We start from the raw sequence: 54,641 nt of genomic DNA on the forward strand, positions 1-54,641 counted from the left end.
GCCCGTAGCTCAGCTGGATAGAGCATCAGACTACGAATCTGAGGGTCGGACGTTCGAATCGTTCCGGGCGCGCCACTTTTGCTTGGCAAATCAGCAGGATCCTAAGGTGGCTGGAGCCGCCCTCTTTCTTGCGGGTTGGAATTCTAGCGGATTTCTAGCAACCATTGCCAGTGTAGCTGTTGGCTGACTCTGTTGGGCTTGGGCTTAGCCAGCGGCAGCGGGCAAGGGCTAAGCGTTCTAACCTTGTTCTATCCGACTTAATCATAACTCGTAAAAACGGGGCGGAGATTATCCCGCCTTCCCACCACGGTGGTGAAATTGTCGTACATGTAGCATCATGACGCTTCTCGTGCTGGCCTCTAGGTCGCTGCTCTCGCGAGCGATCTGCATTAGCTTGTCCACCATCTGCTGGCGGTCGGTTGCGTTGAGCGGCTCGGGGGAGTCAGAGGGCTTGATGCCGAGCAGGTTGCGGCACTCCGGACCTGACAGCGGCAGCACCTTGATCTGGCACTTGGGATGGTCGCGGTGGAACGACCGCGCCTTGGCCAGTGCTTCATCATACTCCATGATCGGCACCACAGTAGCCGGCTTGCCGTCGATGAGGGTTACCACGAAAAGGTCGATCCTGCTGGGGCTTATGGTCGTAACGCGGTAAGGCGGGTCCCAGGTGGCGTAGCTCACGGCTTATTCTCCTCTTTACGGTGCCGGTCTTTGCCCCGGCAGATGCGGATGGCGGCGGAGACCACGCCGCCGGGATCGTTAATCACGGCGGCGGCGTGAGGTCCTTTTCGGTGCACCAGCATTACGTCGCCGAACTCCGGACGGAGGACGCTCAGGCCATCGCGGGTGCGGAAGGTGGTCATACCGGCCGCGCCTCAAGCAGCACCACGCGCTGCTCCAGCTCCTCAACTGCGCGCACCTCGGCGAGCGCCTTGATGGACTCGATAACCAGCTTGGCCACATCGGGAGCTACCGTTCCGCTCGCGCACGCGTCCAGAACCTGCTTAACCTGACGCGCTACGGGAGCACTGGCGTCGAACGGGAAAGCGACCTTCTCCGCTTGGCTGCGTAGCGGAGGGAGGACTCGCGACAGGATGATGCTGGCCGCTCCGGAGTCCCCGTCCAAGGCCCTTTCCGCCAACGCCGCCACGATACCGTCCGCGTCGGCCAGCATCCGCTGTGCCAGCTTGGACTTACGATCAGTGATCCCGGGCGGACGCCCCGCTTTGTTGGGTGAGGGCATTCCTTTGTACCAGCGACCGGCAGGTGCCGGTGTGGACAAACCCGGAACGGTGGGCTCACCCTGCCCTTCCAGCCACGGTTGTGGGATAGATGCGCCGGTACGCTCACCTGTTATATCAGTCATGGATCAGGCTGCCGGCTCAATCTTGAGCGCTTCTTCCGCGAGACGATTCGCCGTCTTGATGGCGCTCACCTGTTTCGGCGGCGCGGCGACTGCTTTCTCAAAGGCGCGATGAAAGACGGTGCCGTTGGCGCCGTTCTTGTCCATTAAATCGCGCACACGGGTCATTAGCTCCAGCCTGGCCACAAGGTGCGGCGCCTTCTTGGCATGGTAAAGGATGGTGAAATAATCACGATCAATCGCCGACATGCCGGACAGGAAGGATTGCGCTCCCAGCACAGCCTGCAAGGTTGCCTCGTCGTCAGCCGCCAGCGCCTCGCGGATAAGCTTCAACCGCGCAGGACTGTTCAACGACTTAAAATGTGAACGCACCTCCGATGCTAACGGACCTGCCATTGCGCCTTGCTGGACAGGCCGTGCCAATTCGCCTTGCACCTGCTCAATACGAGCATCCAGGTCGCGCATCGTTCGGTCGAGGCGTCCAGCCAGCCGCTGCTCCTCCGTCCACGCCGGATTGCTATCGGCCAGCTTTCGAGCACCGACAAGCTTTCCCAAAGTCGCATATGTGTCATTGAAGAGGGAAATAATGTCATCGACGTAGCCTCGCGTGCTGTCATCGTATCCCTCGACGCTCTGGTAGGTCATCGGATCCAGCGCCGGAGATATGGCAGTGTTTATCTGAGGCACGCTCATGATTTTTCGACTCCTGAGCCTGATTTTGTTAGGCAGTTGTGAGAAACTACCTTGTTGGTTTTGCATCAAGCAACTGTTTTGTTTGTGTATCAGCGTGTTACACCTAGCCGTTCCCTGTGACTGTCCAGATGCTGTATTTGGAGGTTGGCCACGTGGCGGCTGAACGGCGATGACCACAGGTTGGCCCAAGCGCCGCAACCGTGCGCTGCGGCGGCCTGTGAAACGGCTACGCTGGTGCCGGGAACGGGGCGTCTGGCGCGCTCGGCCTTGGGCTGGCCGCAATGTGCCAGCACCGGCCGAGCAGCGGCTGGAGGCCTGCACAGCGGCGGAACGGGGATGATGGCCACAGTTGCCGGAAGCGTTGCGGTCGGAGCTGCCACCGTCGCAACCGTAGCGGCCCGTCGCAGGCAGCTGCGACGGCGAAAGTGGCGGTTTCCTGCTAGGTTACGCCTTATCGTCGCAATCGTCGCGGTTTCGGGGTACGTGGCCTCGCCGGGCTTCCCAATCGCGCCAAGAGGAGGAGGAGTATTATGTTTTATCGGTTGAGCTGCGACGCTCCCATTGCGACCATGGCCAACCCCGCCCCAATTGCGACCGCGACTATTGCGACGATGGCGCTTAAGCCGTTGTGATCGCGTGGTTATTAGCTGCGACGATCGTAGCGACGACGCATATTTGGGTTGCGACGATCTGCGACGATAGCTGCCCCGACGCGGTGTCACGCCTGGTATTCCTTCCAGACCTCCGCCCGAAGAGCAACGTCTGCGCCCTTTTTGCCCGGCCTCGACGCTATCATGATCCTGTGGTGATCTGCGAGTAGTTCGAGGGCGTCGTCTAGTCGTCTGCTCTTCGCTTGGCGCAACTTGTTCGGGCCTCTGCGGCGTATGTCGTTCTTCGACATGCTCAGGCTGGTCCCAGCCCTGCCGCGCGCGGTCATTTCCCGCACCAACCACTCTTGGAGCAGCTGCGCGTCAGCGAGTTCTGGGGCCGCGCTCGCCGCATGGCCGAAGCGCACCGCCTCGTCCAAGTACCAGCGCATCAGCTTGCAAGCGGCTAGCATGGGCTCGATGCCAATCGGCGTAGCAGGTCCGTTCTGGAAGACATGGAGGCAACAGGCGAGCCGCGCGGCATTGTCGGCTGCCTTGCTCGCCACGTCTTTGATGCCGGCGTATTGCTCGTCGGCCTGTAGCTGCTCCTCCACCTCGTTGTGGAAGCCGATCCACGTCTTTTGAGCCATAGCGTCGAAGCCGATGTACTGCGTCTCCAGGCGGTCATATTCGTCGAACACGGCCTCTTCGCGGAGCAGCGTGGTCAGTCGTTCACGGAAGGCGGCGGCGGCAGGCTGGGCAGCAGGCGGTTCCACGTAGAAGCGGGCACCTTGCGTGGACTCCGGCTGGGAGAACAGGAAGCGGGCGAAGTAGCCGATGCCCCTCGCCAAGCCGCCAGTCTTCTCCACGAAATTGCTGAGGACGGCGGGCTGCACCTGCAAGCCCATCGTGACCCGCATTCCCTCGACCTGTACCTCGCCGCTGCCGATCCGGTCACGCTGGATCACGCCACCGTCCCACATGACGTTGACCTGCGCTAGATTCGCCGTGACGCTCTCCGCCTTCATGCTGTGCGATCCGAAGATCACGCCCGCCTCCGCGCTCATTATGGACGCCACGGGATGGTCTTGTAGCGCCATGGCGAGCGCCTCCTGGGTGTCGTCGCTGCGTAGCACCCGCACCCGCTTGGGCATTTGCGGCATGGCAAGAGCATGGGCGACGCGGGGATCTTGGGCGGTGTCGAGCAGGGTCGTCAGGAAGCCGCCAGCGATGTTCCGGTCGAGTTCCTCGCCTTGGCGCTCCCAATCCTTCTTCGCGGCTTCGTATTTAGCAAGGCGTTCCCGCAGCAGCTTCCGCTGCTCGGCCTCCCAATTCCGGATCGGCCCGGTGAAGACCTTATCCACGGTCGATTTGCGCTCGCCGCTTTCGGCCACGGTCAGAAAGAACAGCGATGCCGGGCCGCAGACGGCGGCATCGGGGCGAACGCTGTAGCGCGTTTGGACGGCAGTGGAGACAGCGGCCAGAGCACTGGCTGCGATCATCGCGACTGGTGCCTGTACGTAGCTGGCGACTTCCTCGACCGCTTCCCCGATTATCGGTGGAAGCAAATTGACCGGGTATGGCTCGGCGCGCTGAGCTTCGACGAGGGGCCGAGGCTTGGGCAAGTCAACTGGCGCATTGAAGTCAGCAAAATTGGCCATGGCGCGAGCCTCCCCCATGTACTTGCAGCGCTTGTGGCCACAGGCCTGCTTGCGGCTGCTCGCCGCCCTGTAGTATAGCGTACATTGCTTGGTAGCACCTTTGACTACTCGGCGGAGTGTGATTGGCGTCCACTCCGTCGCTTTTCTTTGGCTGATGTGAGTAATACGGTCGAACGGCTGCCGCGAGCAGACCTAAGTCGCTCATCGCACTTGCCTTTTGTGCCGCGTCCCGCACGTATCGGATTTGTGGGGCGGCTAAGCCGCCACCTGCTCGCTGGTGCTCCGCTTGGCGCCGGAGGCGATCCATGCCAGCACGTCACGCTCCGCGTACCAGACCCGGCGGGTGCCAGGCGGGCTGAAATGCCTTGGACCAATCCCGCGCAGGCGATATTGCGCCATCGTGCCGGGGTGGACGCATAGCAGCGCCGCCACCTCCTCGCTGTCGAGGGGACGCCCCTTCGGCGTGTAGGCGAACAGCTCGCACAGTTGATCAAAGGATGAATCGGTCACGTCAAGGCCTCCGTCTGAAAGGTGGCCCCGACAATTCCGCCGAGGTATTCGCCCGCGACCGGCTTGACCGATGTGTTACCAGCCCACGCCTTCAACGGCGAGGAGACAACGGGTGGCACGGCGCTTTCAATTTAGCTGGCCCCCAATATATGTAACGTAATTGCAGGTTACACAAGTAATAATTTTTACATACTCGGTTATTCATTAAGTTAGTCTAACCGCATGCAAGTATTTCTTAGTCGACAGTGAATGATTCCGAACAGATTTCGCGATCGATCAAGCTTTAGGATGCTCGCCAAGGGGGCGTCTACCTCGCTGAGGGGGCCTACTCGACCCTAGGTGCCTCCCACCCCTTTTCGGCGCTGGACGCCCCCTTGGCGCCAGCGTTGCTTCGCTACGCCCGCAGCGCCACCACGTTGCCGCCGGTAGCCTTAGCCTCTGCGACGCGGCCCTGCTCCTCCATCCAGTCGCCGATGCGCTGCACTTCCGGCTCTAGGTACTGAAGCCGTGAGGTCTGGAGGTAATGCTTCGCCGTGACGCCCTTCGGCACGTGATTGGTGAGCAGCTCCACCTTGTGCAGGTCAATGCCGCATGTGGCCACGCCCACCGAAACAAACGTACGTCTCAAATCATGGGCCGACAGCGTGGCACCCACCAGCTTGCTTATGCGGTCCAGCGGCGCACGGGTGTCCATAACGTGCCCTGCCCTGCTCCGAGAGGCGAACACGTGCGGGTTGCCATCGGCGCGTGGACGGCCCGCCAGCAAGGCCCTAGCCTGGGAGGAAAGCGGTATCCATACGGGGTTGGCGTTCTTGGGGTCGGGTAGGTGGAACCAGCCCTCGTCGAGGTTGACGTTCCGCCATTGGAGCTTGGCCCCCTCGTTGCGCCGGGCGCCGGTGAGCAGGAGGAACAGCACCAAGTCCACGCCGGCCTGCTTGTCGGCGTCCTGAGGGTTCACGCGGCCGTCCTCACGCTGCTGCGCGGCGATGAGGTCGGCGCGGGCTGTGGTCAGCCTGTGCCAGACTTCGCCCACCTTCTTCGTGTCAATGTCGCGGGTCCGCGGCTTCAGCTGCACCCAGTCATCCCGCAGCGCGTCCACGGGGTTGTGTGTAATCAGCGGTGAGCCGTCCGCGCGCTTATACTGCCGTGCCGCGAAGTTGATGAGCGCCCGGAGCGTGGTCATCGAGATGTTGGCCTGCCCCGGCGCCGGCTTGCCCGTCAGCCCCTTGGTTGCCATCCCCCTATAGCGTTTACGCACCTGCTCTTCCGTTATCTCGGCGATAGGCTTGTGCTGCCAGGCGGCGAACACCTTGGCCACATGCCGCTCGATCTCGGCCTTGCTGCTGTCCTTCAGCTTGCCGGGGCGGCCCACATAGGCGTCGCACACCTGCTGTAGCGTCACCTTGGCAGCCTCGTCGGCCTTCTTCACGTCCCGGGGATCGATGCCGTCGCGCATCTGCTGCAAGATCGTGCGCGCCTTTGACCGAGCTTCGTCCTCGGTGAACTGGCCGAACGGCCCGATCGTGTACTGGACCTGCTTGCCGTGCACCCGCCCCATTGCAATGAAGACCCGCTTGCCCTGCGACGATACCCGCAGGCCGTAGCCCTTCACGGCCCGATCGTGCCCGCCGTCCCAGTGCACCACGTGGCCACTAGCGGGCGGCTGCACCTTCTCCACGAACGTCTTTGTCAGCTTGGCCATAGCCGCTTCCTCTAGCAAATTTGTAACAACCAGGGAGCAGCTTCAATAACGTGCAACAAACTATCAAGAGGCTAAATGGCTGATTTCTCGTTCAGGATTGTGCTAGAATAACGTCGCGTAACGTACCCGAGTAGGCGCTTTCGCAAACTACGAATCTGAGGGTCGGACGTTCGAATCGTTCCGGGCGCGCCACTTGCAAGATTACAGAGCATGAGATCGGGTGAGGTTGCCGCCCCTGATCCCTCGCCGTCTTGCTAGAACTAGACCGATTAGCGTCAGCTCTGCTTGATCGATGCGCCACGGCCCTGACCTGGCTTAGCGTCTTATCCGCCGTAGACCATCCCGCCTTTGTAGGCCGACCGCGGCATCGCATCGCCGATGGCGAATCGGCCCGGGTCCGCCGCCACCAGCATGGTTGCAGCGATATGCTCGCGGATAGCGGCGATCATGGCATTGGCGTCGGCGGCATAATCATGCTTGCACGACGCATCGATCCGGTGCTTGCCGACGAAGGCGCGGAAGCGCGAATCCAGCATGATCCAGCGCCATGCCAAACCCCGCATCAGCGATGCCCGTGCCGGATCATCCTCCCCGATCAGGTCGGCCTGATTGTGCAGGGTCAGCCGGCAGCCGGCGATTGCGGCAAAGGTCTTCAGCCGCACATGCCGCATTTCGGGATGGGACAGGCCGTTGCTGACGCCCACCAACGCTTCGGCTTTAGCCACGGCTGAAGCCAGGCGATGGAGATCAAGGGACAACGTTGTGATCATCTGGACCCGACCGGCAAATAAAATTCCGCATCAGAATGCAGGAAGATGACAAGATCAGGTTGGCGGAATTATCCCGAAATGGACCATGATGTAACGAACGAAGTGCGACATCTTGTTACCCGAAGATCGACCGGATCTCGACACGGTCAATCTGCTCAGCCGCTTTACCTGCGTTCAGTCTCAGCCGCCGATCACCTCGATCAGCGTCTCCCGGAACAATGCGGGGATCCGGACCTGCGAGGCATGGCCGAGTGCGTCCAGCCGCATCACCCCGGCGCCCGGCACACGCCGCCGCCTGTTCTCCTCCGCCTGCGGCACGGTCTGCCTGCGGGCGCATAGCGATTGCGGCCCAGCCGCGCACGGAACGTGGTTGCATCGCGCCGACCCACGATCAGGTGGAGCGGCATGGCCAGGCGCGGCAGTTCGGCGCTGAGTGACCTCACCCCGCACTGTGGCGACTAGGGGCGTCATCAGGCAAAGGGCGCCGGCCGGCCGTATCGGTGCCGGTCAGGCGTGTCCGCTGGTGGAGGCGAGCAGGCGGACGTCGATCCCGGCGGCCGCATAAGCGCGCGACCAGCGTTCGCCGGGCGCGGTCTCGAACATCAGTTCGTCGATCACCGGCACGGTCATCCAGCCGTGGCGGAGTAATTCTTCGTCCAGCTGCCCCTCGCCCCAGCCGGCATAGCCCAGGGCCACCAGCCAGTGATCGGGGCCCTCACCCGCCGCAATCGCGCGCAGTACGTCGAGCGTGGTGGTCAGGGACAGCGTCTTGCCGATCGGCACCGTGTCCTCGCCCCGCCAATCCGGCGTGTGCAGAACAAAGCCGCGCTGAGGCTCGACCGGACCGCCCACATAGATCGGTGCGTCCGGCGCCTGCCCCGGCCCGATCTCCAACTGCTTCAACAACGCATGCAGGCCGAGGCGCGGCACCACGCTGCCGAGGCCGATCCCCATCGCGCCATCGGGCTTGTGCAGGCAGACGGCGATCACCGCCTGCTCGAACCGCGGATCGCCGATGCCGGGCAAGGCGAGCAGGAACTGGCCAACCAGCGAGCTGAAATCGTCCTGTGACACAGGGCCAATATAGGTGCAGGCGTGGCCGGGTCCAGTCGTCAGGCACCCCTTTCGACCAGGCTGGTGCACTGGTAAGGCGATGTCCGCACAGATGGGGAGACGAACATGACGATCAAGGTCGGTGATACGATGCCCGCCGCGACATTGGCGCGGATGACGGCAGACGGCCCGGAAAAGCTGGATATGCAGAGCTTCTTTACGGGCAAGCGCACGGCCCTGTTCTCGGTGCCCGGCGCCTTCACCCCGACCTGCTCGGCACGCCATCTGCCAGGCTTCATCGACAAGGCGGGTGAACTGAAGGCGAAGGGTATCGACCAGATCGCGGCCGTGTCGGTCAACGACGTGTTCGTGATGGACGCCTGGGGCAAGAGCGCGGGCGCGGGCGACGCGGTGGTGATGCTGGCCGACGGCAATGGCGATTTCATCCGCGCGCTTGGCCTTGAACTGGACGCCACCGGGTTCGGCATGGGCATGCGCGGTCAGCGTTTCGCGATGATCGTGAACGACAACATCGTTGAGCAGTTGTTTGTCGAGGAACCCGGCCAGTTCAACGTCAGCTCTGCCGACTATATGCTGGCGGCCATTTGATCCTGATGCCGAGTTCCGCCAGCCTGGCGCATGTGGATGCGCTGGAAAGCCTGTATGGCGATGCCGTGCGCGCCCTGCGCGGCGCCTTGTCGCATTATATCGCCACGGGGGAACGCCCGGATCCCGCCGTGCGCGCGGCAGGGGCGTTCTGCTACCCGGAAATCCGGGTTCGGTATGACGGACAGCGTGCCGCGTCCACGCCCGGCCGAGCCTATGGCCGCCTGCACATACCCGGCGATTATGCGGTCAGCGTCACCCAGCCGCGCCTGTTCCGCGACTATCTGGCGGAACAACTCGACCTGCTGATCGAGGATTTCGGGGCGGAGGTGAGCATCGGGCGATCCGCCCAGGAAATCGCCTACCCTTATGTACTGGATGCCGAGCTCGACCTGACCGGGGCGGCGGCGGTGGAACTCGCGCGGATTTTCCCCGCGACCGACCTGCAGCATATCGGGGACGAGATTGCCGACGGGCTGGACGTCAGCGGCCCTGACCATCCGCGACCGCTCGCCTTGTTCGAGGCGGGACGGGTGGACTTCAGCCTCGCCCGCTTGCGCCATTATACCGGCACCCCGCCCGCGCACCTCCAGAAATATATCCTGTTCACCAACTACCACCGCTACGTGGATGAATTCGTCCACTGGGCCCATGCCGAGCTGAATGCCGGCAAGGGGTATAGCTTGCTCAGCGGCGCGGGCGGGCTGGAGATGCGGCCCGGCGATGCCGATCCCGCCGCCGCTATCGCGGACAGCGCGTGGCGGCGGCACCAGATGCCGGCCTATCATCTGGTGGGCCCCGATCGATCGGGCATCAGCCTGGTCAATATCGGGGTCGGCCCGTCCAACGCCAAGACCATCACCGACCACCTCGCCGTGATGCGGCCGGAGGCGTGGCTGATGATCGGCCATTGCGGCGGCCTGCGGCCCAGCCAGCGTATCGGCGACTATGTCCTCGCCCATGCCTATCTGCGCGACGATCATGTGCTGGACGACGTGCTGCCGCCCGAAATCCCGGTGCCCGCCATTGCAGAGGTGCAGGTGGCGCTCGGCCGCGCGGCGGAGCGCGTGTCGGGCCAAAGCGGCGACCAGTTGAAGGCGCGGCTGCGCACGGGCACGGTGGTGACCACCGACGATCGCAACTGGGAACTGCGCTATGCCAGTTCCGCCCTGCGCTTCAGCCAGAGCCGCGCGGTGGCGATCGACATGGAGTCCGCAACCCTGGCCGCGCAGGGCTTCCGCTTCCGCGTACCCTACGGCACCCTGCTGTGCGTGTCCGACAAGCCGATCCATGGAGAGATCAAGCTGCCGGGCCAGGCGAACCGCTTCTACGAGCGGGCGATTGCCGAACATCTCCAGATCGGCATCACCGCCCTGGACGAGCTACGCCATGTCGGCGACCAGTTGCACAGTCGCAAGCTGCGTGCCTTCAACGAACCGCCGTTCCGATAGGCACTAGCGCGGCCCCTCCTCGCGGGGGCGGGGCCGGCCTTCCACATCACGGCCGCCCCTTGGTCACCCCCGGAGGCGCGAAGTCGAAGGTCTCGACCGGGATCCAGCCGTTCACGTAATTGGCGTAGTAGAGACCGAACAGCACCGCCGCGACCAGGGTGGTCCACTTGGCGGTGCGCGCCAGGCTGAACACAGACGGGGCGCTGTCCGCCTGTCCCGTGATCCGCCGGTCCTCCCCCTTGCCCCCCAGCCGGAAGGGCAGGACGAAAAAGAAGCTGAGCGCCCAGAACAGCGCGTAGATGGCGAGGATGGAGGTCCAGCGCATGCCCTGCTCCCCCACCCCGCCTGCTGTCAGATGCGGATGATGCCAACCTCGACCACCGGCTTCTTGCCGGTCCAGTTGTTCGCGGTGCGGCGGACCGCCAGGCGCACGGCCTCACGCAGCGCGCCCTCGTCCCGCTTGGCGCCGCGCACCGCCTCCGCCGCGGCATCGGCGGCTTCGTCGATGAAGTCGGCCTTGTCCTCCTCGACCGGCACGCCCTGCAAGGCGATCGCCGGTTGCCCCTTCAGGCGGTTGTTGTTGTCCAGCGCGACCGTGACCGCGATCACGCCGTAATTGGAGATGCGGCGACGCTCGTTCATGGTGGAGCCGTCCGCCGGCAGGATGATGTCACCATCCAGCACCAGCCGGCCAGCGCGCTCATTGCCGATCTTCCTGGGACCATTTGGCGCCAGGCGGACCAGATCGCCATTCTGCTGGACGATACCCCTCGGCACGCCCAGCGACCGGGCGAAGCGGTCCTGCTCCGTCATGTGCCGCAACTCGCCATGGACCGGCAGGATGATCTCCGGCCGGATCCACTTGTACATCAACTCCAGCTCGGGACGGCCGGGGTGGCCGGAGACGTGGACGTGCGCCTGGCGGTCGGTGATCATGATCACGCCCGCCTTCGCCAGCGCATTCTGGATGCGGCCGATCGCCATTTCGTTGCCGGGAATCTGCTTGGACGAAAAGACCACGGTGTCGCCGGCCGACAGCTTCAGCACGTGGCTGTCCATCGCGATGCGGCTCAAGGCGGCGCGCGGCTCGCCCTGGCCGCCCGTGGCGACGATCATCACCTCCGATGGGGGCAGCTTCATCGCCGCGTCGAAGTCGATCGTCGGCGGGAAATCCTGCAAATAGCCCACGCTCTTGGCGACACGCACGATCCGGTCGAGCGAACGGCCCGCGACGCACAGCTGGCGCCCGCAATCCCGCGCCACCTGACCCAGGGTCTGCACCCGCGCCGCGTTGGAGGCGAAGGTGGTCACCAGCACCCGGCCCTTGGCGGCCCGGATCACCGCGTCCAGCCCCTCGCGTACCGCGCCCTCAGAACCCGACGCGCTGTCGTTGAACACGTTGGTGCTGTCGCACACCAGAGCGAGCACGCCCTGATCCCCGATCTCGGTCAGTTCCTCGGCGGTCGACGGCGTGCCGAGCAAAGGCTCCTCGTCCAGCTTCCAGTCGCCGGTGTGGAAGATGTTGCCGTAGGGCGTCTCGATCAGCAGCGCATTGCCCTCTGGGATCGAGTGTGCCAGCGGCACGTAGCGGAAGCCGAACGGACCCAGCTGGAACGACCCCTCGCTCTCAATCACGTTCAGCTCGACCTGATCGGAAATGCCCTCCTCGTCCAGCTTGCCCTTGATCAGGCCGGCGGTGAACGGGGTGGCGAAGATCGGCACGTCCAGGTCGGCCGCGAGATAGGGGATCGCGCCGATATGATCCTCATGTCCGTGCGTCACCACGATGCCGAGCAGGTTGTCGCGCTGCCGCTCGATGAACTCCAGATCGGGCAGCACCAGGTCCACGCCCGGGTAGGCCGCGTCGGCAAAGGTCAGGCCCAGGTCGACCATCACCCACTTGCCGTCACAGCCATACAGATTGACGTTCATGCCGATCTCCCCCGATCCGCCGAGGGCGAGGAAGAGCAGTTCGTTGCGCGGTGTGGTCATGCCTGTCCGATATCGAAGAGGGCGACCATCCCGTCACCCCCGAAAAGCTGCACCGCGACGGTCGCCACGGCTAAGGTCCATGTAAGGCCGGGGCCGGATGCCGCAAGGGCGGATCACCCGATCCTGCCGCGCACAATCGGAGGGCGGGCGCGGTTGCCCCCGGTTTCGGACGTGCCAGGCGCACCCATCAGCCTTCGTCATCGCGCGGCTGCGGGCAGCGCGGTGCACGCGGCGTCTTGCGCACACGCGCGTGGTCGCAAACTCGGCCGGGACGAGGACGCCGGACTTGTCGGCATCGGCAACCTTGAACTTGCCCAATGTCTTGGCGGCATATTCGTCGAAGCTGAGCGTGCCGTCGCCGTTCAGGTCGAGCTTGGCGAAGGCCTTGCGGCGGGCGGCAAGATATTCGTCGCGATCGACCTGCCCGTCCTTGTCGCGATCATAGCGGCCGAACCGGCGCTCTTCGCGCGTCTTCTCGGTGGCGACGGGCGGTTCGGGCGGTGTCTCACTGGAGTCCGTCGTCGCGACGGAGGCGGCAGGTGCAGGCGGCAATGCCCGCTCCGCCACGGCCGTGTTCCGCCACCACAACACGCCGCCCGCGACCAGCAGCACGCCCGCCGCCAGTCCCACCAGATACCGCCACATCGTCATTGCCCCCGTTTCGGAAGGAGTTACCGCCCCGTCAGGCGGAGCGCCAGCCCGCGCAGCAATCGCCGGGGATGCCCTTGCCGGCGCACGGCAGTGTCGGCATCCGCCTGGGCCAGCATGGTCAGCATGCCCAGCGGGCGCAGCCGGCGCGGCCATGACCCGCCTGGCAGGCTTGATGCAAGTTCGCGCGCTCGCCGCCGCGCCGCCTCGCGCACCGCCGGATCGGCATGATGGTGCCCGAGGTCGGCCAGCGCCCAGATCGCGCCCGCGTCGGTCAACCTGGCGTCCGCTTGGCCGAGAAGGATGCCCGCCACTTGAAAGAGGGTGCCGCCCCGTTGCTCGCCGTGACGGAGGAGCGCACCCGCATCCACCTCTCCGTCGATCAGCGCGGCCCAGCCGTCTTCGATCGCGGACAGGGTTGCACCGCTCAACCCGCGCGGCAGCAGTTCCCGGCTGACCGCCCCCAGCAATGGTTCCGCTGGCGGGGTCGCGCGGTCCAGTTTCTCCAGCGACTCGCGCCACCATGCTAGGCGCATCATGCCGATCATCGGCTCGTTGGTGGAAGCGACGATCGACCGGAAACGCTGATCGACGGCAAACAGCAGACGCAATGCCGTTCGTGCGTCGGCGGGCGCATACATGATCGCCAGCGAAACTTCCGGATCCTCCAGTTCGTCCATCGCGTCGCACTCCCGTCCGGGGAGCCGCCCCGATGGAGATAGCGAAAGGGCGGCGGTTCAGCCGAACCGCCGCCCTTCCCCAAAAACATCCGTTCATCCTCAAACGGAAGACGGCACCGCCTTAGCGATAACAGACCTTCTTCGCCGCCTCGACCACACGGTCGGGCGTGACGAGGGCGAGCTTTTCGAGGTTGGCGGCGTAGGGCAGCGGCACATCCTCGTTGGTGACGCGGATCACCGGCGCATCGAGATCATCGAAGCCCTCTTCCATCGCAACCGCCACAATCTCGCTGGCGATCGAGCAGACCGGCCAGCCTTCTTCGACCACCACCATGCGGTTGGTCTTCTTCAGGCTGGCGAGCACCGTGCCCGTGTCGAGCGGGCGCAGCGTGCGAAGGTCGATCACCTCGGCATCGATGCCCTCTTCCGCCAGCCGCTTGGCCGCTTCCAGCGCCACGCCCACGCCAATTGTGTAGCTGACCAGGGTCACGTCCTTGCCTGGCCTGGCGACACGCGCCTTGCCGATCGGCAGCACATAATCGTCCATCTTCGGCACGTCGAACGACTGGCCGTAGAGCAGCTCGTTTTCCAGGAACACGACCGGATCGTTGGAACGGATCGCGGCCTTCAGCAGGCCCTTCGCATCGGCCGCCGAATAAGGCGCGACCACGATCAGGCCCGGCACGCTGGCATACCAAGGTCCGTAATTCTGCGAATGCTGCGCGCCGACACGGGCGGCGGCACCGTTGGGACCGCGGAACACGATCGGGCAGCGCATCTGCCCGCCCGACATATAGTTGGTCTTGGCGGCCGAGTTGATGATGTGGTCGATCGCCTGCATGGCGAAGTTGAACGTCATGAACTCCACGATCGGCCGCAAGCCGGCCATGGCCGCCCCCGCACCGATGCCGGCAAAGCCATATTCGGTGATCGGCGTGTCGATCACGCGCTTGTCGCCGAACTCGTCGAGCAGGCCCTGGGTAACCTTGTAGGCACCCTGATATTCCGCGACCTCCTCGCCCATCACGAACACGCGGTCGTCGGAGCGCATCTCCTCCGCCATCGCGTCGCGCAACGCCTCGCGCACGGTCATGCGGACCATCTCGGTGCCTTCCGGCACTTCGGGATCGACATGGGTGTCGACCACGGTGGCGACCAGATCGCGCGCGCCCGTTTCCATCTGCCTGGGCGCCTCCTCCACCCGGGCATTGCCCTCGGGCTCGGTCTTCTGGTCGCTCGGCTGTTCGACGGGCGGACCCTTGGGCGCGGGCGCGGCGGACGCATCCTCGTCCTCGCCGGCGATCAGCGCGATCACCGTGCCGACCTTCACGCCGTCGGTTCCCTCGGGCACGACGATGCTGGCGACGGTGCCTTCATCGACCGCCTCGAACTCCATGGTGGCCTTGTCGGTCTCGATCTCGGCGATCACGTCGCCGGATTTCACCTGGTCGCCTTCCTTGACGAGCCACTTGGACAAAGTGCCCTCCTCCATCGTCGGGGAGAGCGCGGGCATCTTCAGTTCAATCGGCATCTTCTCTCGCGCTCAATAAGTGTCGACGAGGACGTCGGTGTAGAGTTCGGACAGCTCCGGCTCGGGGCTCTCCTCGGCGAAGGCGGCGCTGTCGGCGACGATCTTGCGGATGTCCTTGTCGAGCGCCTTCAGCTGGTCCTCTCCCACGCCCTGCTCGGCCAGGATGCGGGCGAGATGGTCGATCGGGTCGGACTTGTCGCGGACCGACTGCACTTCCTCGCGCGAGCGGTATTTGGCCGGATCGGACATGGAGTGGCCGCGATAGCGATAGGTCTTGAGTTCGAGCAGGACCGGGCCCTTGCCGGACTGCACCCACTCCACCGCCGTCTCGGCCGCGCCGCGCACCGCCAAGACATCCATGCCGTCGACCTGGATACCGGGTATGCGGAAGCTTTCGCCGCGCTTGTACAGCTGGTCCTCGGCCGACGCGCGATTGACGCTGGTGCCCATGGCATATTGGTTGTTTTCGATCACGAAGATCACGGGCAGCTTCCACAGCTGCGCCATGTTGAAGCTTTCGTAGACCTGGCCCTGATTGGCCGCGCCGTCGCCGAAATAGACGAGCGCCACGCCGCCGTCGCCAGCATATTTGTGCTTGAAGCCCAGGCCGGCGCCGATCGACACCTGCGCGCCGACGATGCCGTGGCCGCCGTAGAAGCCATGTTCGACCGAGAACATGTGCATCGAGCCGCCCTTGCCCTTGGAAATGCCGGCGGCGCGGCCGGTCAGTTCGGCCATGATGACGTTCGGGTCAATGCCGTAGGCCAGCATATGGCCGTGGTCGCGATAGCCGGTGACGACGGAGTCACGCCCGACCTTGAGCGCGGACTGCAGGCCCACGGCCACCGCCTCCTGACCAATATAAAGGTGGCAGAAGCCGCCGATCAGGCCGAGGCCGTAGAGCTGGCCGGCCTTTTCCTCGAACCGGCGGATCAGCAGCATCTGGCGGTAAAATTCCAGCAGCTCTTCCGTGGTGCCTTCATAGGGCGTCGGTTCAGGCGGCCGTTCGCGGTTCGGCGTTGCCGGGGGCAAGGCCGCCTCGGCTGGGGACGGGGTCGTTTTAGCTGCTCGGGCCAAAGGAATCTCTCTCCTGAGGGCGCCACAAGGCGCTGCGGAACGCGTCCCTATAGGCGTGACCTGCCCGCCGCCGCAACGGCCAGTAACTGTAAGAAAGATTAGTCGAGCGGAATGATGCGGTCATTCGGGGCCACCTGCCCCGTCTGACGCCGTACCAGTTCGTCCGCATAATCGGGATCGACCCGGCCGGGCGCGAGCAGGCGGGCATGATGACGGAGGAGATCGCGCTGCGAATCAAGCCGCGCCAGAACTGCCTCACGCTCCCGCGCCTGGGTCTTGTAGCCGGCGAGCGACATGATCCCGTTCGGCCCTACGATCGCCGCGCCCGCGAAATAGGCGATCACCACCAGGGCGATGGCGGGCCCGATGGCGGACTTGAACAGGGGAAGAGTGGGACGCCGACTGATCATGGTATCCCGCAGGAGAATCATGTTTGAAGATCGGCTTCAAGCAAATTCTAGTTAACATTTGAAGAAACCGGACGAACGCCCGGCTCCGATACGGATCTTCAATGAAAACAGGGCGATCAGCGACCCGGCGGCAGAGCCCTGTTCGTCTGAACGGTGCCGGCCCGTGCCGCCAACTGCGGCAGCACAAACGGCGCGCGGACGCTGCCGTCGAGCAGTCTTTCCAGCATGCCTTGCCCCGCCTCCCAAGCACCCAGCCCCGAATCGGCATTGATATGACCCGTGCGATCAAGCAGCACGAACTCCGCCGCCCATCCGGCCGCAAGCTCGCGCGCCTTGTCCGCCTCGCACCAGGGATCGTCGGTGCTGCCGACCACCAGCGCGGGAAAGGGCAGCACCGCACGCGGCGCGGGCGCGAAACGGCGAAGGCGCGCATCCACGCCGGGCCGGTCCACGTCAGGCGGCGCCACCAAAAGGGCACCGACGACGTTGCCGCTCAACACCTGCCCCAACAAGGACGCCCACCAGACCACCGCATGACAGCCGAGGCTGTGCGCCACCAGCACAACGGGGCCTTGTGCCGCCGCCACCGCCTGGTCGATGCGGCTGATCCAGACATTGCGTTGCGGATCGTCCCATAGGCCCAGCTGGATGCGCAGGCAGTCATGCCGCTCGCGCTCCCACCGGCTCTGCCAGTGCGTCAGGCCCGAATTGCCCAGGCCTGGCACCAGCAGCGCCAAGGGAGACAGTTTCTGCTCTCCACCGAACATGCGCATCCTCCTTCAAGACCGCTTCTTTGTATTTCCTACTTTGACAGTAGGAAATACAATCCGGCTTGGGAGGTGCGTAGCTGGGCTTGTCCGCTTGGGTTTCAGCGCTTCAGCGCGGAACGCCCCGCATAACGGCCGATCGATCCCAGCTCCTCCTCGATCCGGATGAGCTGGTTATATTTGGCGAGCCGATCGGAACGTGCCAGCGAGCCGGTCTTGATCTGCCCACAGTTGGTCGCAACCGCCAGATCGGCGATGGTCGCATCCTCGGTCTCGCCCGAACGGTGCGACATGACGGCGGTGTAGCCGGCCCGCTGCGCCAGGCTGACGGCCTCCAGCGTTTCGGACAGGGTGCCGATCTGGTTCACTTTCACCAGCAGCGAGTTGGCCAGGCCCTTTTCGATGCCCTCGGCCAGGATCTTCGGGTTGGTGACGAACAGGTCGTCTCCGACGATCTGGATCTTGCCGCCCAGGCGATCGGTCAGCAGCTTCCAGCCGTCCCAATCCTGCTCGGCCATGCCGTCCTCGATCGACAGGATCGGATAGGCGCCGGCCAGTTCCGCCAGATAGTCGACCATCTCCGCCGGCGACAGCTTGCGCCCCTCACCTTCCAGGTCATAGACGCCGTTCTTGAAGAACTCGCTGGCGGCGCAATCGAGCGCGATCGCGACCTCCTCGCCCGGGCGGTAGCCGGCGGCCTCGATCGAGCTCATGATGAAATCGAGCGCTTCCTTGGGGCTTGCCAGGTTCGGCGCAAAGCCGCCCTCGTCGCCCACGGCCGTCGCCAGGCCCTTGTCGTGCAGCTTCTTCTTGAGCGTGTGGAACACCTCCGTGCCGCAGCGGACCGCTTCCAGCATGCTGTCGCTGCCGACCGGCACGATCATGAATTCCTGGAAGTCGATGGGATTGTCGGCATGGGCGCCCCCGTTGATGATGTTCATCATCGGCACGGGCAGCACATGGGCCGACACGCCGCCGACGTAGCGATAGAGCGGCAGGCCGCGCGCCTCCGCCGCCGCCTTGGCCACCGCCAGGCTGACGCCCAGGATGCCGTTCGCGCCCAGACGCTCCTTGTTCTCCGTACCGTCCAGCTCGATCATGACGCCGTCGACTTCGGCCTGGTCCTCGGCCTCCAGCCCCTCGACCGCTTCCGCGATCTCGCCATTGACCGCGTCCACCGCATCATCGACGCCCTTGCCGCCCCAGCGGCTCTTGTCGCCGTCGCGGCGCTCCACGGCTTCGCGGGTGCCGGTGGATGCACCGGAGGGCACGGCGGCGCGGCCGAAGCTGCCATCCTCCAGCGTGACATCCACCTCCACCGTGGGATTGCCGCGGCTGTCGATCACAGTGCGAGCGTGGACGTCGACAATCGCTGTCATGGGTCTTCCTTCCGGGTCTGAACGTATGGTGCGCGCTCTATCGGTGCGGGCAGCGGCTGGCAATAATATCGGATGTGACATGAAAACTGTGGGGCGGCGATGGAACGTGCCGTGCCACGCATGGTTGAACACCCGAAATTCAGGTCTTTGGAGAACCGGCATGGCCGCTGACAATCAGACGCTGCCCGAGGGCACCGACACCATCATCGCGGGCGCGGGCGTCGGCGATGATGATAGCGCATTCGACACGGGCACCGCCGCCGCCGACTTCACCTCCGCCTCCGCCACGAGCGGCGCGGCTGACGGAAACCGGTCCTCATCCACGGGATCGGACGGCGCCGACGCGCAGGGCGCCAGCGCGGATGGCGTGCGCGACCAGCTGTTCGGCCGTTACGAGGCCTTGCGCGGCCAGGCGGGCGACAAGGCGCGCGATTTGGTGCAGACCGGCAAGGACCGCGCAACTTCCGCGATCGACGATGTGGTCCGCATGATCGAAGATGCAGCGGCCGAGGTCGATGACAAGATCGGCAGCCAGTATGGCGATTACGCCCGCCGTGCCGCCGACGGCCTCAGCGGCTTTTCCGATAGCTTCAAGGACAAGGATGTCGACGAGCTGTTCGACCAGGCGCGCGCCCTGATCGCCAAGTCGCCAGCCGCCGCCGCCGGCATCGCCGCCGTGCTGGGCTTTGTCGCCGCCCGGATGGTCCGGTCCGGCCTGCCCGAAAATCCGGGCGCTTCCGCATCCCCCGCCGGCGATGCGTCGCAGGCGTGATCCGGCATCCCGCCCCCGCCGGAGAGGAGTCGCTGCGCGACCTGTTTGCGCGCGTCATCGACAACGGCAAGGCTTATGCCAAGGCCGAGGTGAACCTCGTCAAGGTCACGGTGTCCACCAAGACCAAGCTGGCGGTTCCGGCGATCGGCTTCTTCATCGCCGCCCTGCTGCTCGTGCAGGCGGCGCTGACGGTGCTTACCGCCGCTTTGGGCGCCTTGATCGCCTTGTGGCTGGGGTGGCCCGCCGGCTTGGCGATCGCGGCCTTGCTGGTGTTCGGCACCGCCGGTCTGCTGGCGTGGCTGGGCATCAAGCGATTGACGAGGGCGTTCCAATGAGTGCGCAGGATATTGCCAATGCCCGGCTGGAGGCCGCAGCCGCGCGCGAGCGGCTGCTGGGCTCCGCGCATGACCTGCAGGGGCGGCTAAATCCCTCGGTCCTCGCCAACCATGCCTGGGACGGCGCGCGCGACCGCGGCGAACAGGTGGCGGGTGAGGTAGGCCTGGTGATCGTGGAACGGCCGGTTGCGGCCGGTGCAGTCGCCGCCGGCGTGCTGGCGTTCCTGGCGCGCAGACCGATCTTCCGCATGCTCGGCCGCCTGACCGGCAGACGCAAGACATTCGACGGAGACAGAAAATGACCACGCAGGATCAACAGTCGAACACGGGCACGGGCAGCACCGATACGGTGGGCGACCGCGTGTCGGCCGCTTACGCCTCCGCCAAGGACCGGGCCGGCGAAACCGTGTCCGGCGCCGCGTCGCGGCTTGAGGCCAATCCGTTTGCCGCTCTGCTCGGCGGGATCGCGGTGGGTGCCGCTATCGGTGCCCTGCTGCCCCGCAGCGAACGCGAGCGCGCATTGCTGAACCCGCTCGGCTCGCGCCTGGGCGATGCGGCCCGTGCGGCGATCGATGCGGCACGCGACAGCGGCAAGCAGTCCTTTGCGGATTCGGGCTTCACCGGCGACCAGTTGCGCCAGCAGGTCAGCAAGCTCGTGGAACAGGCGCTGGCCGCCGCCGGCCAGGCCGGCACTGCCGCCGTGTCCGCCGCACGCGACACCGGCACGCAAGACACCGGCACGCAATAAGCCAGTTCAAGGCGCGTTCAGCGGGCGTACCCCAGGGTGCGCCCGCTTTCATTGGAGTATCAACATGACCTTTGTTCGCGGCGCCCTGGCGGCGCTGTCGCTGGCGGTGGCCACCGCCCTTCCGTTGATCACCGCGCCCGCGATGGCGGCGGTGGATACGTCCAACCCGCAGGGCTTCATTCAGACGCTAACCACCGACGGCTTTGCCGCGATGAAGGGCGACAAGGCGACGGCCAAGTCCAAGTTCCGTGCCCTGCTGGCACAGCATGTCGCCGTAGACCAGATCGGCGACCGCCTGATCCGCCGCTGGCTGCCGACCATCACGGCCCAGCAGAAGGCCGCCTACAAGGCCGCTCTGCCCGGCTATGTCGTGGGCACCTATGCCGATCGTCTGTTTGAATATGCCAGCGCCACGATCCGCGTCGTCCGCACGCAGCCGACCGCTGGCGGCGGGGCGGACGTATTCACGCAGGTGACCAAGCCCGGCAGCCAGCCGATCCCGGCGGTCTGGTCCGTCACCAATGTCGGTGGCCAGTGGAAGGTGCTCAACCTGCGCGTGGCCGGCATCAACGTCGCCATGGCGCAGGCCGCGGACTTCGACGCGGTGGTTCAGCGCCAAGGCTTCGACGCGCTGATTCGCATGATGAAGACGCGCGGCTGACGTTCAGCCCTTGAAACCCTCGCCCGCGGGCGGCAGGAGCAATGTCCATGAGCAAGATGCACCTGGTGTTCGGCGGGCGGGTCAAGGATCCGCGCACGCTTGAGTTCGAAGACCTCTCCACGATCGAGGTGGTCGGTTTCTATGCCGATTACGAAAGCGCGGAGAAGGCGTGGCGCGCGGCCGCGCAGCGCACGGTGGACGATGCGGAAATGCGCTTTGTGGTGGCGCACCTGCACAAGCTGCTCGATCCCGACCTGGGCGAGTAAAGATCGTTTTCGGTGCATCCGCCCGCACGGGCGGATGCACGTCTCTTGTCAGTCCGGATTTGCGCGGCCAGCGTCGAACCGCTCCATTTCATAGGCGATCGACGCTTCGACCAGATCCTCCCACATCGTGGCGACGATCGGCGTGGGCACGTCCATCCGTTCGGCCGCGGCCACGGCATTGGCGATCACCTGCGCCTTGCGCCCCTCGTCCCGTACCATGCCGCGCTCCGGCTTGATCCGGGCGGCGGCGCGCATGTAGCCGAACCGGCGTGCGAGCAGCGCCACCAGATCGCGATCCAGGGCATCCACCCCGGCGCGGACCTCCACCATGGTGGTGCAGGCGTCGGGATCGCGTATCTCTGTCATGGACAGCGCCATAGAGGGGCGCCGATCCCCGGCGCAACCGCCACGTGGCCACGACCTTGACTTGGAAGCGTCACATCGTCATAGGCGCGCCTTCGCAATTGGCCCCGCACATCCGGTGAAGCGGCGGCCCTGCTCTGTCCATCCTTGGAGAGGCGCAGCGCGGTTCCGGTATCCTGCATGGGGTTCGCCCCGGCACAACGCAATTGAAAGGACGACATCATGTCGAAGCGCTCCAGCGCCAAGTACAAGCTCGATCGCCGCATGGGCGAGAATATCTGGGGCCGTCCCAAGTCCCCGGTGAACAAGCGTGAATATGGCCCCGGCCAGCACGGTCAGCGCCGCAAGGGCAAGGTGTCGGACTTCGGCATCCAGCTCAAGGCGAAGCAGAAGCTGAAGGGCTATTACGGCGACGTCACCGAGAAGCAGTTCAAGAAGGCCTATACCGAAGCGTCGCGCATGAAGGGCGACACCGGTCAGAACCTGATCGGCCTGCTGGAGCGCCGCCTGGACGCACTGGTCTATCGCGCCAAGTTCGCGCCAACCATCTGGTCCGCGCGTCAGCTGGTCAGCCACGGCCACATCCGCGTCAACGGCGTGAAGTGCAACATCGCCAGCCGTCTGGTAAAGCCGGGTGACGAGATCACGCTGGGTTCCAAGGCACAGGAAATGGCGCTGGTGCTTGAGGCCCAGGGCCTGTCCGAGCGCGAGATCCCGGACTACGTGGCCGCCGACGGCACCGCCAAGGTCACCTTCATCCGCGTTCCCACGCTGGACGAAGTGCCCTATCCGGTGAAGATGGAACCGAACCTGGTGGTCGAGTTCTACTCGCGCTGATCGGCTTGCCGCTTCGGCGAACGACAAGGGGGCGGTCCTGCGGGGCCGCCCTTTTCGTATCTGCGCGCCATACCCCCGTGTTTTCACAACCGCGACCGCTTGCGCGCGCGGTGCCGACCCGCCATCTGGCGCGTCTGCCTATCAGGAGAGATGATCAGCGATGACCGTCCGCATGCCCGCCGAATGGACCCACCACGATGCCGTGTGGATCGGGTTCCCGAGCCACGCCGAATTGTGGGAGGACGATCTGTCCCCGGCGCAGCAGGAAGTGGCGGCATTCGCCCGCGCGGTTCATGCCGGCGGCAAGGGTGAAAAGGTCATCCTGGTCGCCAATGACGACGAAACCGCCAAGACCGCCATCGACCTTGCCGGCGACGTGGCCGAGGTGACGGTGCAGCCGTTCGGAGACATCTGGCTGCGCGACACCGGCGCGATCGTCACGACCGGATCGGACGGACGCCGCGCGGCGCGGTTCGGCTTCAACTGGTGGGGCGGCAAATATCACCTGCCCGGCGACGAAGCAGTCGGCGCGCGGCTGGCCGAGGCGGCCGGGCTGGCGGTGGACACGCATGACTGGGTGCTGGAAGGTGGCGCGATCGACGTGGACGGCACCGGCCTGGCCGTCACGACCGAGCAATGCCTGCTCAATCCCAACCGCAATCCGGACCTGACGCGTGCGGAGATCGAGCGCGGGCTGCGGGATGGGCTGGGCATCGACCGGCTGCTCTGGCTGGGTGACGGCCTGGCGAACGATCATACCGATGGCCATGTCGACAATCTCGCCCGCTTCGTCGGTCCGAACCGATTGGCCCTGCCTGAACCCGCCGAGCATGACCCCAATGGTGACGTCTATCGCGACGCCGTCCAACGCGCGGAGGCGTTCGGGGTGGAGGTGGTCCGCCTCCCCTCGCCTGGCCTGGTCGAGGTGGACGGCGAGGCGATCCCCGCCTCCTACATGAACTTCTACATCGGCAACGCGGCCGTCGTGGTGCCGATCTATGGCGCCCCCAACGACGATGTTGCGGTGGAGGCGGTGCAGGCCTTGTTCCCGGACCGGATTGCGGTGGGCTTGCGCGCCGACCACATCCTGACCGGTGGCGGCAGCTTCCACTGCATCAGCCAGCAGGTGCCGAGCGCCTGACCCCCTCGCCTGCCACGGAGCCACAGCTTTGACCCAGATCACCGTCGCCGCGATCCAGCTCGCCTTTTCGAGCGACATCGACACCAACATCGCCAAGGTATCGGAGCGCGTCCGCGAGGCGGCGGCGCAAGGCGCGCAGGTGATCCTGCCCCCCGAATTGTTCGAGGGCGAATATTTCTGCCGCGTCGAGGATGAAGGCCTGTTCGCCAACGCCAAGCCGACCACCGAGCACAAAGCTGTCACGGCGATGCAGGCGCTGGCGGCCGAGTTGAACGTGTCGATCCCGACCAGCTTCTTCGAGGCGGACGGCCCGCATCATTACAATTCGCTGGCGATGATCGGCCCCGACGGCACAATCCAGGGCGTGTATCGCAAGAGCCACATTCCCGATGGCCCCGGCTATGAGGAGAAATTCTATTTCCGGCCGGGCAATACGGGGTTCAAGGTGTGGGACGGTCCGGCCAAGCTGGGTGTCGGCATCTGCTGGGACCAATGGTATCCCGAAACGGCGCGCGCTTTGATGTTGATGGGCGCGGAAGTCCTGTTCTACCCCACCGCGATCGGCAGCGAGCCGCACGACACCAGCCTCGACACGGCACGGTTGTGGCGGCGGGCGATGGTGGGCCATGCGGTTTCCAACGTGGTGCCCGTGGTGGCCGCCAATCGCGTCGGCACGGAGCATGGCCAGACTTTCTACGGCACCAGCTTCATCACCGACGAACGCGGCGACATATTGGCCGAGCTGGACCGCGACGAGGAAGGCGTGATCGTCGCCACGCTCGACCTCGATCGGGTGAAGCGCCACCGCGCCGCCTTCGGCTTTTTCCGCGATCGCCGGCCGGAATTGTACGGCCGCCTGACGCAGGACGTCTGATGGCGCGCATCGCCTGGCTGAACGGCGACTATCTGCCGCTGGCCGACGCGCGCATCTCGCCGCTGGATCGCGGTTTTCTGTTCGCGGACGGCATCTATGAGGTCACGGCGGTGCTGGACGGACGGCTGGTGGATTCGGCGGCGCATCTGGCGCGGCTGCAACGCTCCGCCGGTGAAATCGGCCTGTGCCTGCCTGTAACCTTTGACGAGCTGGAGGCGATCGAGCGTGAGCTGATCCGCCGCAACGGCCTGGATCAGGGCACCACCTATCTTCAACTCACGCGCGGCACGGCGGCGGAGCGGGATTTCCACGCGGACGACGATCTCGCCCCGACCCTGTTCCTCTACACGCAGGCCAAGGACATTATCGGCAATCCGGCGGCGCGGACCGGTGTCGCGGTGGTGACCACGCCCGATCTGCGCTGGGCTCGGCGGGACATCAAGAGCGTCTCGCTGCTGGCGCAGGTCCTTGCCAAGCAGGTGGCGCATGATGCCGGCGCGTTTGAAGCGTGGCTGGTCGAGGACGGCCATGTGACGGAGGGCTCCTCCTCCTCCGCCCTGATCCTGACCGCCGATGGCGCGCTCGTCACCCGCCCGAACAGCCACGCCATCTTGCCCGGCTGCACCCGCGCCGCCGTACAGGTGCTGGCCGAACAACATGGCCTGCGATGGGAAGAACGGCTCTTTACCGTGGAGGAAGCATTGATGGCGCGCGAGGCGATGCTGACCAGCGCCTCCAACTTCGTGCTACCCATCATCAGCATCGATGGCCACGCCATCGGCGACGGTCGTCCTGGTCCCGTCGCGGAGCGGTTGCGGGGCGTGTATATCGAGACGGCGCGGGCGCAGAACTGACCGGGTGACGGCTGGAGGCCGGCGCATAACCGCCGCGCCGCTACCCCCTGCGGCCCCGTCACGCTACAGCGCAAGGGTGCATGTCTACGCGCTCGCCCTCGGTTCCAACCGGCCGCATGGTCGGCACGGCCCGCCGGCTCGCGTGCTGGCGGCCGCGCTCGCCACGCTGGAGGCGGAGGGGGTCGGCATCCGCGCCGCCGCTCCGGTCATCCACACCGCCCCCCACGGCCCCTCTTCGCGCCGCTTCGCCAACAGTGCAGCCTTGGTGCGGAGCAACCTTGCCCCGCTGGACCTGCTGCGCCTGCTGAAACGGATCGAGCGGCTGTTCGGGCGGCGTCCCGGCCGGCGCTGGGGCGCGCGCGTGCTCGATCTCGACATCCTGTTGTGGAGCGGCGGCGAGTGGCGGACGCGGACGCTCGTCATTCCCCACCGCTCGCTCGCCACGCGCCGCTTCGTGCTGGACCCGCTGGTCCGGATCGCGCCGGGCTGGCGAATCGACGGCCACACCGTCGCCCACGCGCACGCACGGTTGACCCGGCCGCGTCCGAGCCATAGGAGCCGTGGCGGATCGGGTCCGTAGCTCAGTCGGTAGAGCAAGCGACTTTTAATCGAGAGGTCCCGGGTTCGAGCCCCGGCGGACCCACCACTCGACAGCCGGTATTGCTTGGCGGCGCTGCTCCGGGCCATGTAGCGGCATGGCACAGGACATCACGACGGATCAGGTTACGCCGCCCACCCGCTGGTGGACCCACATCTATGTTCAGGTCCTGATCGCGATTGTCGCAGGGATCATCGTCGGACAGGTCTGGCCGAATGCCGGCGTCGCGTTGAAGCCGCTGGGCGACGGCTTCGTGAAGCTGGTGCGGATGATCATCGCGCCGGTCATTTTCCTGACCATCGTCGGTGGGATCGCGCATCTCCGCCAATTGGGTGCGTTGGGGCGCATCGCCGGCAAGGCCTTCGCCTATTTCCTGACCCTTTCCACCCTGGCGCTGATCCTGGGCCTGGTGATCGCCAACCTGGTGCAACCCGGGGCAGGCCTGAACGTCGATCCGGCCAGCCTGGACGCGAGCCGCATTGCCACCTACGCGGCCAAGGCGCATGACGAAAGCCTGGTGAGCTTCCTGCTCGCCATCATCCCCGATACCATCCTGTCGCCGCTTGCGGGCGGTGAGATCCTGCAGGTTCTGTTCGTCGCCATCCTCAGCGGCATTGCCATCGCGCTCGTGGGCGAGCCGGCCGAACCTCTGCTGCGCGTCATCGCCGCGGCAGAGGCGGTGGTGTTCCGGCTGGTGTCGATCCTGATGCGGGCGGCGCCGGTGGGGGCATTCGGGGCGATGGCCTTCACCATCGGCGAATATGGCGTCGGCGTGCTCGCCAACCTGGCGGGACTGGTCGCCACCTTCTACCTGACGTCCCTGCTGTTCGTGCTGATAGTGTTGGGGCTGGTGGCGCGGGCGGCAGGTTTCTCCATCCTGCGGCTGCTGCGCTACCTGGCGCCAGAACTGCTGCTGGTGCTTGGCACATCGTCGTCGGAGGCAGCTCTGCCCAACCTTATCAAAAAGATGGAGCAGGCCGGGTGCGCGCCCGGCATCGTCGGGCTGGTGGTGCCGACCGGCTACAGCTTCAACCTGGACGGCACCAACATCTACATGACGCTGGCGGCCTTGTTCATCGCGCAGGCGTGCAACGTCCACCTCTCGATCGGACAGCAATTGCTGCTGCTGGGCGTGGCCATGCTGTCGTCCAAGGGCGCGGCGGGGGTGACCGGCGCGGGCTTCATCACCTTGGCGGCGACCTTGGCGGTGGTGCCGGCGGTACCGGTCGCGGGCATGGCGCTGATCCTGGGGGTGGACCGCTTCATGAGCGAGTGCCGCAGCCTGACCAACTTCGTCGGCAATGCCGTCGCCACGGTGGTGGTTGCGCGCTGGGAAGGCGCACTTGATCGCGAGAAGCTGGATGCGGCGCTAGGACGCAGGCGCCCCGTTGCCGCCTGATCCGTCCGAGAAACGGGCGGCTTCGGCCGCCTTCCATTGTTGGTGCAGGGCGTCGCGTGGCAGGGCGAGGCCGATCGTGCGCATCAGGGTCAGCCATCCGTCCGCAAGCACCGCCGCCTGCGCCTGCACTGGCGACGGCGGCTGATCGTCGATCCAGTCCTTCAGCGACACGGAATTGGTCGCGAGCAGGACCACAGCAGCCAGCGCGATCACGATGCTGGTCCAGCCGAGCCCGCCGACATCCTCGATCAGCGGTTCCGGCAGGTCGACCGGCGATGGCGTCTCCTTCGGCATCTCCGCTCCTCAGAACTGGTAGTAGATGAAGGGCGCAACCCCTTCAAAGCGCATGGCGTCGATCAGCATGATGGCGATGCCGGCCAGCACGCCCAAGGCCGGCGCCGGCGCCTCCCGTAACACCATGGCGACGCGCTGTCCCAGCTGCGGCGGGGTGAAGTGGATCGCCATGCCGAACAGGATCAGCACGAGCGCGAGCGGCGTCAGCACGGCGCTGTCCATGCCCCCGCCCGCCAGCCCGCCGAGAAAAGCGAGCGCGCCGTCGAAGCTGTCCGAGCGGAAGAAGATCCAGCCGATCACCACGATGTGGAAGGTCATCAGCCAGCCGAGCAGGCGCGGCGCATGCGGCAACCATTCCGGCCGATGGCGATCCCATACACGTTCCAGCGCCAGTACGCCGCCATGCAGACCGCCCCAGATCACGAACGTCCACTTGGCGCCGTGCCAGAAGCCGCCCAGCAGCATGGTCAGCATCAGATTGGCGCATTGCCGCGCAAAGCCCCGCCGATTGCCGCCGAGCGCACCGATATACAGGTAATCGCGCAGCCAGCTGGACAGGCTGATATGCCAGCGCCGCCAGAAATCCTGGAGCGACACCGCCCGATAGGGCTGGTTGAAGTTGAGCGGGAAGCGGTAGCCGAGCAAAGCGGCCAAACCGATCGCCATGTCGCTATAGGCCGAAAAGTCGCAATAGATCTGCACCGCATAGCCATAGGCGGCGGCGATCAGGTCCAGCCGCGAATGGGCGGCGGGATCGAAGAATACCGGATCGACCAGCCCGGTCGACAGCTCCGACGCGATCACCGCTTTCTTGAACAGGCCCCACACGATCAGGACGAGGCCCATCGACGCCATGTCGCGGGTCAGGCGCGGGCTCTGCGCGAATTGCGGCAGCAGGTCGGACCCGCGCACGATCGGCCCCGCCACCAGATGCGGGAAGAAGGACATGAGCAGGGTCACGTCCAGCAGCTTGGCCGGCTCCAGCCGCTCGGCATGGACGTCCGCCAGATAGGACATGCCCTGGAAGGTGAAGAAGGAGATGCCGACCGGCAGCACCACCTCCATCAGCGGCAGGTCGCGCGTAAAGCCCGCCGCGGCCAATATGTCGCCCAACTGCTCCAGGAAGAAGCCGTAATATTTGAAGAAGCCCAGCATCACCAGGTTCAGCACCACGCCGGCTATCAGGATCGCCTTGCGCCGCGCCGGATCCCAATCGGGCGTGGCGACGATCAACCGCGCCGTGCCCCAGTTGAGGAAGGCCGATGCGATCAGCAGGGCGACAAAGCGCCAGTCCCACGCGCCGTAAAAGACCCAGCTTGCCAGCAGCAGCAGGATCTTGCGCCATTCGTTGGAGCGGTTGACGCTCCACACCAGGGTGTAGACGACGAGAAAGAACAGCCCGAAGCTGAGGGTCGGGAACAGCATGTGCTAGCGCCGCGCCGCCGCATCGAGATCGCCCTGTAGCCGCTTGGCCAGTTCATGCCCGCCGGCGCTGGTATAATGGACGTAATCGCCCCGCATCAGCGCCGGGCTGGCATGGACCCATTGGTCGGCCGAGCAGCGCCCGCCCATCGCGCGTTCCCAATCCCAATAGCCGACGTTGAGTTGCGCCGCGACACGGCGCTGCACGTCGCGCACGCCCTGCAGGGCGGCGGGTGGGAACAAGGGCCCACGGCTGGCTCCGCTCTCGCCGGTGGAGGCCGGAGGACGCGGCGCGGCCGGCGCGGCTTCCGCCGGGGCATCGCCCGCCCCTACGGAATTGCGCAGCCGGTCCATGATCGACCCGATCACACTCGGCTGCGGGGCGGATACGGGCGCGGACACCGTGCCGCAATACGCGGCGGGCTGGCCGGCCATGTTGCCGCGCACCGCGTCACGCCGGCTCAGCGCGTCCGGCGCGCCTAGCAGCAGGATCGGCACGTTGCCGGCGATGCGGCGCAGGCGACCGATCTGGGTGCGCAAGGTAACTTCATACTCGAACGTGTTGAAACGCGGGGCGAAGCCCTCGTTGGTGCCGAACGCGACCACGATCAGGTCGGGGCGGTAGGCACGCAGTTCCTCCGTGATGACGGCGTCATCGGTGCGCGCGAAATGCACCAGTTGCGATCCCACCACGCCCAGATTGGACACGGTCACGCCCTTGTCGGAGCGGAACGTGCCCCACGACGTGATCGTCACCGGTCCGCCCTGAACGGTCAGGTCGGCGCCGGTCGTGGGTGCGTCCAGCGACACCGTGCGGCATTCGGGACGGATCGTGACGGACGACAGGTCGAACGTGATGCTGGCCGTTGCCGCGCGCAGCAGCAGGTTGCCCGACCCCGGCCGCGCGATCGCGCACACGGTGAAACGGTCGAACGCCTGATAGGGGTCCGCCTGGACCGACATGGTCGCGCCATCCTGCTGGCTGGTCAGGCTGAACGCGCTGAGACCGAGCGGGGGATTACCCGTGGACCAGTTCGCGCCGAAGTCGGACGCGATCCGCCAGCCAGGCGACATCGCCACCTGCACCCCGCGCGTGATGTAGCCGTCATAGGGCCGGCCGGGAGGCAGCACGCCGCGCCCCCCGCCGCCATAGCGGCCCTGCAGCATTTCCCGCCACGCGCCGGTGATCGCATCGCCCGCGCTGTGGCTGTCGCCGACCTGGAGGATGTGGACCGGCCGGCCGGTGCCCGCCTGCAACCGCGCCAGCTTGTCGAAATAGGGATGCAGCGCCCCCGGCTGGCACAAGGATCCAATGCAGGCGCTGGCGCCCAGGGCCGCGGCGGCGACGATGCTCACGCCCCCTCCCCCTTGGCTGCGGCGGCGGTGGCGCGAATGCGGCCGGCCAGCCCCTTGGTCACGCGGATATAGCCGTTCATCGACATGTGAACGCCGTCCCCTGCCCGGAACAGCTTGGGCGATCCGTCCGCATCGCGATAATAAGCCTGATATTTGCCGTCCGCGTCGGTCGTCAGCGGGCGAATGTCGATATAGGGCACGCCCAGCTGCCCCATCAGCCTCTTGTAGAAGCTGTCCATCGCCTGCGTCTGTCCGTCGAACGCGGGATCGCGCATCACGGGCAGGCCGACCCAATAGACCGCGGCACCATGCCGCCGCAGCATGGTGACGTAGTTGGTCACGCGCTGGCCGATCACCTGCTGCCAATATGTGCTCATCAACGCGCCGCAATGGCCGCCGTCGCACACGCCCTGCGCGTCATTGGCACCGAAGGAGATCACCGCGACATCCACGTCGTCGCCGGCGATCTGCTGCTCGTCATGCTCTTCCAGGTTGAGCCGGCGATAGCGGGTGAAGCCGGTCGACTGCTGCGAATATTTGGTTACGCGAAAGCCGTCCTTGGCGGGCAGCAGCCGGTACAGCGCCGACCAGACACCGTCGCCGAAACTGTCGCCGAACACGCCGACGCGCACCGCGCCACCCTGCCGCACGCTGTCCGCCAGCTGCGCCGAAGGGCGATCAACCGTCGCCGGGGCGTTGGCCGGTTCCGCGACTGTCGCCGTTTCGGCCGGTGTCTCCGGCTCCGGCTTCCGATCGGCAGGGGTTTCGGGGGCCGCCGGCGCCGTGGGCGGAGGGGGGGCTATCGCTGCCGGTGCATCCACGATCGGCGCGGCCTCCGGGCTGGCCATCTGCACCGGCTCCTGCGCCTTGTCCGCGAAGGCATAGCCTATCGCCGTCCCGGCAGCGACGCCGAGGAACAGAACGAGGGTACGGTCGGCTAGGAACTGAACAGGCTTCATCGGTGACCATCGAATTGCAGAGGCAGGATCGGATTGGCAAGGGGCATGGCCGGGCTTTGCGACCAGACGGTCAGCCTCCTCCGCGAGTGCGCGCCTGGGGATAGGTGCCGAGCACGCGCAGCCACTTGGTGTGGAAGCGAAGCTCCTCCAGCGCGCGGCCGAGCGTGGCGTCCTCCGGCCCGCCCTCCACATCGCAATAGAATTGGGTGGCGGCGAAGCTGGCGCCCCGCTGATAGCTTTCCAGCTTGGTCAGGTTGACCCCGTTGGTCGCAAAGCCGCCCAGCGCCTTGTACAAGGCAGCCGGCACGTTGCGCACCTCGAACACGAAGCTGGTCATCAGCCGGTCGCCGGTTGCCGCCCTGGCCTCCCGCGCCAGCATGACGAAGCGGGTGGTGTTGTCGGCGCTGTCCTCCAGCCCTTCGGCCAGCACGGACAGACCGTAGAGGTCGGCGGCCAGGCGCGGCGCGATCGCGGCCAGGTGCGGATCGCCCAACTCCGCCACCACCGCCGCCGCGCCTGCCGTGTCCGCATAAGCGACCGGCCTGATCCCGCGCGCGCGCAGCCAGTGGCGGCACTGCCCCAGCGCCTGGGGATGGCTCATCGCCTCCCGCACCTCCGCCCCGCTTGCCTCTGCTCCGCCCTGGCCCATCAGGCAGTAGCGGATCGGCATGAAATGTTCGGCGGTGATCGACAGGCCGGACTCCGGCAGCAGGAAGTGGATGTCGGCCACCCGGCCATGCAGGCTGTTCTCGATCGGGATCAGCGCCTGCCCGGCCCGGCCCTCCTTCACCGCGTCCAGCGCGTCTTCGAAGCTGAAGCACGGCAAGGGCAGCGCGCCCGCCATCGCCTCCAGCGCGGCGATGTGGCTGTTGCAGCCGGGTGCGCCCTGGAACGCGACGGCGCGCGCGGGGTCTGCGGTGGCGGCTTCGGTCAGCGCGGCGACCAGCGCGCGCGCGGGGGCGGGATAAGTCTCCATGATAGGGCGTGGCGCTTAGTGGCCGATCCGTACTGTCGCAAGCCGTGCAAGGGACACGGTGGATCGTCCGCTTGCGGGCTTGCACAACCCCCTTTAAGAAAATGCATTCCGCGAGTGTCGGCGGGCTTGCAGATCCACAAGGTCAGGAAACGGCATGAACGATCGCGCGAACACCATTGCAGGCTGGGCGCTTGGAGCCGGCATTGCGGCATTGGGTCTGACGATCGTCACCGGAGAATATTTCAGGGCCGAGCGTCCCGAAAAGATGGGCTACACCGTCGAGGGCGTCGAGCAGGAAGCCGGCGAGGCCGCCGCCGAGGAAAAGCCGTTCGCCTTCTACATGTCGCAGGCCGACGCGCAGAAGGGCGCGGACGTGTTCAAGAAGTGCACCGCCTGCCACAATGCCGACCAGGGCGGGCCGAACGCGCTTGGCCCCAATCTGTGGAACGTCGTGGGCGATCCGGTGGCGCAGGGGCGCGGCGGCTTCGCCTTTTCGGATGCCTTGAAGAGCAAGGGCGGCACCTGGACCTTTGGCACGCTGGACCCCTGGCTGAAAAGCCCCAAGGCGTTCGCGCCGGGCACGAAGATGACCTTCGCCGGCCTGTCCAATCCGCAGGACCGCGCCAACGTCATCGCCTACCTCAACCAACAGGGCGACCATCACCTGCCGCTCCCGCCCGCCCCGTCCGCCGGCGCCGACAGCCCGGACAAGGCCGCGGCCGAGGGCAAGGATGCCGCCCAGAAAGCGGCGAACGAACCCGTCCAGACGGAGGCGCAGGCCGCCAAACAGCCCAAGGGCAATGTCGCCGGAGAGGCCGCGCCCGCCACGTCCGGCCGGCAGAAGGATCGCCGCGAATAGCCGACCCGCCTGAACCGGCCTTATCCAGCCGCCAGACCCACCCAGACACCAGCAAGCCGGCGCGTGCCGGTACGAGCAAGCGAGTTCATGTCCGATCCCAACGTAACCGGCCCCGCCACATCCGCCGCCCCCCTGTCCGACCCGACGACGATCCGCCGCCTGTACGGCCGCCGCACCGGCCATAAATTGCGTGCCGGCCAGGCCGCTCTGGTGGAGCAATTGCTGCCGAAGCTGGCGGTGCCGGAGAACAGCCCACTCGACAGCCGGACGCTGTTCGGGGATGACCGGCCGCTGGAACTGGAAATCGGCTTCGGTCGCGGCGAGCATCTCGCGGTACAGGCGGCAGCCCGGCCGGACCATGGCTTTATCGGCTGCGAACCCTTCCTCGACGGTGTCGTCGGCCTGCTGATGCAGATCGAGGAGCGCGGGCTCACCAACGTGCGCATCCACATGGGCGACGCGCTGGACGTGATAGAGCGGCTGCCGGCCGCCAGCCTGTCGCGCGCCTACCTGCTGCACCCCGATCCCTGGCCCAAGGCGCGCCATGCCAAGCGCCGGTTCATGAACAAGGGCCCGATCGACCTGGTGGCCGAGCGGCTGATCCCCGGCTGCGAGTTCCGCTTCGGCACCGACCATCCGGTCTATTGCCGCTGGGCGATGATGGTGATGGGCCAGAACCCGCATTTCGGCTGGCTGGCGGAAACGCCCGCCGACTTCCTCCACCGCCCCGCCGACTGGCCGGAAACCCGCTACGAAGCCAAGGCTCGCCGGCTCGGCCATGAGGTGTGGTACTTCCGCTACCTGCGGGGGTGACGCGGCAAAGGGATCGCGTTGGCGGCTGACGTTCAGTGTGCCGCGGGGAGACGGAGCCGCACCAGCAGGCCGCCCAGATCCTCGCTTTCTTCCAGCTGCACGGTGCCGCCGTAAATCTCCGCCACGTCGCGGACGATCGCCAGGCCCAGCCCGGTGCCGGGCTTGCCCGTGTCCAGGCGTGCGCCGCGACCGAAGATCGACTGGCGCTGTGCCTCCGGGATGCCGCTGCCATCATCCTCGACCACGATCTCCACGAAGCCCTGTTGCGGCGGCTCCACCGTGACGAAGACGCGTCCGCCGCCATATTTCGCGGCATTTTCGACGATGTTGCCGATCAGTTCGTCCAGGTCCTGGCGCTCCACATGCACCCGCACCGCGCGGTCGCCGGTCAGATCGATGGTGGAATCCGGGTAGAGGCGGCTCAAGGCCCGCTCGACCGAATCAAGGCTCGGCCAGACCGGGGCGACGCTCTGCCCCGACGCGCGGCGTCCCACCGCGCGGGCGCGGGCAAGATGGTGATCGACCTGGCGGCGCATGGTGGTCGCTTCGCGGATCACCGTATTGCACAGGTCCGCACTGTCGGCGCTCGCCTCGTTCATGATCACCGTCAGCGGCGTCTTGAGCGCATGGGCAAGATTGCCGGCATGGGTGCGCGCCTCCTCCGCCTGGCGCTCATTGTGAGCGAGCAGGTCGTTCAACTCCTCCACCATCGGGGCGATCTCGACCGGCAGGCGGGTGTCGACGCGTGCCGCCCGGCCGACGCGCACCGCCGCGATCTGCCGCCGGACGGCCCGTAGCGGCCACAGGCCGAAGGTCGCCTGCAAGGCCGACATGATGATGAGGCCCAGTCCGAGAATGGCGAAGGACCGGATCAGCGTCTTGCGCAGCACCCCAATGTAATCGTCCAGCGCCAGGCGATCCTGCGCCACCTGAAACCGCCACATCACCGGCGATCCCGGCAGACGGACGCTGCGTTCCATGATCCGCAGCGGCTGATCCGGAAACTCGTCGCTGTCGTAGATGTGGAGGCCTTCGTCCGGCGGCCCGGTATGTCCCGCCAACGCCCGATCCCACAGCGAGCGCGACCGGAACGGCTCATGTCCGCGACCTGACACCTGATAGTAAAGCCCGGAGCTAGGCTCCAGAAAACGTTGATCTCCCAACGGCCGGGTGAACCGCACCTCCCCGACCGGATCGATCTCGGCCGAGGCGATCATCGCCGACAGCACATATTGCAGCTGCGCGTCGAAATTGCGGGTGATGGCAGTGTTGAGCACGCGATCGAGCGCGATCCCACCGCCCAACAGCAGCAGCAGGATCCACAAAGCGGCGATGCCGAACATGCGGCGGGTCAGCGACCCCGTCGTCTCGCGGGTCTGGCGGGCCGGCGCACTGCCCGCCTCGCCGACCTTGAGCGGCCGTCCGAATATCAGCCGCATCCAGTTGGCCGGGATCTCCAGCCAGCGCGCGCGCGCCGGCACGTCCATCTCAGGCGGGCTCGTCGAGGCTATAGCCCAGGCCACGGATGGTGGTGATCACATCAGCGCCCAGCTTCTTACGGATGCGCGTAACGAACACCTCGATCGTATTGGAATCACGGTCGAAATCCTGATCGTAGATATGCTCGATCAGCTCGGTCCGGCTCACCACCTTGCCCTTGTGGTGCAACAGGTAGCTGAGCAGCTTATACTCCTGCGCGGTCAGCTTCACCGGCTCGCCCGCCTTGGTCACCTTGCCGCTGCGCGTGTCGAGCCGGATGTCGCCCGCCAGCAACTCGGACGAACTGTTGCCCGATGCGCGGCGGATCAGCGCGCGCAGTCGGGCGATCAGCTCCTCGGTCTGAAACGGCTTGGCCAGATAATCGTCCGCGCCCGCATCCAAGCCGGCCACCTTGTCGGACCAGCTGTCGCGCGCGGTCAGCACCAGCACGGGCATGGTCTTGCCCTCCTTGCGCCAGCGGTCGAGCACGGTCAGCCCGTCCACCTCCGGCAGGCCCAGATCGAGCACCACGGCATCGTAATTCTCGGTGGAGCCGAGATAATGCCCGTCCTCGCCATCGGTGGCGAGGTCGATGGCGTAGCCCGCCCCTTCCAGCGTCGCCCGCAATTGGCGGCCGAGATTGGGTTCGTCCTCGACGATCAGCACGCGCATCCTAAACTATCTCCGTTCCGCTCAACGATGGACCCCGATGATGGATCATCGTAGCGCACCGCGAATATGAACGTTCCGGCCGCGCTTCAATATCCCGAGCGACCGACCACCTGCCCGGTGCGGCCGTCCACGTCGACAAAGATCACCGATCCGCCGCGCATGAACTTGAGCCGGTACACGCCCGAACCGGGATCGAAATCGGGCCCGAGATAGTCCGCCCCGCGCATGGACGGCACGATCCGGCTTTCGATCTGGCGCAGCGGCATGATCTGACCGGCCCGGCGCGCGGCGAAGGCCTCGTCCTGGTCACGGCGACGCCAGTCGCCACGATCGGCGTCGGCCGAACAAGCGGCGCCCACGGCCACAAGAGCGACGGCGGCGGTCAGGAAATGCTTCATGGTCATCCTTATGCTTGCCTACCGGGACCGCATTGAACAGGCAGTGAATGCTTTCGACGCGGGGCGATAACGGCAATCCCACCGTCCTGTTGCACGCCGGCAACGCGGCAGGTGCTTGGCAGGACGGCTTTGTGCGCCTAGCTCGCCCCCATGGCAGCACCCATTCTCGCGTTTGAAGACCTCGGCATCGTGCAGGGCAGCGGCTGGCTGTTCCGGCATATCGACCTGCACATGATGCCGCGCGACCGGCTGGCCCTGATCGGCCGCAACGGCGCCGGCAAGACCACCATGCTGAAACTGCTGGCCGGGCGGATCGACGCGGATGAAGGCCGCCGCACCGTGGTGCCGGGCACCCGCGTCGTGCTGCTGGAGCAGGATCCGGACATGACCGGCCACGCCACCCTGCATGACTGGGCCCTGAGCGGCACCGATACCCCCACGCCCTATGAGGTGGAGGCGATCGCCAGCCAGCTCGGCATCGACCTGATGCGCGACGCGCAGACCGCCAGCGGGGGCGAGCGCCGCCGCGCCGCGATCGCGCGGGCCCTGGCGCAGGACCCGGACGTGCTGTTTCTGGACGAGCCGACCAACCATCTCGACCTCGCCGCGATCGACTGGCTGGAGGATTGGCTCAGCCGCTTCCGTGGGGCGTTCGTGGTCATCAGCCACGACCGGACCTTCCTGACCAAGCTGACCAAGAGCACGTTGTGGCTGGATCGCGGGGCGATGCGCCGGGCGGAGATCGGCTTCGGCGGGTTCGAGGCCTGGACCGAGCAGGTTCATGCCGAGGAGGCGCGCAATGCCGAACGGCTCGACGCCAAGCTGAAGATCGAGGAGCATTGGCTGCAGCGCGGCGTCACCGCCCGGCGCGCGCGCAACGAAGGGCGCAAGGCCAAGCTGATGGAGATGCGGGCCGCGCGCGCCAACATGATCGGGCCGCAGGGCGCGGCCAAGCTGGTCACCGCCAGCAACGACAGCAAGACCAAGGTGGTGATCGACGCGGAAGGCGTGACCAAGCATTATGGCGACCGCGCCATCATCCGCGACTTCACCTTTCGCGTGACGCGAGGCGACCGCATCGGCGTGGTCGGCGCGAACGGCGCGGGCAAGACCACCTTGCTCAAGCTGCTGACTGGGGAGATCGCGCCGGACGAAGGCACGGTCAGGCTCGCCAAGACATTGGACGGCGTGATCATCGACCAGCAGCGCAAGCTGATGTCGCCGGAAAAGCGCATCCGCGACGTGCTGGCCGATGGCGGCGACTGGATCGAGGTGCTGGGCGTCAAGAAGCACATTGCCGGCTACCTCAAGGAGTTCCTGTTCGACCCCAACATGGTGGATGCGCGGGTCGGCACCTTGTCGGGCGGCGAACGTTCGCGCCTGCTGCTCGCCCGCGAATTCGCGCGCCATTCCAACCTGCTGGTGCTGGACGAGCCGACCAACGATCTGGACCTGGAAACGCTGGACCTGCTGCAGGAAGTCATCTCAGACTATGACGGCACGGTCCTGATCGTCAGCCACGACCGCGACTTCCTGGATCGCACGGTAACGGTGACGCTCGGTCTCGACGGTTCGGGCAAGGTGGACATCGTCGCCGGTGGCTATGCCGACTGGGTGCGGCAGCGCGGCGTCCGTCCCGAGTTGAAGGCGGCACCCACACCCAAGGCGGAGCCGGTCGCCGCCAAACAGGCCCGCACCAAGCTCAGCTACAAGGACCAGCGCGACCTAGACATGCTGCCGGGCGAGATCGAGAAGATCGAGGCATCGATCGTCCGGGACGAGGCATTGCTGGCCGATCCCGAACTCTATGCGCGCGACCCGGCCCGCTTCAACGGGCTGATGACCGGGCTGGAAACCGCGCGCCGCCGCAAGGAGGAAGCCGAACTGCGCTGGCTGGAACTAGCGGAAATGGCCGAAACGCTAACCGGCTGACGGCGCGCGTGCGGGGCGGGAGGTGGCGTAGGAAATCGCCCAGATCACCAAGCCGCCCAGCGCCAGCGCGCAGCCGACCAGCCCGGTGGAGGTCCAGCCATAGCCGGCCGAGATCGCCAATCCGCCCAGCAACGGGCCCAGCGCGTTGGCGGTGTTGAAGGCCGAATGGTTGAGCGCCGCCGCCAGCGCCTGCGCCTCGCCAGCAACGTCCATCAGCCTGGTCTGGATGACAGTGCCGATCGCGCCGCCGATCCCGATCGCGAACACGTCGATGCCGACCATCCAGACATTGTGCGCGGCCAGCGGGTAGAGCGCCAGCGCCGCCGCCGACCAGATCAGCAGAACGCCGATGCTGGGCATCATCGCGCGATCGGCGAAGCGCGGCACGATGATGTTGCCGCACGTCAGGCCCAAACCGAACACGCCGAACATCAGAGGGATGTCGCCCGCCCCCATTCCCGTTACCTCCAGCAACGTGCTGGCGAAATAGGTATAGACCGCGAACAGCCCGCCAAAGCCGATCGCACCCATGCCGAGCGCCAGCCAGACCTGCCCCTTTTCCAAGGCGCTGAGTTCGCGGAGAGGGCTGGCCCCCTCCGGCACCTCGCTCCGTGGCGCCAGCAGCATCACCAGAGCCACGGTGGTCAGCGCAAGGGCGGACACGATCACGAAGCCCCAGCGCCACCCCGCCGCCTGCCCCAACCACCCCGCCAGCGGCACCCCGATCACGGTGGAGACAGCGAGGCCCAGCATGACCCGGCCCACCGCTGCCGTGCGCCGCTCCGGCGGCACCAGGGAGGCCGCAACCAAGGCCGCAATCCCGAAATAGGCGCCGTGCGGCAGCCCGCTCAGGAATCGGAACACCAGCATCCAGCCGAAGGTCGGGGCCAGCGCCGACAGGCCGTTGCCGATCGCGAACATCGCCATCAGCACGATCAGCAGCGTGCGATGCGCGATCTTGGCGGCGAGCACGGCGATCAGTGGCGCGCCGACTACCACCCCCAGCGCGTACACGCTGATCACGTGCCCGGCGGTCGGCTCGCTGATATGCAGGTCGCGGGCGAAGAAGGGCAGCAGGCTCATGGTCGCGAATTCGGTCGTTCCAATCGCGAACCCGCCCATGGCGAGCGCGAAGTGGACCATCGCCGGGTGTGGCTTGGCAGCGTGGGATCGGACGGGCGCGTGGCTCATGCATCCTACTTCGGTGCAGTGCAGCAGAACGTCAACCGAGACGCTGTTTGGCCCGAACTAACGAAAAGTTGGGCCTTTGCCGTCGCTTTGACGTTGCAAAAGACAGCCCATGTGGCGATTTGGAGATCATGGCCCTCGATCCCAGAATTGCCGCCGTCACCGACCGCGTCATCGAGCGTTCGCGCCGCTCCCGCCGGTCCTACCTGTCGCTGATCGATCGCGAGCGGGAGCATGGCGTCGATCGTCCCCGGCTGTCCTGCGGTAATTTCGCGCACGGCTTTGCGGCGGCGGGCGAGGACAAGAAGGCCATCATTGCCGGCAAGGCGATGAACATCGGCATCATCACCAGCTACAACGATATGCTGTCGGCCCACGCCCCTTATTACCGCTATCCCGAACAGATGAAGCTGTTCGCCCGCGAAGTCGGCGCGACGGCGCAGGTCGCCGGCGGGGTGCCCGCCATGTGCGACGGTGTGACGCAGGGTCAGCCGGGCATGGAATTGTCGTTGTTCAGCCGCGACACGATCGCGCTTTCCACGGCGATTTCGCTCAGCCACGGCATGTTCGAGGGTATGGCCCTGCTCGGCATCTGCGACAAGATCGTGCCGGGCCTGCTGATCGGCGCGCTGCGCTTCGGCCACCTTCCGGCGATCCTGATCCCGGGCGGGCCGATGCCGTCGGGCCTGCCCAACAAGGAAAAGCAGCGCGTCCGCCAGCTCTATGCCGAGGGCAAGGTGGGCGAGCCGGAATTGCTGGAAAGCGAAAGCGCCTCTTATCACAGCTCCGGCACCTGCACCTTCTACGGCACCGCCAATTCCAATCAGATGATGATGGAGCTGATGGGTTTGCACGTGCCCGGCGCGGCCTTTATCAATCCCGGCACCAAGCTGCGCCAGGAACTGACGCGCGGCGCCGTGCATCGCCTGGCGGAGATCGGCTGGGCCGGGAACGATTATCGCGCGCTCGGCCATTGCGTGGATGAAAAGGCGATCGTCAATGCGGCGGTTGGCCTGCTGGCGACCGGCGGTTCGACCAACCACGCCATCCACCTGCCCGCCATCGCCCGCGCGGCGGGCGTGGTGTTCGACTGGGAGGATCTGGACGCACTGTCGGCGGCGGTCCCGCTGGTGGCGCGCGTTTATCCCAACGGCTCGGGCGACGTGAACCATTTCCACGCGGCGGGCGGCATCTCCTTCGTGGTCGGCACGCTGCTGGAGGCGGGCCTGATCCACGACGACATTCTTACCGTGTGGCAGGGCGGAATGCGCGCTTATGGCAGCGAGCCCGTGCTGGACGGTGATCGGGTCGCCTGGACCCCGGTGGTCGAGACCCGCGACGACACGATGCTGCGCCCGGCCTCCGCGCCGTTCCAGCCGGATGGTGGGATGCGCCTGGTGCAGGGCAATCTCGGCCGCGCCACGTTCAAGACCAGCGCGGTGGATCCCAGCCGCTGGACGATCGAGGCCCCTGCCCGCGTCTTCCACGATCAGGACGACGTGCTGGTCGCCTACAAGAATGGCGAGTTGCACCGCGACGTGATCGTGGTCGTCCGCTATCAGGGCCCGCGTGCCAACGGCATGCCGGAACTGCACAAGCTGACCCCCGCGCTGGGCGTGTTGCAGGACAAGGGGTTCAAGGTGGCTTTGGTCACCGATGGTCGCATGTCCGGCGCCAGCGGCAAGGTGCCGGCCGCCATCCACCTCTCGCCCGAGGCGCTCGGCGGCGGACCGATCGGCAAGCTGCGCGACGGCGACATCGTCCGCCTCGCCGCCGATGCCGGCACACTCGACGCTCTGGTCGATCCGGCCGATTGGGCCGCGCGCGGTCAGGCGAACCCGCCGCGGCCCCGCATCGGCACCGGCCGCGAACTGTTCGCCTTCATGCGCGAAGGCGCGTCCGGGGCGGAACAGGGCGGCTCCCGTATGCTGGCCGCCATGTGCGGCGACCTGGGCGAAGGATTGCTGGGCGATGATCCGGCCGAATACGTGAACATTGCCAACAAGGAAGTCGATGCGTGACAATTGACGATGTGATGACGATGGCGCCGGTCATTCCGGTGCTGGTGGTGAAGGACGTTGCCCATGCGCGGCCCGTGGCGGAGGCGCTGGTCGACGGTGGCCTGCCGGTGCTGGAGGTCACGTTGCGGACCGACGCCGCGCTCGACGTCATCCGCGAAATGTCCAGGGTCGAAGGCGCGTTCGTCGGCGCCGGCACCGTCCTCAACGAAACCCAGCTGGACGAGGCGATCGATGCCGGCGCCAAGTTCATCGTCAGCCCGGGCCTGACCACGCCGCTGGCCGAAGCGGCGATCGCGCGCGGCATTCCCTTCCTCCCCGGCATCGCGACGGCGGCGGACATCATGCGCGGCATGGATCTGGGGCTGGACCGGTTCAAGTTCTTCCCGGCCGAAACCTCCGGCGGGATCAAGGCGCTGAAGGCCCTGGCCGCGCCCTTCTACAAGGCGCGGTTCTGCCCGACCGGCGGCATCACGGTCGATACCGCGTCCGATTGGCTGGCGGTAGACGCGGTGACCTGCGTCGGCGGCAGCTGGCTTGTCCCCGCCGGCGAGATCGATCCCGCGGGCATCCATGCCCGCGCCCGCGCGGCCTCTGCCCTGCGAGCTTAAGGTATCTAAGCGGTTTCCGATCGATCTGGCTGGTACTCCTGCGAAGGCAGGCGCCCAGAACCATAAGGCAAATCTCACGCCGGCTGGGCCCCCGCCTTCGCAGGAGCATGGGGTGGTGATCCACCCTGATTGCAGACCGTTCGACGGCATGGTTGGAAGCGGGACGGCGCGATATATCACGCCGTTCATAGTCCACGGGTGGGCGCGGCTGCCCTGTCAGACGCGCCCGCATGCTGCTTTCTTGTTGCAGCCGCGCCGCACGCGGTTTGGAGGTCAGCGCCAAAGCATTAAACGGCATCCAGCGCCGGCTGGAGCTTACCGCATCGGCGCCACAAGTTTTTTGTGCTCCCGCGAAGGCAGGAGCCCAGCAGGCCAGCGATGCACCTCCACTCCTGAGCTGCCGCCTTCGCGGGAGCACTATCTTGTCAGTGCTCAGCTCGTTGATTTGAACTGGAAGAAGCGCCCTTCCGAGCCGGACGATTTCTCCCGGCCGCGGCGGAAGGATCGGGGGGCGGACCTGCGTCCGCCCCCAACTCTGCCTTAATGGCCAGCCTGCGGACCACGCTCCAGGCCTGACAAGGCCAATTGCTCGTCGATCTGCGCCAGCAGGCGGTCGAGCCCCGCCTGATCATTGGCCTCGGCCCGCGCCACCAGCACGTCCTGCGTGTTGGACGCCCGCAGCAGCCACCAGCCGTCGACGGTGTTGACCCGCGCGCCATCGGTGCGGTTCACGTCCGCGCCATTCTGCTCCAGCCGATCGAGGATTTCGGTCACCACCGCGAACTTGCGGCTTTCATCCACCTGGAACCGCATTTCCGGGGTGTTGACCAATTCCGGCATCTTGTCCTTGAGCGCGGTGAGCGAGCCGCCCAGCACCCGCACCGCCTGGATCAGCCGCACCGCCGAATAGATGGCGTCGTCGAAGCCATACCAATTGTGGCGGAAGAAGATGTGGCCCGACATTTCGCCCGCCAGCGGACTGCCGGTTTCAGCCATCTTGGTCTTGATCAGGCTATGGCCGGTCTTCCACATCAGCGGCTTGCCGCCCAGTTCCGCGATGCGATCATACAGCGCCTGGCTGGCCTTCACGTCGGCGATGATCGTACCGCCGGGCACTTCGCGCAACACCGGCTCGGCCAGGATCGAGAGCAATTGGTCGCCCCAGATTACCCGGCCCTGACCGTCGATCGCGCCGATCCGGTCTGCGTCGCCATCGAACGCGATGCCGAAGTCCAGCCCTTTGTCCAGCACCAGCTTCTTCAGATCCTGGAGGTTCTTTTCCTCGGTCGGATCAGGGTGATGGTTGGGGAAGCTGCCGTCGATCTCGGTGTAGAGGAGATGATGTTCGCCGGGCAGCCTGGCGACCAGCTTTTCCAGCACGCGCCCGCCCGCGCCGTTGCCATTGTCCCAGCCGATCCGGAACGCTCCGCCCGCATAACCCGCGAGCAGGCGGTCGACATACAGATCCTCGACCTCGGCGTCGGTCACCTCACCCTGGCCTTCTTCCCAGTCGCCTTCGGCCGCCATCAGGCCGATGCCCTGAATATCCTCGCCGAAGAAGGGCTTGTGCTGCAGCACCATCTTGAAACCGTTATAATCAGCCGGATTGTGGCTGCCCGTGATCTGGATGCCGCCATCCACCTCCAAAGTGGCCTCCGCATAATAGAGCATCGGCGTGGGGCCGAGGCCGGTGCGGACCACATCCACGCCGCTTTCGCTCAGGCCCTTGACCAGAGCATCGCGCAGGCTGGGCGACGAGACGCGGCCGTCCCAGCCCACCGCCACGCGCGTGCCCCCGGCGCGGCGCACGACCGTGCCGAAGCCACGGCCGATGGCATAGGCATCGTCCGGACCCAGGCTTTTGCCGACGATCCCGCGAATGTCATATTCACGCAGCGAAGTCGGATCGAAACGGTGGGTCATGAAATCTCCCTGGAATAAGGCTTTGCTATACCATCCAGACGCACGAAATTGTTACGGGTTCAACTATCCCGCAGCAATGCATCGCGGGCTGCGTTGACCTGACGGGTGAGGTCGGCCGAACCGCCCACATCCGGGTGGACGCGGGCGATGATGCGGCGATGCGCGGCGCGGACCTGCTGCGGCGGGGCATCGGCGGGAACATCGAGCACACGACTCGCCTCCTCCCGCGTCATGCCCGTGGGTGCAGGCTTGCCGCTTCGCCGGAACCACAGCCACCAGCCCGCACCGCCCAGGCCGAGCAGCGCGATCGGGACGTTGGTCCTCAGAAGCTTCAACGCCACCAGGGCCGCCACACAAGCGGCGACATCGCCGATACGGATCGCCTGCGGATCGCGCGTCTTCCAGGCCCAATAGATCGCGGCCGTCGCGACGATCAGGGCCAGAGCGATCATGCCGCCTGCGCGCGCGCCGCGCCGGCCTCGGGCAATTGCAGGCCCGCAATCAGTTCGCGCAGCTCGCCACGCGCCGCCACATGGGCCAGCCCCGCTTCCTTGCCGATCGCGCCCAGGTCCAGCAACGTCAGCCCCTTGGGAAACAGTTCGCGATAGATGACGCGCTCGGACAGGCCCGGAATGATGCGGAAGCCCACCCGCTTGGACAATTCACCCAGCGCGGCGGCAACCCGGCGCATGTTGCGCGCCTCCAGATGTTGCAGCCGGTTGCGCAGCACCACCCAGTCCACCGTCACTCCATCGCGCTTGCCGCGCGCCTTGCGGGCGTCCCACACCAGTTCGGCGTAGAAGCTCGGGCGCCTGATCTTGTAGCTGTCGGGATCAACCTGTCCGATCAGGTCCAAGTCGACAAAGCTGTCGTTGATCGGCGTCACCAACGTGTCGGCGGTGGAGATGGCGACGCGGACATGCTCGTCGTCACGGCCGGGCGTGTCCACCACCAGCACGTCCGCCTCCGCTGCCAGCGCGTCGAGTCGCTCCTCGATGTTCATTCCCTTGGCGGGATCGAACGTGTCGTAGACGGCGGTCGGCAGCTCGATGCCGTCGCGCTTGGCCAAGGCGGCACGGTTGTCGAGATAGCGGGCCAGCGTCCGCTGCCGCGTATCGAGGTCGATCGCGGCGACCCGCCGGCCCTGCGCCGCCAGCGCGATGGCGGTGTGAACCGCTGTCGTGGACTTGCCCGAGCCGCCCTTTTCGTTGGCGAAGACGATACGATGCGCGGCCATTACATTCCCCGTTCCGGACCATCCGGCTGCCGCCAACCGCTTAGACGAGGCAGCATATCCGACGCAATGACCGCCTCCGCCGAAGCTCACTTGCGTGGTTAATAGCATAGTTCCATGATCTTGTCGCATATCCGTCAATGCCGCGCATGATCAGCGACGAAGAAGCTGTCGGCTTGGGGGCTTAGGCGACTCCTCTCCGACGCGGTGACCAAGTGGCGATGGCGCGATCTACACCTGCTTGTAGGGGGCGAATTCGGCCAGATCCTCGATGTCGTCGGCCACCGCATCGCGCTCCTGCTCCAGGTAATCGGCCACGGCGCGGCGAAAACCGGGATCGGCGATATAATGTGCCGAAAAGGTCGGCGTCGGCAGGTAGCCGCGCGCCAGCTTATGCTCCCCCTGCGCGCCGGCTTCCACCCGCGCCAGCCTGCGTTCGATCGCGACATCGATCGCCTGGTAATAACACAGCTCGAAGTGGAGGAACGGCACCTCCTCCGTGGCACCCCAATAGCGGCCGTAGAGCGTGTCGCGGCCGAGCAGGTTGAGCGCGCCCGCGATCGGCCGTCCGTCGCGCAGCGCCAGCATCAGCACGATCTGCTCGCCCATCCGCTCGCCCAACAGGGAGAAAAAGGCGCGCTTCAGATAAGGCCGTCCCCATTTGCGCGACCCCGTATCCTGGTAGAAGCGCCAGAAGGCATCCCAATGCTCTTCGCGCAGGTCGGCGCCCGACAGGTGCTGGAATGTCAGCCCCTCGCGGGCGGCCGCGCGTTCCTTGCGGATCGCCTTGCGCTTGCGCGAGGCGAGCGCGTTCAGGAAATCGTCGAAGCTGCCATAGTTGTCATTCTGCCAGTGGAACTGGCGGTCGGCGCGGATCAGCCACCCCGCCGCCTCGAACAGCGGCACCTGTTCGGGCGCGACAAAGGTGGCGTGGGCGGACGACAGGCCATGCTGCGCCACCACCGCCTCCACCGCCGCGATCAGGCTGGGAGCCACTGCCGGATCGCGCAGCAGCAGGCGCGGCCCCGGCACGGGCGAGAACGGCACCGCGATCTGCAGCTTGGGATAATAACGCCCTCCTGCCCGCTCGAACGCATCGGCCCAGCCCTGGTCGAACACATATTCGCCCTGGCTGTGGCTTTTGGCATAGGCCGGAACAATGCCGGCGGGCGCCCCATCAGCGCCGTCGATTACGATCGGCACCGGCTGCCAGCCGACACGCGCGGTGGCACTGCCCGATTCCTCAAGCGCGCCCAGAAAGGCATGGCTGACGAAGGGGTTGTCGTCGCCGGCACAGGCGTCCCATGCGTCGGCGGGCACGGCACCGACGCCATCGGCCATGCGGGCGACCACGTCTGTCATCCGATCAGGCGCGGACGGCGACCACCGCATCCACCTCAACAATCGCATTCAGCGGCAATACCGGCACGCCGACCGCGCTGCGGGCATGCTTGCCGGCATCCCCGAACACCGTCTGCATCAGTTCGGACGCGCCATTGGCCACCTTGGGCTGGGCGGAAAAGTGCGCGGAGGAGGACACGAACACGCCCAGTTTCACGATCCGCTCGACCCGATCCAGCGATCCCAGGGCTGCCTTGATCTGCGCCAGGATCATCACGCCGCACCGCTCCGCCGCCTGGCGCGCATGATCCTCGTCCCCGTCCTCGCCGCAGCGGCCGGTCATCAGCGATCCGTCCTCGCGAAACGGCAGCTGACCCGACAGATGCAGGAAACCGCCAATCTCGACGGCCGGCACATAGGCCGCGACCGGGGCGGCGGGTTCGGGAAGGACGATGCCAAGTTCGGCCAGGCGCTGATCGATGCTCATGCCGCAGCCTTGCTCCGCGCGGGCGGGAATCGTCAAGGGAGCGGTTCGCCCCTGAACCGCGCGAGCACCCATTCCACCGCATCGTCCCACCGGTCGATCCGGGCATGGGCATGCGGCGCGGGCGGGATGGTGGAGGCGATCGCCGGCTCCGCGATCATGTGCAGGCGGAATACGTCCGGCGCATGATCCGCCACGGAGGCGTGATGCTCCTCCAGATCGTCGACGAACACCGTCACGCTCGACCGGTGCTCCGCCGCCAGCCGCGCGACCGGTTCGCCCTTGCCGCCCTGGTTGCAGACGATACGGTGGCGGATGCCGTGGGTTGCCAACTGCTCGGACCGACCAGCATGGCACCAGTCCTTCAGGTTGGTAAGGATCACGATGTCGGCCACCTCGCCAATCCGGCGCAGCGCCTCGCCCGCGCCGGGGGCCAGCGTCTGGCGTGGCATCTCGCTCGCGAAGAAGCTGTCGAGCAGCGGCCATACCTCCTGCTCCGGCACCAGCATGCCGTCATGGCGACGCGTCAGCGCCTCGGCAAAGGCGCCGCCTTCCGGCCGGAACTCGATCCCATGCGCCTCGTCCAGCCATGCGCCGAAATGGCGCACCATGTGCAGCAACACCTCGTCGCAATCGGTGATCAGCAGCGGGCGGCTCATCGCTCCAATGCCTCATGCGCCGCGACCAGGGCGGCGGGCGTGGTTTCGATCGCGTCCGCGCAGGCGACCAGATCGGGCTCGTACGCTTCCAGAAAGGCCAGAACCGCCGCGAGCAGCGCCGGATCGCCCGCCCGTTCGCGGAGGTCGGCGGGCGTGAGCCCGGTCACCGCCACCATGCGTTCTGCACGCTGTGGCTCTTGTATGACCCAGCTCAACGCTTCAAGGGCGAGGACAAGCGGGTCCTTAAGCTTCTGTTTATCTGGATGAATAATCATGTAAGCGGGGGCTCGGAGCGTAGCGAATGGTAAGTGAGGCGGTTCAAGTGGCCAAGACCGTGCTCATTGTCGAGGACAATGAGCTCAACCTGCGTCTGTTTTGCGACCTGCTAACAGCGCACGGCTATCAGGCCATTCCGCTGGGCGACGGGCGGGAGGCCGTGGCGCGCATCCGTGAGCTGCGCCCCGATCTCGTCGTGATGGATATCCAATTGCCCTATATCACGGGCCTGGAGCTGATCGAGGCGATCAAGCAGGATGCGGATCTCGGCAGTACGCCGATCATGGCGGTCACCGCTTATGCCGCCAAGGGGGATGAGGAACGCATCCGCCACGCCGGTGCCGAGGCCTATGTCTCCAAGCCTGTTACGGTCACCCGCTTTCTGGAGGCGGTGCGCAGCCTGATCGGTTGAGACGAGGCGGCAGGCGCGGTCTCAGTACAGGCGCCGTTCGACACGAAAGCTCGCCCACCATCGCTCAGCCCGGCATGCTGGCCACGTCCGAGGAGATGATCTCCCCCCGGGCGCGTTCGGCATTCAGAAGGGCATCATGCCGAAATATTTCAGCACGCCCAGAACCGCGATCAGCAATGCAATGGCCGCGATCACGCCGCCCATGCTGCCGCCGCTCCGCTCGATCACCACCTTTTCGCGTTCTTCCACCATGTGAACTCTCCCGTTTGAGGAAGCCCTAACGCAGCTCGGAACGGGAGCGTTCCGGATCAGGCGCGACGTGCCTCCGCGATCCAGCGGTCGACGGTGCGGTCGAGAATGGTAAGCGGCATGGCGCCGTCGCGGATGACGGTGTGGAACTGCTTGACGTCGAACTTCGGCCCCAGCGCCTGTTCCGCCCGCTTGCGCGCCGCGCTCCACGTCATGTGCCCGACCTTGTAGCTGCACGCCTGGCCGATCATGGTGCAGTAACGCTCCACCTCGCGCTGCACGCGCGGGCGGGCGAAGCCGGTTGCTCCGACCATATAGTCAACCGCCTGCTCGCGGCTCCACCTCTTGGCGTGGATGCCGGTATCCACCACCAGCCGCGCCGCGCGGAACAGGAAGGACTGGAGGTAGCCGGCTTTCTCAACCGGCGTGCGATAGGCCTTCACCTCGTCCGCAAGCTGCTCCGCATACAGCGCCCACCCCTCGGTATAGGCCGAGAAGAAGCCGGTCGCCTTGCGCAGCAGCGGAATGCTGCTCGACTCCTGGCTGATGCTGATCTGCAGGTGATGGCCCGGCATGCCTTCATGATAGGTCAGCGACGGCAAAGTATATCTCGGCCAGTCGCGCACATCCTTCAGGTTGATGTAATAAATGGCCGGGCGCGATCCATCGAGCGCGCCGCGCTGATAATAGCCGTTGGACGCGCCGTCCTGGATCTCCACCGGCACCGCACGGATCTCCAGCGGCGTTCGGGGCAGGTCCAGGAACAGCTGCGGCAGGCGCGTCGTCATGTCGCGCACGCCTTCGTTCAGGCTCGCGATCAGCTGCGCGCGCCCTTCGGCCGTATCGGTATAGAGCTGCGCCGGATCGTTGTTGAGCGCGGTCAGCCGCTCGCCCACGCTGCCGTTGGTCAGTCCCTGGGCGCGCAGGATCGTGTCGAGCTGCGCGGTGATGTCCCGCACCTGCTCCAGCCCCATGGCATGGACCTGCTCGGGGCTCAGCGTGGTTGTGGTCGCCTGTTGCAGGGCTGCGGCATAGATGGCGTCGCCCTGCGGCAGTCGCCAGACGCCGGCGATATTGCTCGCCTTGGGGCGAAGCTGCTGCATCAGGGCGATCTGGCGGTCCAGCGCGGGATAGACCCGCGTTTCCACGATCCGCGTGGCGCGAGCCGCCCAGTCCCCGACGATACCCTTGCCCTGCGCACGGGTAGCGAGCGAGCGGACCATGTTGCTGTCCGCCGCAGCCGGCGCACGCAGCTTGGTCAGCTGCCCGATGGTCAGGTCGACCGAGAAGTCCGGCGCAAGAATGCCGCGTGCCGCCTGCTCGCGCTGGACCGCGCTGTCCTGATCCAGCGCGGTCGCGAAGGCCGAGAGGCGATCGAGATAGGCCTCGCAATCCTCGGCGCTGGCGATGGTATGCGTGCCGTTGAGGAAATCGGGCACCGAGAAATAGGCGCCGCCCTGCTGAAAGATGCGATAGGGCCGCTGGACGCCATCGAGCTTGAACCTGTCCCACGGCAGCGTCCAGGTGTTGAGCGTGTAGAGTACGATCTCCCGGTTGAGCCGCCCCGCCGCCGACAGGCCGGCCGGATCGATCGCCTCCAGCTTGGCGATCCAGCCCTTGGCCGTTGCCGCCTCGCGCGCCGCTTCACCCGCGCTGCGGTCGGACAATTGGTGGCGCAAGGCGGCGTTCGCACCCTTGTCCAGGCCCAGCGACGTCGCCAACTCGGGCGACCGCTTCAGCGTGTCGGCAAAAATCTGGTCGAACAGCCCGTCGAGCTTGGGATCGCCATTCTGCGCGAACAAGGCGGTGGGAAGGCCGCACGCCATGGCCGCAGCCGCACCGGAATAGAGAAACGCACGACGGTCCATCTTGGGCAGGCTCCGGAATCAGGGACTTGCCAACAGCTTAGCCGTACCGCCTGCTCACGCAACCGGTCAGAGGGTCTTGCCCTGCCTGCCGGCAAGTTCGACCACATATTGCCACGCCACCCGCCCCGACCGTCCGCCGCGCTGCGTCGCCCATGCGATCGCCTCGGCAGGATCGAGCGTCAGGCAGTAGGTGCGCGCATAACCCTCCACGATCGCAACGTAAGTGGGCTGATCGACCACGTGGAAGCCCAGGCTGAGCCCGAACCGGTCCGCCAGCGCCAACTTGTCGTCGGCCACATCGCGCGGATTGATCGCATTATCCTGTTCGGCCAGGTCGCGCGGCACGATGTGGCGGCGGTTGGCGGTGACGTGCAGGCGGGCATTGCCCGGCCGCGCCTCCGCCCCGCCCTCCAGGATCGAGCGCAGCAGGCGCGGCGCCTCGCTCGGCTCGGCAAAGCCGAGATCGTCGATGAACAAGGCGAAGCTGCGCGGTACGTCGGCCAGGGTAGCGAACAACGCAGGCAGATTCGCCAGCGCATCGCCCGCAATCTCCACCAGCGCCAGATCGCCGCCTTCGCCTTGCACCGCGCCGACGCTGGACTTTACCAAAGCCGACTTGCCGGTGCCGCGCGCGCCCCACAGCAGCACGTCATGCGCCGGCAGGCCCGCCGCCAGCCGCCGCATATTGCCGAGCAATGCCGTCCTCTGCGCGTCCACGCCTTCCAACAGGTCGAGCGGTAATGGCGCAAAGCTGCGCGCCGCTTGTAACGCCCCGTCGCGCCACACATAAGCGGGATGCGCCAGCGGGTCCGCGCTGGGCGCCGGCGGGGGCGAGAGACGCTCCAGCGCCGCCGCGATCCGGGCGAGCAGTTCGTCGTTCATCGTGCCAGTTCCTGCAACGCTGCACCATCGATCCGCCAAGGCTCCCACGTCGTCTGGCGCCGGCCGCCGATCGCCTGATAAAAGTCCTTGGCCGGCTGGTTCCAGTCCAGCACCGCCCAGTCGATCCGGGTGTAACCGTTCGCGACCGCCTCCTGTGCCAGCGCGCGGAACAGCGCCTTGCCCGCCCCCGTACCGCGTGCAACCTCCGTGACGAACAGATCCTCCAGGTAGATGCCCGGCCGCCCGGTCCAGGTCGAATAGTTGAGAAACCAGACGGCGATGCCGACGATCTCTCCTTCACTTTCCGCAACATGCGCCGATACGCGGGCATCGGCTGCGAACAATGTGTCATGGAGCGCGGCTTCATCCGTTCGTACCGCGTCCGGCTCGCGCTCATAGGTGGCGAGCGCCCGGATCAGGTGGAGGATGGCAGCGGTATCGGCGGGCATGGCGCGGCGAATGATCATAAGGCAGCCTCCGTTACCGGTCCGGGCTCCTTGCGTCCACGCGCCGCGACCAGGCAAGCGACGATGATCATGGCCGCGCCCACGATCGTCAGCGGCAGCAGCCGCTCGCCGAACACGACCGCACCCAGGATCGCCGACCAGACGAAGGCGGTATATTCCACCGTTGCAAGCCGCTGCGTCTCCGCATGGGCATAGGCCCAGGCGAGCAGCAGGGACGAGATGATCGCCAACACCGAAGCGGCCGCCAGCCGAGGCAATTGGTGCGGCTCGGGCAGGATCGCTGCCGCCGGAGCGGCCAGCCCGTACAAGCCTAGAAAGACGATGTTGGTGAAGAAGGTGATCTCGATCGGCCCTGCCAGCAGGGCGCTGCGGCGAAGCTGGACGAGGTTATAGGCGTAGAACATGCCGGCCACGATGATCGCCAGCGCGCCACGCAGCGCGTCCGCGCTCCCCCCGCCATGCGCGCGGCCCAGCAGGATCACGATCACGCCCGCAAGTGCGATCAGCGAGGCACAGATCGTCCGCCTGAGAACCTGTTCGCCCAATAACAGCGCCGCCAGCAGCATCGCCATGATCGGAGAGAGAAAGGTTAGCGCCACCCCCTCCGCCATCGGCACGCGCACCAGCCCCCAGAAGAACAGCAATACCGAAATACCGGCCGCCACGCTCCGCCGAACATGCACCAGCATGGTCGCGCGCAGAGGCCAGCCCTCGCCTCGCGCCAGGAACAGCGGACCGGTCAGCACCACGCCGATCACCGACCGCCACAACATGGCATTATAGGCCCCCATCTCGATCGACAGGCCCTTCATGAACGCGTCCATGCAGGCGAAATTGGCGATGCCAAGCGCCGCCACCGCATAGGCGACTGATGGCGCGACGCCCTTCCCCGGCCCGCCCGGCGCAGCGATCGTGGGTTACTCCGCCGCGACGGGCAGTGCGTTCGCCGCCTCGATCTCCGCCGCCTTGGCCTCGACCAGCTTCACGATGTGGTCGACCATGTCGGCGTCGTTGATCGTGTGGTCGGTCACGCCCGACAGATAGACCATGTGCTTGCCGTTGCCGCCGCCGGTCAGGCCGATATCCGTTTCCCGCGCCTCGCCCGGGCCGTTGACGACGCAGCCCAGCACGGACAGCGACATGGGCGTGCGGATATGGGTCAGCCGCGCTTCCAGTTTCTCCACCGTGCGGATCACGTCGAAACCCTGCCGCGCGCAGGACGGGCAGGAGATGACGCGCACGCCGCGCTGGCGCAGGCCGAGTGCCTTCAAGATCTCGAACCCGACCCGGATCTCCTCCTCCGGCTCGGCCGAGAGGCTGACGCGGATCGTGTCGCCGATCCCGAACCACAGCAGGCTGCCCATGCCGATGGACGACTTCACCGTCCCGCCGATCAGCCCGCCCGCCTCGGTGATGCCCAGGTGCAGCGGGCAATCCACCGCTTCGGCCAGTTGCTGGTAAGCGGCGGCGGCCAGGAACACGTCCGACGCCTTCACCGCCACCTTATATTCGTGAAAGTCATGGTCCTGCAGTAGCTTGATATGGTCCAGCGCACTTTCGACCAACGCCTCGGGGCACGGCTCGCCATATTTTTCCAGCAGGTCGCGTTCCAGGCTGCCGGCATTCACGCCGATGCGGATCGCGCAGCCATTGGCCTTGGCGGCCCGCACCACCTCCGCCACGCGCGCATCCGATCCGATATTGCCGGGATTGATGCGCAGGCACGCCGCGCCCGCGTCTGCCGCCTCCAGCGCGCGCTTGTAGTGGAAGTGGATGTCCGCCACGATCGGCACCTGCGCCGCGCGCACGATCTGCTTCAGCGCGACCGTCGATGCCTCGTCCGGGCACGACACGCGGATGATGTCCGCGCCGGCTTCCTCGCAGCGGCGGATCTGGTCCACCGTGGCGCGCACGTCGTCGGTCGGCGTATTGGTCATGGTCTGCACCGTAATCGGCGCGTCGCCCCCAACGGGCACATTGCCGACCATGATCTTGCGCGATTGGCGGCGCGTAATATCGCGCCAGGGGCGAACGGAGGACATGCATGCCTTATAGAGTATCGAGGTGACGGATCAAAGGCGCATGGCGACGAACGGCATCGCCCAGTCCATCATTCCGCGCCATGCCGGCATGGACTGGCT

General features: G+C 66.2%; 62 protein-coding genes and 1 tRNA gene (1 of these 63 running past the window's edge). 22 read left to right on the forward strand and 41 right to left on the reverse strand.

What is annotated here, in order from left to right; all coding sequences use genetic code 11:
• Positions 1–288: 288 nt before the first annotated feature.
• The 9 genes from Q0D93_RS01950 to Q0D93_RS01990 form a co-directional block, all read right to left on the reverse strand.
• Complete coding sequence (locus tag Q0D93_RS01950; RefSeq protein ID WP_294390662.1) at positions 289–681, reverse strand: hypothetical protein; 393 nt, start codon at positions 679–681, stop codon at positions 289–291.
• A complete protein-coding gene (locus Q0D93_RS01955) occupies positions 678–863 on the reverse strand; it encodes a hypothetical protein (protein WP_294390664.1) in 186 nt (61 codons plus the stop codon). Before Q0D93_RS01955 ends, Q0D93_RS01950 begins: the two co-directional genes overlap by 4 nt.
• On the reverse strand, positions 860–1,174 hold the full coding sequence (locus tag Q0D93_RS01960) for a hypothetical protein (protein WP_294390668.1): 315 nt from the start codon (positions 1,172–1,174) through the stop codon (positions 860–862). The genes Q0D93_RS01955 and Q0D93_RS01960 overlap by 4 nt, the downstream gene beginning before the upstream one ends.
• A 195-nt stretch (positions 1,175–1,369) precedes the next feature.
• The gene (locus Q0D93_RS01965) at positions 1,370–2,056 is read right to left on the reverse strand and encodes a hypothetical protein (RefSeq protein WP_294390669.1); all 687 of its coding nucleotides are present in this window, start codon (positions 2,054–2,056) and stop codon (positions 1,370–1,372) included.
• Between the two features lie 718 nt (positions 2,057–2,774).
• Entirely contained in the window at positions 2,775–4,304 is a 1,530-nt protein-coding gene (locus tag Q0D93_RS01970; protein ID WP_294390672.1) for a YfjI family protein, read from the reverse strand.
• A gap of 255 nt (positions 4,305–4,559) precedes the next feature.
• Positions 4,560–4,814 carry a hypothetical protein gene (locus Q0D93_RS01975; protein ID WP_294390674.1) on the reverse strand — a complete coding sequence of 85 codons (255 nt, stop codon included), beginning with the start codon at positions 4,812–4,814 and terminating at the stop codon, positions 4,560–4,562.
• A gap of 394 nt (positions 4,815–5,208) precedes the next feature.
• Entirely contained in the window at positions 5,209–6,516 is a 1,308-nt protein-coding gene (locus Q0D93_RS01980; RefSeq protein ID WP_294390677.1) for an integrase family protein, read from the reverse strand.
• 323 nt (positions 6,517–6,839) lie between these two features.
• Complete coding sequence (locus Q0D93_RS01985; RefSeq protein ID WP_294390680.1) at positions 6,840–7,241, reverse strand: hypothetical protein; 402 nt, start codon at positions 7,239–7,241, stop codon at positions 6,840–6,842.
• 552 nt (positions 7,242–7,793) lie between these two features.
• A complete protein-coding gene (locus Q0D93_RS01990; protein WP_294390682.1) occupies positions 7,794–8,360 on the reverse strand; it encodes a YqgE/AlgH family protein in 567 nt (188 codons plus the stop codon).
• A gap of 105 nt (positions 8,361–8,465) precedes the next feature.
• Here Q0D93_RS01990 and Q0D93_RS01995 point away from each other — a divergent pair, with 105 nt between their 5' ends.
• Together Q0D93_RS01995 and Q0D93_RS02000 are read left to right on the forward strand one after the other, a co-directional pair.
• Entirely contained in the window at positions 8,466–8,948 is a 483-nt protein-coding gene (locus Q0D93_RS01995) for a peroxiredoxin (RefSeq protein WP_294390685.1), read from the forward strand.
• 5 nt (positions 8,949–8,953) lie between these two features.
• A complete protein-coding gene (locus Q0D93_RS02000) occupies positions 8,954–10,396 on the forward strand; it encodes an AMP nucleosidase (RefSeq protein ID WP_294391214.1) in 1,443 nt (480 codons plus the stop codon).
• Positions 10,397–10,442: 46 nt separating this feature from the next.
• Here Q0D93_RS02000 and Q0D93_RS02005 read toward each other — a convergent pair whose 3' ends face one another.
• The 9 genes from Q0D93_RS02005 to eno form a co-directional block, all read right to left on the reverse strand.
• On the reverse strand, positions 10,443–10,721 hold the full coding sequence (locus Q0D93_RS02005) for a DUF1467 family protein (RefSeq protein ID WP_294390688.1): 279 nt from the start codon (positions 10,719–10,721) through the stop codon (positions 10,443–10,445).
• A gap of 26 nt (positions 10,722–10,747) precedes the next feature.
• Positions 10,748–12,388, reverse strand: a complete 1,641-nt coding sequence (locus Q0D93_RS02010) for a ribonuclease J (RefSeq protein ID WP_294390691.1) — start codon at positions 12,386–12,388, stop codon at positions 10,748–10,750.
• A gap of 33 nt (positions 12,389–12,421) precedes the next feature.
• On the reverse strand, positions 12,422–13,039 hold the full coding sequence (locus tag Q0D93_RS02015; RefSeq protein WP_294390695.1) for an EF-hand domain-containing protein: 618 nt from the start codon (positions 13,037–13,039) through the stop codon (positions 12,422–12,424).
• 20 nt (positions 13,040–13,059) lie between these two features.
• Positions 13,060–13,716, reverse strand: a complete 657-nt coding sequence (locus tag Q0D93_RS02020; protein WP_294390697.1) for a squalene/phytoene synthase family protein — start codon at positions 13,714–13,716, stop codon at positions 13,060–13,062.
• A 121-nt stretch (positions 13,717–13,837) separates the two neighbouring features.
• Complete coding sequence (locus tag Q0D93_RS02025; RefSeq protein WP_294390699.1) at positions 13,838–15,247, reverse strand: pyruvate dehydrogenase complex E1 component subunit beta; 1,410 nt, start codon at positions 15,245–15,247, stop codon at positions 13,838–13,840.
• A gap of 12 nt (positions 15,248–15,259) precedes the next feature.
• Positions 15,260–16,324 (reverse strand): pyruvate dehydrogenase (acetyl-transferring) E1 component subunit alpha, encoded by a 1,065-nt coding sequence (pdhA, locus tag Q0D93_RS02030; protein ID WP_294390702.1) that lies wholly within the window; start codon positions 16,322–16,324, stop codon positions 15,260–15,262.
• 98 nt (positions 16,325–16,422) lie between these two features.
• The gene (locus Q0D93_RS02035) at positions 16,423–16,734 is read right to left on the reverse strand and encodes a septation ring formation regulator EzrA (protein WP_294390705.1); all 312 of its coding nucleotides are present in this window, start codon (positions 16,732–16,734) and stop codon (positions 16,423–16,425) included.
• A 116-nt stretch (positions 16,735–16,850) separates the two neighbouring features.
• Positions 16,851–17,501 carry an alpha/beta hydrolase gene (locus tag Q0D93_RS02040; protein WP_294390708.1) on the reverse strand — a complete coding sequence of 217 codons (651 nt, stop codon included), beginning with the start codon at positions 17,499–17,501 and terminating at the stop codon, positions 16,851–16,853.
• 101 nt (positions 17,502–17,602) lie between these two features.
• Positions 17,603–18,880: a phosphopyruvate hydratase gene (gene eno, locus Q0D93_RS02045; protein ID WP_294390710.1), complete on the reverse strand. Its 1,278-nt coding sequence runs from the start codon at positions 18,878–18,880 to the stop codon at positions 17,603–17,605.
• Between the two features lie 160 nt (positions 18,881–19,040).
• Here eno and Q0D93_RS02050 point away from each other — a divergent pair, with 160 nt between their 5' ends.
• The 6 genes from Q0D93_RS02050 to Q0D93_RS02075 all read left to right on the forward strand — a co-directional run bounded on the left by Q0D93_RS02050 (position 19,041) and on the right by Q0D93_RS02075 (position 21,662).
• A complete protein-coding gene (locus Q0D93_RS02050; RefSeq protein ID WP_294390712.1) occupies positions 19,041–19,652 on the forward strand; it encodes a hypothetical protein in 612 nt (203 codons plus the stop codon).
• On the forward strand, positions 19,649–19,987 hold the full coding sequence (locus Q0D93_RS02055; protein WP_294390715.1) for a phage holin family protein: 339 nt from the start codon (positions 19,649–19,651) through the stop codon (positions 19,985–19,987). Before Q0D93_RS02050 ends, Q0D93_RS02055 begins: the two co-directional genes overlap by 4 nt.
• Positions 19,984–20,289, forward strand: a complete 306-nt coding sequence (locus tag Q0D93_RS02060) for a DUF3618 domain-containing protein (protein ID WP_294390717.1) — start codon at positions 19,984–19,986, stop codon at positions 20,287–20,289. The genes Q0D93_RS02055 and Q0D93_RS02060 overlap by 4 nt, the downstream gene beginning before the upstream one ends.
• Positions 20,286–20,735 (forward strand): hypothetical protein, encoded by a 450-nt coding sequence (locus Q0D93_RS02065; RefSeq protein WP_294390720.1) that lies wholly within the window; start codon positions 20,286–20,288, stop codon positions 20,733–20,735. Before Q0D93_RS02060 ends, Q0D93_RS02065 begins: the two co-directional genes overlap by 4 nt.
• 64 nt (positions 20,736–20,799) lie before the next feature.
• On the forward strand, positions 20,800–21,396 hold the full coding sequence (locus tag Q0D93_RS02070; RefSeq protein ID WP_294390722.1) for a phospholipid-binding protein MlaC: 597 nt from the start codon (positions 20,800–20,802) through the stop codon (positions 21,394–21,396).
• 47 nt (positions 21,397–21,443) lie between these two features.
• Positions 21,444–21,662 (forward strand): DUF4170 domain-containing protein, encoded by a 219-nt coding sequence (locus Q0D93_RS02075; RefSeq protein WP_294390724.1) that lies wholly within the window; start codon positions 21,444–21,446, stop codon positions 21,660–21,662.
• Between the two features lie 48 nt (positions 21,663–21,710).
• On the opposite strand, the gene Q0D93_RS02080 is transcribed toward Q0D93_RS02075, so the two are convergent.
• On the reverse strand, positions 21,711–22,028 hold the full coding sequence (locus tag Q0D93_RS02080; RefSeq protein ID WP_294390727.1) for a chorismate mutase: 318 nt from the start codon (positions 22,026–22,028) through the stop codon (positions 21,711–21,713).
• Positions 22,029–22,247: 219 nt separating this feature from the next.
• Between Q0D93_RS02080 and rpsD the strand changes: the two genes are divergently transcribed.
• The 7 genes from rpsD (at position 22,248) to Q0D93_RS02115 (ending at position 27,728) form a co-directional block, all read left to right on the forward strand.
• Positions 22,248–22,862, forward strand: coding sequence for a 30S ribosomal protein S4 (gene rpsD / locus Q0D93_RS02085; protein WP_294390730.1), 615 nt, complete (start codon positions 22,248–22,250; stop codon positions 22,860–22,862).
• A 160-nt stretch (positions 22,863–23,022) separates the two neighbouring features.
• Positions 23,023–24,003, forward strand: a complete 981-nt coding sequence (locus Q0D93_RS02090) for an agmatine deiminase family protein (protein ID WP_294390733.1) — start codon at positions 23,023–23,025, stop codon at positions 24,001–24,003.
• A gap of 28 nt (positions 24,004–24,031) precedes the next feature.
• The gene (gene aguB, locus Q0D93_RS02095; protein ID WP_294390737.1) at positions 24,032–24,877 is read left to right on the forward strand and encodes an N-carbamoylputrescine amidase; all 846 of its coding nucleotides are present in this window, start codon (positions 24,032–24,034) and stop codon (positions 24,875–24,877) included.
• Entirely contained in the window at positions 24,877–25,731 is an 855-nt protein-coding gene (locus Q0D93_RS02100; protein ID WP_294390740.1) for a D-amino-acid transaminase, read from the forward strand. The genes aguB and Q0D93_RS02100 overlap by 1 nt, the downstream gene beginning before the upstream one ends.
• A gap of 76 nt (positions 25,732–25,807) precedes the next feature.
• A complete protein-coding gene (folK, locus tag Q0D93_RS02105) occupies positions 25,808–26,311 on the forward strand; it encodes a 2-amino-4-hydroxy-6-hydroxymethyldihydropteridine diphosphokinase (protein ID WP_294390743.1) in 504 nt (167 codons plus the stop codon).
• Positions 26,302–26,377: transfer RNA gene (locus Q0D93_RS02110), tRNA-Lys, on the forward strand. Before folK ends, Q0D93_RS02110 begins: the two co-directional genes overlap by 10 nt.
• Positions 26,378–26,426: 49 nt before the next feature.
• A complete protein-coding gene (locus Q0D93_RS02115) occupies positions 26,427–27,728 on the forward strand; it encodes a dicarboxylate/amino acid:cation symporter (protein ID WP_294390747.1) in 1,302 nt (433 codons plus the stop codon).
• Here Q0D93_RS02115 and Q0D93_RS02120 read toward each other — a convergent pair.
• The 5 genes from Q0D93_RS02120 to Q0D93_RS02140 form a co-directional block, all read right to left on the reverse strand.
• Positions 27,699–28,022 (reverse strand): hypothetical protein, encoded by a 324-nt coding sequence (locus tag Q0D93_RS02120; protein WP_294390748.1) that lies wholly within the window; start codon positions 28,020–28,022, stop codon positions 27,699–27,701. The two genes, Q0D93_RS02115 and Q0D93_RS02120, sit on opposite strands and share 30 nt — an antisense overlap.
• 9 nt (positions 28,023–28,031) lie before the next feature.
• Positions 28,032–29,447 carry an MBOAT family protein gene (locus Q0D93_RS02125; protein WP_294390750.1) on the reverse strand — a complete coding sequence of 472 codons (1,416 nt, stop codon included), beginning with the start codon at positions 29,445–29,447 and terminating at the stop codon, positions 28,032–28,034.
• A gap of 3 nt (positions 29,448–29,450) precedes the next feature.
• Positions 29,451–30,800, reverse strand: a complete 1,350-nt coding sequence (locus tag Q0D93_RS02130) for a GDSL-type esterase/lipase family protein (RefSeq protein ID WP_294390752.1) — start codon at positions 30,798–30,800, stop codon at positions 29,451–29,453.
• The gene (locus Q0D93_RS02135) at positions 30,797–31,759 is read right to left on the reverse strand and encodes a DUF459 domain-containing protein (protein WP_294390754.1); all 963 of its coding nucleotides are present in this window, start codon (positions 31,757–31,759) and stop codon (positions 30,797–30,799) included. Before Q0D93_RS02135 ends, Q0D93_RS02130 begins: the two co-directional genes overlap by 4 nt.
• 70 nt (positions 31,760–31,829) lie before the next feature.
• Positions 31,830–32,735: a prephenate dehydratase gene (locus tag Q0D93_RS02140; RefSeq protein WP_294390756.1), complete on the reverse strand. Its 906-nt coding sequence runs from the start codon at positions 32,733–32,735 to the stop codon at positions 31,830–31,832.
• Positions 32,736–32,889: 154 nt separating this feature from the next.
• Here Q0D93_RS02140 and Q0D93_RS02145 point away from each other — a divergent pair, with 154 nt between their 5' ends.
• Together Q0D93_RS02145 and Q0D93_RS02150 are read left to right on the forward strand one after the other, a co-directional pair.
• Positions 32,890–33,594 (forward strand): cytochrome c family protein, encoded by a 705-nt coding sequence (locus Q0D93_RS02145; RefSeq protein ID WP_294390757.1) that lies wholly within the window; start codon positions 32,890–32,892, stop codon positions 33,592–33,594.
• Between the two features lie 132 nt (positions 33,595–33,726).
• Complete coding sequence (locus Q0D93_RS02150) at positions 33,727–34,407, forward strand: tRNA (guanine(46)-N(7))-methyltransferase TrmB (RefSeq protein ID WP_294391216.1); 681 nt, start codon at positions 33,727–33,729, stop codon at positions 34,405–34,407.
• Between the two features lie 32 nt (positions 34,408–34,439).
• Here Q0D93_RS02150 and Q0D93_RS02155 read toward each other — a convergent pair whose 3' ends face one another.
• The 3 genes from Q0D93_RS02155 to Q0D93_RS02165 form a co-directional block, all read right to left on the reverse strand.
• The gene (locus tag Q0D93_RS02155; protein ID WP_294391218.1) at positions 34,440–35,750 is read right to left on the reverse strand and encodes an ATP-binding protein; all 1,311 of its coding nucleotides are present in this window, start codon (positions 35,748–35,750) and stop codon (positions 34,440–34,442) included.
• 145 nt (positions 35,751–35,895) lie between these two features.
• Positions 35,896–36,558 carry a response regulator transcription factor gene (locus Q0D93_RS02160; protein ID WP_294390759.1) on the reverse strand — a complete coding sequence of 221 codons (663 nt, stop codon included), beginning with the start codon at positions 36,556–36,558 and terminating at the stop codon, positions 35,896–35,898.
• 86 nt (positions 36,559–36,644) lie between these two features.
• Complete coding sequence (locus tag Q0D93_RS02165) at positions 36,645–36,956, reverse strand: hypothetical protein (protein ID WP_294390760.1); 312 nt, start codon at positions 36,954–36,956, stop codon at positions 36,645–36,647.
• A gap of 150 nt (positions 36,957–37,106) precedes the next feature.
• On the opposite strand from Q0D93_RS02165, the gene Q0D93_RS02170 reads away from it, so the two are divergent.
• Positions 37,107–38,888, forward strand: coding sequence for an ATP-binding cassette domain-containing protein (locus tag Q0D93_RS02170; RefSeq protein WP_294390761.1), 1,782 nt, complete (start codon positions 37,107–37,109; stop codon positions 38,886–38,888).
• Here the strand turns inward: Q0D93_RS02170 and Q0D93_RS02175 are convergent.
• On the reverse strand, positions 38,877–40,079 hold the full coding sequence (locus tag Q0D93_RS02175; RefSeq protein ID WP_294390762.1) for an MFS transporter: 1,203 nt from the start codon (positions 40,077–40,079) through the stop codon (positions 38,877–38,879). The genes Q0D93_RS02170 and Q0D93_RS02175 overlap by 12 nt on opposite strands.
• A 125-nt stretch (positions 40,080–40,204) precedes the next feature.
• Between Q0D93_RS02175 and edd the strand changes: the two genes are divergently transcribed.
• Together edd and eda are read left to right on the forward strand one after the other, a co-directional pair.
• Entirely contained in the window at positions 40,205–42,097 is a 1,893-nt protein-coding gene (gene edd / locus Q0D93_RS02180) for a phosphogluconate dehydratase (protein WP_294391221.1), read from the forward strand.
• A gap of 14 nt (positions 42,098–42,111) precedes the next feature.
• On the forward strand, positions 42,112–42,705 hold the full coding sequence (gene eda, locus Q0D93_RS02185; RefSeq protein ID WP_294391224.1) for a bifunctional 4-hydroxy-2-oxoglutarate aldolase/2-dehydro-3-deoxy-phosphogluconate aldolase: 594 nt from the start codon (positions 42,112–42,114) through the stop codon (positions 42,703–42,705).
• Positions 42,706–43,245: 540 nt separating this feature from the next.
• Here eda and pgmG read toward each other — a convergent pair.
• The 7 genes from pgmG to Q0D93_RS02220 all read right to left on the reverse strand — a co-directional run bounded on the left by pgmG (position 43,246) and on the right by Q0D93_RS02220 (position 48,621).
• Positions 43,246–44,628, reverse strand: coding sequence for a phosphoglucomutase/phosphomannomutase PgmG (gene pgmG, locus Q0D93_RS02190; RefSeq protein WP_294390763.1), 1,383 nt, complete (start codon positions 44,626–44,628; stop codon positions 43,246–43,248).
• 59 nt (positions 44,629–44,687) lie between these two features.
• Positions 44,688–45,080 carry a molecular chaperone DnaJ gene (locus Q0D93_RS02195; protein WP_294390764.1) on the reverse strand — a complete coding sequence of 131 codons (393 nt, stop codon included), beginning with the start codon at positions 45,078–45,080 and terminating at the stop codon, positions 44,688–44,690.
• Positions 45,077–45,865: a division plane positioning ATPase MipZ gene (locus Q0D93_RS02200; protein ID WP_294390765.1), complete on the reverse strand. Its 789-nt coding sequence runs from the start codon at positions 45,863–45,865 to the stop codon at positions 45,077–45,079. Before Q0D93_RS02200 ends, Q0D93_RS02195 begins: the two co-directional genes overlap by 4 nt.
• Before the next feature lie 228 nt (positions 45,866–46,093).
• Positions 46,094–47,224: a GNAT family N-acetyltransferase gene (locus Q0D93_RS02205; protein ID WP_294390766.1), complete on the reverse strand. Its 1,131-nt coding sequence runs from the start codon at positions 47,222–47,224 to the stop codon at positions 46,094–46,096.
• A gap of 4 nt (positions 47,225–47,228) precedes the next feature.
• Positions 47,229–47,690: a RidA family protein gene (locus tag Q0D93_RS02210; protein WP_294390767.1), complete on the reverse strand. Its 462-nt coding sequence runs from the start codon at positions 47,688–47,690 to the stop codon at positions 47,229–47,231.
• 32 nt (positions 47,691–47,722) lie between these two features.
• Entirely contained in the window at positions 47,723–48,346 is a 624-nt protein-coding gene (locus Q0D93_RS02215) for an HAD family hydrolase (protein WP_294390768.1), read from the reverse strand.
• Positions 48,343–48,621, reverse strand: a complete 279-nt coding sequence (locus Q0D93_RS02220; RefSeq protein ID WP_294390769.1) for a DUF3572 family protein — start codon at positions 48,619–48,621, stop codon at positions 48,343–48,345. Before Q0D93_RS02220 ends, Q0D93_RS02215 begins: the two co-directional genes overlap by 4 nt.
• 47 nt (positions 48,622–48,668) lie before the next feature.
• Between Q0D93_RS02220 and Q0D93_RS02225 the strand changes: the two genes are divergently transcribed.
• Positions 48,669–49,034 carry a response regulator gene (locus Q0D93_RS02225; protein WP_294390770.1) on the forward strand — a complete coding sequence of 122 codons (366 nt, stop codon included), beginning with the start codon at positions 48,669–48,671 and terminating at the stop codon, positions 49,032–49,034.
• Between the two features lie 123 nt (positions 49,035–49,157).
• Here Q0D93_RS02225 and Q0D93_RS02230 read toward each other — a convergent pair whose 3' ends face one another.
• From Q0D93_RS02230 to ispG, 6 genes are all read right to left on the reverse strand, one after another.
• On the reverse strand, positions 49,158–49,286 hold the full coding sequence (locus tag Q0D93_RS02230) for a hypothetical protein (RefSeq protein WP_294390771.1): 129 nt from the start codon (positions 49,284–49,286) through the stop codon (positions 49,158–49,160).
• A 56-nt stretch (positions 49,287–49,342) separates the two neighbouring features.
• On the reverse strand, positions 49,343–51,151 hold the full coding sequence (locus Q0D93_RS02235; RefSeq protein WP_294390772.1) for a DUF885 family protein: 1,809 nt from the start codon (positions 51,149–51,151) through the stop codon (positions 49,343–49,345).
• Between the two features lie 66 nt (positions 51,152–51,217).
• Entirely contained in the window at positions 51,218–52,033 is an 816-nt protein-coding gene (locus Q0D93_RS02240; RefSeq protein WP_294390773.1) for an ATP-binding protein, read from the reverse strand.
• Positions 52,030–52,500 carry a GNAT family N-acetyltransferase gene (locus tag Q0D93_RS02245; RefSeq protein WP_294390774.1) on the reverse strand — a complete coding sequence of 157 codons (471 nt, stop codon included), beginning with the start codon at positions 52,498–52,500 and terminating at the stop codon, positions 52,030–52,032. Before Q0D93_RS02245 ends, Q0D93_RS02240 begins: the two co-directional genes overlap by 4 nt.
• The gene (locus tag Q0D93_RS02250; RefSeq protein ID WP_294390775.1) at positions 52,497–53,357 is read right to left on the reverse strand and encodes a DMT family transporter; all 861 of its coding nucleotides are present in this window, start codon (positions 53,355–53,357) and stop codon (positions 52,497–52,499) included. Before Q0D93_RS02250 ends, Q0D93_RS02245 begins: the two co-directional genes overlap by 4 nt.
• A 60-nt stretch (positions 53,358–53,417) precedes the next feature.
• Positions 53,418–54,542 carry a flavodoxin-dependent (E)-4-hydroxy-3-methylbut-2-enyl-diphosphate synthase gene (gene ispG, locus Q0D93_RS02255; RefSeq protein ID WP_294390776.1) on the reverse strand — a complete coding sequence of 375 codons (1,125 nt, stop codon included), beginning with the start codon at positions 54,540–54,542 and terminating at the stop codon, positions 53,418–53,420.
• A gap of 40 nt (positions 54,543–54,582) precedes the next feature.
• Between ispG and Q0D93_RS02260 the strand changes: the two genes are divergently transcribed.
• Positions 54,583–54,641, forward strand: partial view of an acyltransferase gene (locus tag Q0D93_RS02260; RefSeq protein WP_294390777.1) — the 5' end (the start) only. 1,138 nt of this gene lie beyond the right edge of the window; the window shows 59 of its 1,197 coding nt (coding positions 1–59); its start codon is at positions 54,583–54,585; its stop codon lies off the right edge, out of view.

This window comes from uncultured Sphingomonas sp. (assembly GCF_934560975.1).
Lineage (GTDB): Bacteria > Pseudomonadota > Alphaproteobacteria > Sphingomonadales > Sphingomonadaceae > Sphingomonas_I.

Excerpts from the sequence above, each read along its gene's own strand:
- Q0D93_RS01995 (WP_294390685.1), top strand. The coding sequence starts at position 8,466 with ATGACGATCAAGGTCGGTGATACGATGCCCGCCGCGACATTGGCGCGG.
- Q0D93_RS02035 (WP_294390705.1), bottom strand. The coding sequence starts at position 16,734 with ATGATCAGTCGGCGTCCCACTCTTCCCCTGTTCAAGTCCGCCATCGGG.
- Q0D93_RS02140 (WP_294390756.1), bottom strand. The coding sequence starts at position 32,735 with ATGGAGACTTATCCCGCCCCCGCGCGCGCGCTGGTCGCCGCGCTGACC.
- Q0D93_RS02010 (WP_294390691.1), bottom strand. The coding sequence starts at position 12,388 with ATGACCACACCGCGCAACGAACTGCTCTTCCTCGCCCTCGGCGGATCG.
- Q0D93_RS01955 (WP_294390664.1), bottom strand. The coding sequence starts at position 863 with ATGACCACCTTCCGCACCCGCGATGGCCTGAGCGTCCTCCGTCCGGAG.
- Q0D93_RS02000 (WP_294391214.1), top strand. The coding sequence starts at position 8,954 with ATGCCGAGTTCCGCCAGCCTGGCGCATGTGGATGCGCTGGAAAGCCTG.
- Q0D93_RS02060 (WP_294390717.1), top strand. The coding sequence starts at position 19,984 with ATGAGTGCGCAGGATATTGCCAATGCCCGGCTGGAGGCCGCAGCCGCG.
- Q0D93_RS02205 (WP_294390766.1), bottom strand. The coding sequence starts at position 47,224 with ATGACAGACGTGGTCGCCCGCATGGCCGATGGCGTCGGTGCCGTGCCC.
- pgmG (WP_294390763.1), bottom strand. The coding sequence starts at position 44,628 with ATGACCCACCGTTTCGATCCGACTTCGCTGCGTGAATATGACATTCGC.
- Q0D93_RS02210 (WP_294390767.1), bottom strand. The coding sequence starts at position 47,690 with ATGAGCATCGATCAGCGCCTGGCCGAACTTGGCATCGTCCTTCCCGAA.
- Q0D93_RS02050 (WP_294390712.1), top strand. The coding sequence starts at position 19,041 with ATGGCCGCTGACAATCAGACGCTGCCCGAGGGCACCGACACCATCATC.
- Q0D93_RS01960 (WP_294390668.1), bottom strand. The coding sequence starts at position 1,174 with ATGCTGGCCGACGCGGACGGTATCGTGGCGGCGTTGGCGGAAAGGGCC.
- Q0D93_RS02215 (WP_294390768.1), bottom strand. The coding sequence starts at position 48,346 with ATGAGCCGCCCGCTGCTGATCACCGATTGCGACGAGGTGTTGCTGCAC.
- Q0D93_RS02065 (WP_294390720.1), top strand. The coding sequence starts at position 20,286 with ATGACCACGCAGGATCAACAGTCGAACACGGGCACGGGCAGCACCGAT.
- Q0D93_RS02155 (WP_294391218.1), bottom strand. The coding sequence starts at position 35,750 with ATGTTCGGCATCGCCGCTTTGTGGATCCTGCTGCTGCTGTTGGGCGGT.
- Q0D93_RS02120 (WP_294390748.1), bottom strand. The coding sequence starts at position 28,022 with ATGCCGAAGGAGACGCCATCGCCGGTCGACCTGCCGGAACCGCTGATC.
- Q0D93_RS02165 (WP_294390760.1), bottom strand. The coding sequence starts at position 36,956 with ATGAAGCATTTCCTGACCGCCGCCGTCGCTCTTGTGGCCGTGGGCGCC.
- Q0D93_RS02115 (WP_294390747.1), top strand. The coding sequence starts at position 26,427 with ATGGCACAGGACATCACGACGGATCAGGTTACGCCGCCCACCCGCTGG.
- Q0D93_RS02040 (WP_294390708.1), bottom strand. The coding sequence starts at position 17,501 with ATGTTCGGTGGAGAGCAGAAACTGTCTCCCTTGGCGCTGCTGGTGCCA.
- Q0D93_RS02145 (WP_294390757.1), top strand. The coding sequence starts at position 32,890 with ATGAACGATCGCGCGAACACCATTGCAGGCTGGGCGCTTGGAGCCGGC.
- Q0D93_RS02005 (WP_294390688.1), bottom strand. The coding sequence starts at position 10,721 with ATGCGCTGGACCTCCATCCTCGCCATCTACGCGCTGTTCTGGGCGCTC.
- eda (WP_294391224.1), top strand. The coding sequence starts at position 42,112 with ATGACGATGGCGCCGGTCATTCCGGTGCTGGTGGTGAAGGACGTTGCC.
- Q0D93_RS02175 (WP_294390762.1), bottom strand. The coding sequence starts at position 40,079 with ATGAGCCACGCGCCCGTCCGATCCCACGCTGCCAAGCCACACCCGGCG.
- Q0D93_RS02070 (WP_294390722.1), top strand. The coding sequence starts at position 20,800 with ATGACCTTTGTTCGCGGCGCCCTGGCGGCGCTGTCGCTGGCGGTGGCC.
- Q0D93_RS02200 (WP_294390765.1), bottom strand. The coding sequence starts at position 45,865 with ATGGCCGCGCATCGTATCGTCTTCGCCAACGAAAAGGGCGGCTCGGGC.
- ispG (WP_294390776.1), bottom strand. The coding sequence starts at position 54,542 with ATGTCCTCCGTTCGCCCCTGGCGCGATATTACGCGCCGCCAATCGCGC.
- Q0D93_RS02090 (WP_294390733.1), top strand. The coding sequence starts at position 23,023 with ATGACCGTCCGCATGCCCGCCGAATGGACCCACCACGATGCCGTGTGG.
- Q0D93_RS02230 (WP_294390771.1), bottom strand. The coding sequence starts at position 49,286 with ATGGTGGAAGAACGCGAAAAGGTGGTGATCGAGCGGAGCGGCGGCAGC.
- Q0D93_RS02015 (WP_294390695.1), bottom strand. The coding sequence starts at position 13,039 with ATGACGATGTGGCGGTATCTGGTGGGACTGGCGGCGGGCGTGCTGCTG.
- Q0D93_RS02135 (WP_294390754.1), bottom strand. The coding sequence starts at position 31,759 with ATGAAGCCTGTTCAGTTCCTAGCCGACCGTACCCTCGTTCTGTTCCTC.
- Q0D93_RS01965 (WP_294390669.1), bottom strand. The coding sequence starts at position 2,056 with ATGAGCGTGCCTCAGATAAACACTGCCATATCTCCGGCGCTGGATCCG.
- Q0D93_RS02075 (WP_294390724.1), top strand. The coding sequence starts at position 21,444 with ATGAGCAAGATGCACCTGGTGTTCGGCGGGCGGGTCAAGGATCCGCGC.
- Q0D93_RS02160 (WP_294390759.1), bottom strand. The coding sequence starts at position 36,558 with ATGCGCGTGCTGATCGTCGAGGACGAACCCAATCTCGGCCGCCAATTG.
- Q0D93_RS01970 (WP_294390672.1), bottom strand. The coding sequence starts at position 4,304 with ATGGCCAATTTTGCTGACTTCAATGCGCCAGTTGACTTGCCCAAGCCT.
- Q0D93_RS01980 (WP_294390677.1), bottom strand. The coding sequence starts at position 6,516 with ATGGCCAAGCTGACAAAGACGTTCGTGGAGAAGGTGCAGCCGCCCGCT.
- Q0D93_RS02240 (WP_294390773.1), bottom strand. The coding sequence starts at position 52,033 with ATGAACGACGAACTGCTCGCCCGGATCGCGGCGGCGCTGGAGCGTCTC.
- Q0D93_RS02125 (WP_294390750.1), bottom strand. The coding sequence starts at position 29,447 with ATGCTGTTCCCGACCCTCAGCTTCGGGCTGTTCTTTCTCGTCGTCTAC.
- Q0D93_RS02080 (WP_294390727.1), bottom strand. The coding sequence starts at position 22,028 with ATGACAGAGATACGCGATCCCGACGCCTGCACCACCATGGTGGAGGTC.
- rpsD (WP_294390730.1), top strand. The coding sequence starts at position 22,248 with ATGTCGAAGCGCTCCAGCGCCAAGTACAAGCTCGATCGCCGCATGGGC.
- Q0D93_RS02195 (WP_294390764.1), bottom strand. The coding sequence starts at position 45,080 with ATGATCGCTCTGGCCCTGATCGTCGCGACGGCCGCGATCTATTGGGCC.
- Q0D93_RS02220 (WP_294390769.1), bottom strand. The coding sequence starts at position 48,621 with ATGATTATTCATCCAGATAAACAGAAGCTTAAGGACCCGCTTGTCCTC.
- Q0D93_RS02170 (WP_294390761.1), top strand. The coding sequence starts at position 37,107 with ATGGCAGCACCCATTCTCGCGTTTGAAGACCTCGGCATCGTGCAGGGC.
- eno (WP_294390710.1), bottom strand. The coding sequence starts at position 18,880 with ATGACAGCGATTGTCGACGTCCACGCTCGCACTGTGATCGACAGCCGC.
- Q0D93_RS02235 (WP_294390772.1), bottom strand. The coding sequence starts at position 51,151 with ATGGACCGTCGTGCGTTTCTCTATTCCGGTGCGGCTGCGGCCATGGCG.
- Q0D93_RS02025 (WP_294390699.1), bottom strand. The coding sequence starts at position 15,247 with ATGCCGATTGAACTGAAGATGCCCGCGCTCTCCCCGACGATGGAGGAG.
- Q0D93_RS02100 (WP_294390740.1), top strand. The coding sequence starts at position 24,877 with ATGGCGCGCATCGCCTGGCTGAACGGCGACTATCTGCCGCTGGCCGAC.
- Q0D93_RS02020 (WP_294390697.1), bottom strand. The coding sequence starts at position 13,716 with ATGGACGAACTGGAGGATCCGGAAGTTTCGCTGGCGATCATGTATGCG.
- Q0D93_RS02245 (WP_294390774.1), bottom strand. The coding sequence starts at position 52,500 with ATGATCATTCGCCGCGCCATGCCCGCCGATACCGCTGCCATCCTCCAC.